Source organism: Deinococcus sp. YIM 134068 (genome assembly GCF_036543075.1).
GTDB lineage: Bacteria > Deinococcota > Deinococci > Deinococcales > Deinococcaceae > Deinococcus > Deinococcus lichenicola.
On sequence record NZ_JAZHPF010000019.1, the window covers coordinates 1 to 56,599 of the forward strand.

General features: G+C 67.8%; 52 protein-coding genes (1 of these 52 cut by a window edge). 27 read left to right on the forward strand and 25 right to left on the reverse strand.

Features of this window, described 5'->3' with window-relative positions; genetic code table 11:
- The 9 genes from V3W47_RS15285 to V3W47_RS15325 all read left to right on the forward strand — a co-directional run.
- Positions 1-170, forward strand: a 170-nt coding sequence (locus V3W47_RS15285; protein ID WP_503623870.1) for an EF-Tu C-terminal domain-related protein, incomplete at its 5' end; no start/stop codon positions are given.
- Positions 171-375: 205 nt separating this feature from the next.
- Positions 376-543: a 50S ribosomal protein L33 gene (gene rpmG, locus V3W47_RS15290; protein ID WP_012692576.1), complete on the forward strand. Its 168-nt coding sequence runs from the start codon at positions 376-378 to the stop codon at positions 541-543.
- A 69-nt stretch (positions 544-612) separates the two neighbouring features.
- Positions 613-792 (forward strand): preprotein translocase subunit SecE, encoded by a 180-nt coding sequence (gene secE / locus V3W47_RS15295; RefSeq protein ID WP_331826086.1) that lies wholly within the window; start codon positions 613-615, stop codon positions 790-792.
- Positions 789-1,361: a transcription termination/antitermination protein NusG gene (nusG, locus tag V3W47_RS15300; RefSeq protein WP_331826087.1), complete on the forward strand. Its 573-nt coding sequence runs from the start codon at positions 789-791 to the stop codon at positions 1,359-1,361. The genes secE and nusG overlap by 4 nt, the downstream gene beginning before the upstream one ends.
- Positions 1,362-1,516: 155 nt before the next feature.
- Positions 1,517-1,954, forward strand: a complete 438-nt coding sequence (rplK, locus tag V3W47_RS15305; protein ID WP_264774906.1) for a 50S ribosomal protein L11 — start codon at positions 1,517-1,519, stop codon at positions 1,952-1,954.
- The gene (rplA, locus tag V3W47_RS15310) at positions 1,947-2,642 is read left to right on the forward strand and encodes a 50S ribosomal protein L1 (RefSeq protein ID WP_331826088.1); all 696 of its coding nucleotides are present in this window, start codon (positions 1,947-1,949) and stop codon (positions 2,640-2,642) included. Before rplK ends, rplA begins: the two co-directional genes overlap by 8 nt.
- A 182-nt stretch (positions 2,643-2,824) precedes the next feature.
- Entirely contained in the window at positions 2,825-3,334 is a 510-nt protein-coding gene (gene rplJ, locus V3W47_RS15315; RefSeq protein WP_331826089.1) for a 50S ribosomal protein L10, read from the forward strand.
- Between the two features lie 48 nt (positions 3,335-3,382).
- Positions 3,383-3,754, forward strand: coding sequence for a 50S ribosomal protein L7/L12 (rplL, locus tag V3W47_RS15320; protein ID WP_331826090.1), 372 nt, complete (start codon positions 3,383-3,385; stop codon positions 3,752-3,754).
- A gap of 215 nt (positions 3,755-3,969) precedes the next feature.
- Entirely contained in the window at positions 3,970-4,254 is a 285-nt protein-coding gene (locus V3W47_RS15325; RefSeq protein WP_331826091.1) for a cold-shock protein, read from the forward strand.
- Positions 4,255-4,304: 50 nt separating this feature from the next.
- Here the strand turns inward: V3W47_RS15325 and V3W47_RS15330 are convergent, their stop codons facing one another.
- Both V3W47_RS15330 and V3W47_RS15335 read right to left on the reverse strand, forming a co-directional pair.
- Positions 4,305-4,721: an immunity 22 family protein gene (locus V3W47_RS15330; RefSeq protein ID WP_331826092.1), complete on the reverse strand. Its 417-nt coding sequence runs from the start codon at positions 4,719-4,721 to the stop codon at positions 4,305-4,307.
- Positions 4,718-5,512, reverse strand: a complete 795-nt coding sequence (locus tag V3W47_RS15335; RefSeq protein WP_331826093.1) for a hypothetical protein — start codon at positions 5,510-5,512, stop codon at positions 4,718-4,720. Before V3W47_RS15335 ends, V3W47_RS15330 begins: the two co-directional genes overlap by 4 nt.
- A gap of 250 nt (positions 5,513-5,762) precedes the next feature.
- Here V3W47_RS15335 and rpoB point away from each other — a divergent pair, with 250 nt between their 5' ends.
- The 3 genes from rpoB to V3W47_RS15350 all read left to right on the forward strand — a co-directional run bounded on the left by rpoB (position 5,763) and on the right by V3W47_RS15350 (position 14,835).
- Complete coding sequence (gene rpoB / locus V3W47_RS15340; protein WP_331826094.1) at positions 5,763-9,221, forward strand: DNA-directed RNA polymerase subunit beta; 3,459 nt, start codon at positions 5,763-5,765, stop codon at positions 9,219-9,221.
- Between the two features lie 127 nt (positions 9,222-9,348).
- A complete protein-coding gene (locus V3W47_RS15345; protein ID WP_331826095.1) occupies positions 9,349-14,004 on the forward strand; it encodes a DNA-directed RNA polymerase subunit beta' in 4,656 nt (1,551 codons plus the stop codon).
- A gap of 78 nt (positions 14,005-14,082) precedes the next feature.
- Entirely contained in the window at positions 14,083-14,835 is a 753-nt protein-coding gene (locus tag V3W47_RS15350; protein ID WP_331826096.1) for a hypothetical protein, read from the forward strand.
- Here V3W47_RS15350 and V3W47_RS15355 read toward each other — a convergent pair.
- Positions 14,825-15,346 carry a DUF2721 domain-containing protein gene (locus V3W47_RS15355; RefSeq protein WP_331826097.1) on the reverse strand — a complete coding sequence of 174 codons (522 nt, stop codon included), beginning with the start codon at positions 15,344-15,346 and terminating at the stop codon, positions 14,825-14,827. The genes V3W47_RS15350 and V3W47_RS15355 overlap by 11 nt on opposite strands.
- A 43-nt stretch (positions 15,347-15,389) precedes the next feature.
- The gene (locus V3W47_RS15360) at positions 15,390-15,881 is read right to left on the reverse strand and encodes a hypothetical protein (RefSeq protein ID WP_331826098.1); all 492 of its coding nucleotides are present in this window, start codon (positions 15,879-15,881) and stop codon (positions 15,390-15,392) included.
- An 89-nt stretch (positions 15,882-15,970) separates the two neighbouring features.
- Here V3W47_RS15360 and rlmN point away from each other — a divergent pair, with 89 nt between their 5' ends.
- From rlmN to V3W47_RS15385, 5 genes are all read left to right on the forward strand, one after another.
- Positions 15,971-17,008, forward strand: coding sequence for a dual-specificity RNA methyltransferase RlmN (gene rlmN, locus V3W47_RS15365; protein ID WP_331826099.1), 1,038 nt, complete (start codon positions 15,971-15,973; stop codon positions 17,006-17,008).
- A 219-nt stretch (positions 17,009-17,227) separates the two neighbouring features.
- Positions 17,228-18,835 carry a tetratricopeptide repeat protein gene (locus V3W47_RS15370; protein WP_331826100.1) on the forward strand — a complete coding sequence of 536 codons (1,608 nt, stop codon included), beginning with the start codon at positions 17,228-17,230 and terminating at the stop codon, positions 18,833-18,835.
- A complete protein-coding gene (locus tag V3W47_RS15375) occupies positions 18,832-20,205 on the forward strand; it encodes an SPOR domain-containing protein (RefSeq protein ID WP_331826101.1) in 1,374 nt (457 codons plus the stop codon). The genes V3W47_RS15370 and V3W47_RS15375 overlap by 4 nt, the downstream gene beginning before the upstream one ends.
- 3 nt (positions 20,206-20,208) lie before the next feature.
- A complete protein-coding gene (locus tag V3W47_RS15380) occupies positions 20,209-20,907 on the forward strand; it encodes a redox-sensing transcriptional repressor Rex (RefSeq protein WP_331826102.1) in 699 nt (232 codons plus the stop codon).
- A complete protein-coding gene (locus V3W47_RS15385) occupies positions 20,904-22,841 on the forward strand; it encodes a hypothetical protein (protein WP_331826103.1) in 1,938 nt (645 codons plus the stop codon). Before V3W47_RS15380 ends, V3W47_RS15385 begins: the two co-directional genes overlap by 4 nt.
- 122 nt (positions 22,842-22,963) lie before the next feature.
- On the opposite strand, the gene cpdB is transcribed toward V3W47_RS15385, so the two are convergent.
- Complete coding sequence (gene cpdB / locus V3W47_RS15390) at positions 22,964-24,865, reverse strand: 2',3'-cyclic-nucleotide 2'-phosphodiesterase (RefSeq protein WP_331826148.1); 1,902 nt, start codon at positions 24,863-24,865, stop codon at positions 22,964-22,966.
- A gap of 61 nt (positions 24,866-24,926) precedes the next feature.
- Complete coding sequence (locus V3W47_RS15395; protein ID WP_331826104.1) at positions 24,927-26,189, reverse strand: alpha-hydroxy-acid oxidizing protein; 1,263 nt, start codon at positions 26,187-26,189, stop codon at positions 24,927-24,929.
- A 168-nt stretch (positions 26,190-26,357) separates the two neighbouring features.
- Here V3W47_RS15395 and V3W47_RS15400 point away from each other — a divergent pair, with 168 nt between their 5' ends.
- Positions 26,358-26,507 carry a hypothetical protein gene (locus V3W47_RS15400; protein ID WP_331826105.1) on the forward strand — a complete coding sequence of 50 codons (150 nt, stop codon included), beginning with the start codon at positions 26,358-26,360 and terminating at the stop codon, positions 26,505-26,507.
- Positions 26,508-26,512: 5 nt separating this feature from the next.
- On the opposite strand, the gene V3W47_RS15405 is transcribed toward V3W47_RS15400, so the two are convergent.
- The 10 genes from V3W47_RS15405 to V3W47_RS15450 form a co-directional block, all read right to left on the reverse strand.
- Positions 26,513-27,172 (reverse strand): DUF5639 domain-containing protein, encoded by a 660-nt coding sequence (locus V3W47_RS15405; RefSeq protein ID WP_331826106.1) that lies wholly within the window; start codon positions 27,170-27,172, stop codon positions 26,513-26,515.
- Complete coding sequence (locus V3W47_RS15410; RefSeq protein ID WP_331826107.1) at positions 27,159-28,601, reverse strand: FAD-binding oxidoreductase; 1,443 nt, start codon at positions 28,599-28,601, stop codon at positions 27,159-27,161. The genes V3W47_RS15405 and V3W47_RS15410 overlap by 14 nt, the downstream gene beginning before the upstream one ends.
- A gap of 112 nt (positions 28,602-28,713) precedes the next feature.
- Positions 28,714-29,991, reverse strand: coding sequence for a glycolate oxidase subunit GlcF (gene glcF, locus V3W47_RS15415; protein ID WP_331826108.1), 1,278 nt, complete (start codon positions 29,989-29,991; stop codon positions 28,714-28,716).
- An 88-nt stretch (positions 29,992-30,079) separates the two neighbouring features.
- Entirely contained in the window at positions 30,080-31,288 is a 1,209-nt protein-coding gene (locus V3W47_RS15420; protein ID WP_331826109.1) for a 23S rRNA (cytosine(2499)-C(5))-methyltransferase, read from the reverse strand.
- Positions 31,289-31,372: 84 nt separating this feature from the next.
- Positions 31,373-32,575: a thiolase family protein gene (locus V3W47_RS15425; RefSeq protein ID WP_331826110.1), complete on the reverse strand. Its 1,203-nt coding sequence runs from the start codon at positions 32,573-32,575 to the stop codon at positions 31,373-31,375.
- Positions 32,568-33,128, reverse strand: a complete 561-nt coding sequence (locus V3W47_RS15430; protein ID WP_331826111.1) for a hypothetical protein — start codon at positions 33,126-33,128, stop codon at positions 32,568-32,570. Before V3W47_RS15430 ends, V3W47_RS15425 begins: the two co-directional genes overlap by 8 nt.
- Positions 33,125-34,309 (reverse strand): alpha/beta hydrolase family protein, encoded by a 1,185-nt coding sequence (locus V3W47_RS15435; protein ID WP_331826112.1) that lies wholly within the window; start codon positions 34,307-34,309, stop codon positions 33,125-33,127. Before V3W47_RS15435 ends, V3W47_RS15430 begins: the two co-directional genes overlap by 4 nt.
- 2 nt (positions 34,310-34,311) lie before the next feature.
- Positions 34,312-36,660: a 3-hydroxyacyl-CoA dehydrogenase/enoyl-CoA hydratase family protein gene (locus tag V3W47_RS15440; RefSeq protein ID WP_331826113.1), complete on the reverse strand. Its 2,349-nt coding sequence runs from the start codon at positions 36,658-36,660 to the stop codon at positions 34,312-34,314.
- Positions 36,661-36,822: 162 nt separating this feature from the next.
- A complete protein-coding gene (locus V3W47_RS15445; RefSeq protein ID WP_331826114.1) occupies positions 36,823-37,914 on the reverse strand; it encodes a hypothetical protein in 1,092 nt (363 codons plus the stop codon).
- 107 nt (positions 37,915-38,021) lie between these two features.
- Positions 38,022-38,309 carry a hypothetical protein gene (locus V3W47_RS15450; protein ID WP_331826115.1) on the reverse strand — a complete coding sequence of 96 codons (288 nt, stop codon included), beginning with the start codon at positions 38,307-38,309 and terminating at the stop codon, positions 38,022-38,024.
- 261 nt (positions 38,310-38,570) lie between these two features.
- On the opposite strand from V3W47_RS15450, the gene V3W47_RS15455 reads away from it, so the two are divergent.
- Both V3W47_RS15455 and V3W47_RS15460 read left to right on the forward strand, forming a co-directional pair.
- Positions 38,571-38,894, forward strand: a complete 324-nt coding sequence (locus V3W47_RS15455; protein ID WP_331826116.1) for a hypothetical protein — start codon at positions 38,571-38,573, stop codon at positions 38,892-38,894.
- A 116-nt stretch (positions 38,895-39,010) separates the two neighbouring features.
- Positions 39,011-39,616: an HAD family hydrolase gene (locus tag V3W47_RS15460; RefSeq protein ID WP_331826117.1), complete on the forward strand. Its 606-nt coding sequence runs from the start codon at positions 39,011-39,013 to the stop codon at positions 39,614-39,616.
- A 20-nt stretch (positions 39,617-39,636) separates the two neighbouring features.
- On the opposite strand, the gene V3W47_RS15465 is transcribed toward V3W47_RS15460, so the two are convergent.
- The gene (locus V3W47_RS15465; RefSeq protein WP_331826118.1) at positions 39,637-39,966 is read right to left on the reverse strand and encodes a cyclic-di-AMP receptor; all 330 of its coding nucleotides are present in this window, start codon (positions 39,964-39,966) and stop codon (positions 39,637-39,639) included.
- Positions 39,967-40,086: 120 nt separating this feature from the next.
- Positions 40,087-40,584 carry a transcriptional regulator gene (locus tag V3W47_RS15470; protein WP_331826119.1) on the reverse strand — a complete coding sequence of 166 codons (498 nt, stop codon included), beginning with the start codon at positions 40,582-40,584 and terminating at the stop codon, positions 40,087-40,089.
- Positions 40,585-41,037: 453 nt separating this feature from the next.
- On the opposite strand from V3W47_RS15470, the gene V3W47_RS15475 reads away from it, so the two are divergent.
- Together V3W47_RS15475 and V3W47_RS15480 are read left to right on the forward strand one after the other, a co-directional pair.
- Positions 41,038-41,781: an ABC transporter ATP-binding protein gene (locus V3W47_RS15475; RefSeq protein WP_331826120.1), complete on the forward strand. Its 744-nt coding sequence runs from the start codon at positions 41,038-41,040 to the stop codon at positions 41,779-41,781.
- Positions 41,771-43,018 carry an ABC transporter permease subunit gene (locus tag V3W47_RS15480; RefSeq protein ID WP_331826121.1) on the forward strand — a complete coding sequence of 416 codons (1,248 nt, stop codon included), beginning with the start codon at positions 41,771-41,773 and terminating at the stop codon, positions 43,016-43,018. Before V3W47_RS15475 ends, V3W47_RS15480 begins: the two co-directional genes overlap by 11 nt.
- A 373-nt stretch (positions 43,019-43,391) precedes the next feature.
- On the opposite strand, the gene V3W47_RS15485 is transcribed toward V3W47_RS15480, so the two are convergent.
- Positions 43,392-45,062 carry a PRC-barrel domain-containing protein gene (locus tag V3W47_RS15485; RefSeq protein WP_331826122.1) on the reverse strand — a complete coding sequence of 557 codons (1,671 nt, stop codon included), beginning with the start codon at positions 45,060-45,062 and terminating at the stop codon, positions 43,392-43,394.
- A 52-nt stretch (positions 45,063-45,114) separates the two neighbouring features.
- Entirely contained in the window at positions 45,115-45,249 is a 135-nt protein-coding gene (locus tag V3W47_RS15490) for a hypothetical protein (RefSeq protein WP_331826123.1), read from the reverse strand.
- Positions 45,250-45,382: 133 nt separating this feature from the next.
- On the opposite strand from V3W47_RS15490, the gene V3W47_RS15495 reads away from it, so the two are divergent.
- From V3W47_RS15495 to V3W47_RS15505, 3 genes are all read left to right on the forward strand, one after another.
- Positions 45,383-46,159: a lyase family protein gene (locus V3W47_RS15495; protein WP_331826124.1), complete on the forward strand. Its 777-nt coding sequence runs from the start codon at positions 45,383-45,385 to the stop codon at positions 46,157-46,159.
- Entirely contained in the window at positions 46,156-47,253 is a 1,098-nt protein-coding gene (locus tag V3W47_RS15500; RefSeq protein WP_331826125.1) for an enolase C-terminal domain-like protein, read from the forward strand. Before V3W47_RS15495 ends, V3W47_RS15500 begins: the two co-directional genes overlap by 4 nt.
- Positions 47,254-47,421: 168 nt before the next feature.
- Entirely contained in the window at positions 47,422-47,700 is a 279-nt protein-coding gene (locus tag V3W47_RS15505; RefSeq protein WP_331826126.1) for a hypothetical protein, read from the forward strand.
- Between the two features lie 200 nt (positions 47,701-47,900).
- On the opposite strand, the gene V3W47_RS15510 is transcribed toward V3W47_RS15505, so the two are convergent.
- Positions 47,901-49,280 (reverse strand): S8 family peptidase, encoded by a 1,380-nt coding sequence (locus V3W47_RS15510; protein WP_331826127.1) that lies wholly within the window; start codon positions 49,278-49,280, stop codon positions 47,901-47,903.
- A 97-nt stretch (positions 49,281-49,377) separates the two neighbouring features.
- On the opposite strand from V3W47_RS15510, the gene V3W47_RS15515 reads away from it, so the two are divergent.
- Entirely contained in the window at positions 49,378-49,938 is a 561-nt protein-coding gene (locus V3W47_RS15515) for a Uma2 family endonuclease (protein ID WP_331826128.1), read from the forward strand.
- Positions 49,939-50,225: 287 nt separating this feature from the next.
- Here the strand turns inward: V3W47_RS15515 and acnA are convergent, their stop codons facing one another.
- Positions 50,226-52,940, reverse strand: coding sequence for an aconitate hydratase AcnA (gene acnA, locus V3W47_RS15520; RefSeq protein ID WP_331826129.1), 2,715 nt, complete (start codon positions 52,938-52,940; stop codon positions 50,226-50,228).
- A 247-nt stretch (positions 52,941-53,187) separates the two neighbouring features.
- Between acnA and V3W47_RS15525 the strand changes: the two genes are divergently transcribed.
- Positions 53,188-53,532: a hypothetical protein gene (locus V3W47_RS15525; protein WP_331826130.1), complete on the forward strand. Its 345-nt coding sequence runs from the start codon at positions 53,188-53,190 to the stop codon at positions 53,530-53,532.
- Positions 53,533-53,848: 316 nt separating this feature from the next.
- Here the strand turns inward: V3W47_RS15525 and V3W47_RS15530 are convergent, their stop codons facing one another.
- The 3 genes from V3W47_RS15530 to V3W47_RS15540 form a co-directional block, all read right to left on the reverse strand.
- Entirely contained in the window at positions 53,849-54,916 is a 1,068-nt protein-coding gene (locus V3W47_RS15530; protein ID WP_331826131.1) for a type III polyketide synthase, read from the reverse strand.
- 240 nt (positions 54,917-55,156) lie between these two features.
- Positions 55,157-56,047, reverse strand: coding sequence for an aldo/keto reductase (locus tag V3W47_RS15535; protein ID WP_331826132.1), 891 nt, complete (start codon positions 56,045-56,047; stop codon positions 55,157-55,159).
- Between the two features lie 273 nt (positions 56,048-56,320).
- Positions 56,321-56,599, reverse strand: the 3' end of a protein-coding gene (locus tag V3W47_RS15540) for a nitroreductase family protein (protein ID WP_331826133.1). 564 nt of this gene lie beyond the right edge of the window; 279 of the gene's 843 nt are visible here — the last part of the coding sequence; its start codon lies beyond the right edge, outside the window; it ends in the stop codon at positions 56,321-56,323.

Below are 56,599 nucleotides of genomic sequence, written 5' to 3' on the forward strand. Positions count from 1 at the left end.
CGGGGGTGGTGGAACTGGCCGAGGGGGTGGAGATGGTGATGCCGGGCGATAACGTGACCTTCACGGTGGAACTGATCAAGCCCATCGCGATGGAAGAGGGCCTGCGCTTCGCCATCCGCGAGGGTGGCCGCACCGTCGGTGCCGGCGTCGTCACAAAAGTTTTGCAGTGAAGCGATTCAACCGGGAGGGGGAGGCCAAAAGGTCCTCCCCTTTCTTCTTGGCGTCGCAAGGGTGGACACTAGCCGCCCGACTGCCTATACTCGGAATATTGCCCGCCCCCGAAGGCGGGTTTTTACCAGCGACTGCGGCGCAAGGGTCGGCGGGCTGGGAGCACGGCCCCGCGCAACATGCGGGAACGCGCGAAAGGAGCAGCACATGGCGAAGGACGGACCGCGCATCATCGTGAAGATGGAGAGCACCGCAGGCACGGGCTTCTACTACACGACCACCAAGAACCGCCGTAACACGCAGGCCAAGATGGAACTGCGGAAGTATGACCCCGTGGCGAAGAAGCACGTCGTCTTCAAGGAGAAGAAGGTCTGAGACCTCCGCCGGGCCGCCCCCACGTGCCCGGCTCAGGTTTCGCCTTTCGTCTCCTCTGAAGGTGAACGTATGAAGATCATTCAGTATTTGCGGGACTCCCGCACCGAGCTGGCCCGTGTGACGTGGCCGACGCGCCAGGGCGTCATCGAGGGCACGCAGGCCGTGCTGGTCTTCGTCGTGGCGCTGACGCTGATCGTGTTCGCGATGGATTCCCTCTTCGGAGCGGTCGTGCAGGCGGTGTTGCGATGAGCATCGAGTGGTACGCCGTCCACACCTACGTCGGCCAGGAAGACCGCGTGCAGCAGCATCTGATGGAACGCGCCCGGCGGCTGGGAATGCACCACACCAAAATCTTCCAGGTGCTGCAACCCGAGGAAAAGGCCGTCGAGATTCAGGAGGGCGGCAAGAAGGTCGAGGTGCGGCGCAAGCTCTTCCCCGGCTACGTCTTCGTGCAGATGGACGTGGAGGACGACGACTCGCCCGGCGAACTCGGCGAGTCGTGGGAGGTCGTGCGCGGCACGAACGGCGTGACAGGTTTCGTCGGCACGGCGACTCGCCCGGTGCCCCTCTCCCCCGACGAGGTGCAGCGTCTGCTCACCTCCGTGGGCGTGGTGGCACAGCCCCAGCAGGAAGAAGCGCCGCGCGTCAAGGTCAATCTCAAGCCGGGCGACATGGTGCGCGTGACGGGTGGCCCCTTCGCCGACTTCAGCGGCGTCATCAGCGAGGTCAATGCCCCGCAGGCGAAGGTCAAGGTGCTCGTCAGCATCTTTGGCCGCGAGACGCCCGTCGAACTCGACTTCGCGCAGGTCGCCAAGTAGATCGGCGCAGGGTGGGGTTGGCAGCCGCCCTCCCACCCCTGTACAATACTAAAGTTGCTGTCGCGACGGTCCTCACGCTCCATCCTCGCGGCGGAACTTAGCGCCAGCACCCCACTCCTTTTGCAAGGACTTGGGGGAGCTAAGGAGAGAACAGCATGGCAAAGAAAGTTACCGGAATCGTGAAGTTGCAACTCCCAGCGGGCAAGGCGACGCCCGCCCCGCCCGTAGGTCCCGCGCTCGGCCAGTACGGCGCGAACATCATGGGCTTCACGAAGGAGTTCAATGCGGCCACCGCCGACAAGGGTGACGCGATCATCCCGGTCGAGATCACCATCTACGCGGACCGCTCCTTCACCTTCATCACGAAGACGCCGCCCATGAGCTACCTGATCCGCAAGGCGGCGGGGCTGCAAAAGGGCAGCGCCACCCCCAACAAGGCGAAGGTCGGCAAGCTGAACTGGGATCAGGTGCTGGAGATCGCCCGGACCAAGATGCCCGACCTGAACGCCGGGAGCGTCGAGGCCGCCGCGAACACCGTGGCGGGCACCGCCCGGAGCATGGGCGTGACCATCGAGGGGGCACCCCATGCCTAAGCACGGCAAGCGTTACCGCGCGCTCACCGGGAAGGTGGACCGCGCCCGGCAGTACACCATCGACGAGGCCGCCGCGCTCGTGAAGGACCTCGCCACCGCGAAGTTCGACGAGACGGTGGAGGTTCACTTCCGCCTCGGCATCGACCCGCGCAAGAGTGACCAGAACGTGCGCGGCACCGTCTCCCTGCCGCACGGCACGGGCCGTGCCGTGCGCGTCGCCGTGATCACGAAGGGCGACAACGTGGCGGCGGCTGAGTCGGCGGGTGCCGATGTGGTCGGCGGCGACGAGCTGATCGAGCGCATCGCGGGCGGCTTCATGGAGTTCGACGCCGTGGTGGCGACGCCTGACATGATGGCGCAGGTCGGCCAGAAGCTCGCGCGCCTGCTCGGGCCGCGCGGCCTGCTGCCCAACCCCAAGAGCGGCACCGTCGGCCCTGACGTGACCGGCATGGTGCGCGGTCTCAAGGCGGGCCGCATCGAGTTCCGCAACGACAAGACGGGCGTCGTCCACGCGCCTATCGGCAAGGCGAGCTTCGACCCGGCCAACCTCAGCGCGAACTACCAGGCCCTCCTGGGTGCGCTGGAGGCCGCCAAGCCCGGTGCCGCCAAAGGTGTCTACCTTCGCAGCGCCCACCTGACGAGCACGATGGGACCGAGCATTCCCTTGACGCTCGGCTCGCAGGCCTGACCTCTCGGGGAGAGGCCCGGTGCTTCTCCCCCTCCCAACCTCAGCACCCCGGTGCGCTCCGCACCTTCCTCAATTTGGCACCGTAGACAGCGGGGACCCCAGCCAGGTTTAAATATCCCGCCGAGTTGTCAGGGCGTGACGAGCGCACCTGAACTTGTTCACCACACAGGAGGGACTCAAGCGTGGCGAACGAAAAGAACGTGCAGAATCTGGGCAGCCTGCGCGAGAGCCTGACGGGCATCGAGACGTTTTACGTCGTCGATTACCAGGGCCTCTCCGCCGGGCAGCTCACGCGGCTGCGCCAGGACATCCGGGCCAAAGGCGGCCAGATGATCGTGGCGAAGAATACCCTCATCAACATCGCCCTCCAGGCGGGCGGGCGCGACCTGAGCGAGGCCCTCAAGGGTCCCAGCGCGCTCGTGCTGGCGCAGGACGATCCGGCGGGCGTCGCCAAGACGCTCAGTGACGCCTCTAAGGCGAACGACCGGGGCATCCCGACCATGAAGGGCGGCTTCGTCGAGGGCCGTGCCGTGGACGTGCGAGTGATCGAGCGTCTGGCGAGCCTCGGCAGCAAGCAGAGCCTGCAAGGTGAGTTCGTGGGCGTGCTCAGCGCGCACCTCAGCAACTTCGTCGGGATTCTGGAAGCCTATCAGGCCAAGCTCGGCGGCGGTGCTGCCGAGGCTCAGGCCTAAGCCCTTCCCTCACCGCTCACCAAACTTCAGTTCAGGAGGACACTCAACATGGCTTACGACAAGCAGGCTCTGATCGACCAGCTCAGCACCCTCACCATCATGGAACTCGCCGACCTCATCGACGGTCTCAAGGAGACCTGGGGCGTGACCGCCGCCGTGGCGATGGGCGGGGGCGCGGGTGGCGCGGCCACCACTGCTCCCGAAGAGGAGAAGACCGAGTTCGACGTGGTGCTCGTGGACGCGGGCGCGAGCAAGATCAACGTCATCAAGGAACTGCGCGCCATCACGGGCCTAGGACTCAAGGAAGCGAAGGACCTCAGCGAGAAGGGCGGCGCGATCAAGGAAGGCGTCAGCAAGGAAGACGCCGAGAAGTTCCGCGCGCAGCTCGAGGGCGCGGGCGCGAAGGTCGAAGTCCGCTAATCCCTTTCCCCACCGGGAGTGCAGCCCCCAGCCGCGAGGTTGGGGGTTTTCCTGTGGGTTCTTTCGACATAGCCCACGCTTTGTGAGCTGTGTCATGATCATGGTGAGTGGAACGCGCCATACTCACCTCGTTATTTTCCCAGCAAGTCCCATGTGAGGCGCGATTCGGTGAAAACCAACGCGCCTCTTTTGGCTGGGAATGACGAGGAGTGAGTATGGCAGTAGGTAGAGTGAAGTGGTTCAACGCGGAAAAAGGCTACGGATTCATCGAGACTGAGGGCAGCGACGACGTGTTCGCGCACTTCAGCGCCATTCAGGCACAGGGCTTCAAGAAGCTCAACGAGGGCGATGAGGTCGAGTTCGAGATCGAACCCGGCCAGCGCGGCAAGGGTCCCCAGGCCAAGAACATCGTCGTGACCAAAGCGGCCCCGGCGAGCGCGACCAGCGGCACCGGTGGCGGCTACAACAGCCGTCCCCCCCGCCGCGACGACCGCTGGTAATTCAGCGAGCGTTGCAGGTGCAGCCCCCAGCCGCGAGGTTGGGGGTTTTGCTATGTGGGCCGGTAGAGGACGTGGAATGTGTCCAGCAGCTTAAAGACGGCATCCCCCATGCTGACCTCATCGTGAGGCATAGGCGGGCGGTTGCTGGGAGCAGTCCACGCTTCGCCCGCTTGACTTGCCAGAAGGTAAAGGCCATTCCACTCCCCTTCGGGCAATCTGCGGAGAGCTTGTTCATCCAGCGTGCGGTATGACTGCGCCGCCTCACGTATTAGCTCACTTGTAGGGCGGCCAAAGTGCAGCTCCGCAAAATCGTCGTTGTACCAGCCGATGCGGAAAGCCTGAGCGAAGGGCGAGAGGACGACCTCACCTACCTCGTCGTACTTGAACTCAAGGGCCTCAAGGAGCGCCTGTTCGTCTGATGACCTGACGACCCAGAGCGTGATCACCTCCGGCTCGTACAAATTCACTTCAGCTCCCGCCGCAGCCCCGCCGCCATCTGGAACCACTCGCGCTCCTGACGGCGGTAGAGGTTGGTCGCGCGCTGCTCTGTCCGGGCCAGTTGGTCGAGAAGTTGCCGGGCCTCGTCGCGTCTCCCCTGCCCCAACAGGAAGGCGGCGTAGCGGGCGCGGGGTTCCTCGGTGGTGGCGGCGGTCATGGCGTCGCGGTAGGTGGCGTCGGCCTCGGCGGTCTTACGCTGGGCCTCCTGCGCCTGGGCGAGCAGGGTCAGGCTACGGGTGCGGGTGGCCGCGCTCGTCTTCAGGTCCACCCGGCCCAGCAGCTCCTCGGCGGCGGCGGCATTCCCCCGCGCCAGCTCAAGCTCGGCGCTCGTGAGCAGTACCACCGGGTCGTCGGCGTAGATGCCGTTCAGGAGAGGTTGCAGCGTCGCCTGCGCCTCGTCGGGACGGCCCGCGCGGGCTTGCAGGGCGGCGAGGTCGGTACGGTTGGCGAGGGTGTCGCTCTCCGAGAGCCGTTCCTGCGCCTCGCGGATGCGGAGATCGAGGGGCTTGATGGCCTCCACCCCGCGCGCGACCGCCTGTCCGGCGACCCGTCCCCGGCCCCGCAGCCAGGGCACGAAGACCAGAATGGTGTAGAGCGCAGCACCGATCATGCCGAAGAGGCTGCCGAACAGCGCCCCGAAGGCCAGGAGAAACATCCAGAACACCTGCTGCCGGGTCATGATGGCATGCACCAAGCCGATGACCGCCAGACCGCGAAGCACGTTGAAGATCAGGGGGAGGTACGGTTGCAGGGCGTCCACCCCTCCATCCTAGACCAGGCCCTCAACTGCTTTTGCCCCGCCCCCCGCCGGGCTTGACGGGTGCGGGCACAAGCTCCTATACTCACCTGTGGCCGGCCATGATGGGTCAGGCAGGAGATTTTGAAGACGACGCAGCTCCACAACTAAACCCTGATTTCCGGGACGCAGCCGCTCAGAGCTGCCGTCTCGCCTGCGCCTTTTTCCCTGCCCCGAGGGGCGCAGCCGCACGTCCAGGGTGCGCGAGGTGTGAATGAGCCTAAGTAGCCAGAGGCCGCGCATAGAGCGTTTCGGCGAGATCGCCGAAGTGATTCCGCTGCCGAACCTGACCGAGGTGCAGGTGAACTCCTTCCGGGCGTTCCTGCAAGCCGACCGGGCACCCGACGCCCGTGACAACGCCGGACTCCAGAGCGCCTTCCGCGAGGTCTTCCCCATCGACGAGACCGAGAAGGGCCGCTCGACGGGTCTCGTACTCGACTTTCTGGAGTACCGCCTCGGCGAGCCGCCCTACACGCCCGAGGAGTGCCGCGAGAAGGACCTGACGTACCAGGCCCCGATGTACGCCAAGCTGCAACTGATCCACAAGGACAGCGGCCTGATCAAGGAAGATCAGGTGTTCCTGGGCGACCTGCCGCTGATGACCGAGGACGGTTCCTTCGTCATCAACGGGGCCGACCGTGTGGTGATCTCGCAGATTCATCGCTCGCCGGGAGTGTACTTCACCTCCTCTTACAAGGGCATCAAAAAGCTCTACACCGCCGCGATCATCCCCATGCCCAAGCGCGGGCCGTGGATCGAGCTGGAGATGAACGCGGGCGTGCTGGAGATGAAGGTCAACAAGCGCAAGTTCCCGGTGGCGATGCTGCTGCGGGTGCTGGGCTACGACGATGCTCAGCTCAAGGCGCTGTTCACCGAGTTCGAGCCGGACGCCGAGCTGCCCGAGGACAAGAGCGCGGGCATGAGCGCCGACGAGGCGTTGCTGCGTCTGTTCACCGTGCTGCGCCCCGGCGACCCGCCCAAGCGCGACAAGGCGATCCAGTACCTCTACGGGCTGCTCGCCGACCCCAAGCGGTACGACCTCGGCGAGCCGGGCCGCTTCAAGATGAACACCAAACTGGGCGTCAGCCGCGAGGAACGCACCCTGCTCACCTTCACCGACGGCAAGTTCAGCGACGCGGGGCTGGTGGACACCATTCGCTATCTGATGGCGCTGCAACGCGGGTTGGAGACGGTGGGCCTCGGCGCGGACGCGGACGGCGTGGTGAACGAGGTCCCCGTCACCGAGGACGACATCGACCATCTCGGCAACCGCCGCGTTCGCACGGTGGGCGAGTTGCTGGCCGACCAGCTCCGGGTGGGCATGGGCCGCATGGCGCGCGGTGTGCGCGAGCGGATGCTGCTCGGCAACCCCGACGCGGCCACGCCGACGAAGCTCGTGAACAACCGCCCCATCGTGGCGGCGATGCGCGAGTTCTTCGGTCGCTCCCAGCTCTCGCAGTTCAAGGACCAGACGAACCCGCTGTCCGACCTGCGCCACAAGCGGCGTATCTCGGCGCTGGGGCCGGGCGGGCTGACCCGCGAGCGGGCGGGCTTCGACGTGCGCGACGTTCACCGCACGCACTACGGGCGCATCTGCCCCATCGAGACGCCCGAGGGCGCGAACATCGGCCTGATCTCCTCGCTGTCGAGCTATGCGAAGGTGAACGCGCTGGGCTTCATTGAGGCCCCGTACCGCCGGGTCGAGGGCAGCAAGGTCACGGACGACGTGATCTACATGACCGCCGACATCGAGGACCGCTACACCATCGCGCAGGCGAACTCGCCGCTGAACGCCGACGGCACCTTCGCCGACGAGCGCGTGCTGGCCCGCCGCAAGGGTGATCCGTTGCTGTACACGCCCATTGAGGTGGACTTCATGGACGTGTCGCCCAAGCAGATCGTCTCGATCAACACGTCGCTGATCCCCTTCCTGGAGCACGACGACGCCAACCGCGCGCTCATGGGTTCCAACATGCAGTCGCAGGCCGTGCCGCTCGTGCGCGCCGACAGCCCCGCCGTGGGCACGGGCGTCGAGGAGCGCGTGGTCACGGACTCCGGCACCAGCGTCATCAGCGACGTGACGGGCCGCGTGAGCTACGTGGACGCCCGCGTGATCCAGGTCACGCTGACCGAGGACGCGCCGCAGGCGGGCATGGTGACGGGCAACATCCGCACCTTCGAACTCGTGCGCTTCACCCGCTCGAACCAGGGCACCAACCTCGATCAACACCCCATCGTGGGCGTTGGCGACGAGGTGCGGCCCGGTCAGGTCATCGCCGACGGCCCCGCCTCCGACCTCGGGCGTCTCGCGCTGGGGCAGAACATCACCATCGCCATCATGCCCTTCGACGGCTTCAACTTCGAGGACGCGATCTGCATCTCGGAGGGGCTGGTTCGCAAGGACTTCTACACCTCGGTCCACATCGAGAAGGACGAGATCGAGGCGCGCGACACCAAGCTCGGGCCGGAAAAGATCACGCGGGATATCCCCGGTCTCAGCGAGGCCGCGCTGCGTGACCTCGACGAGGACGGCATCGTACGCGTGGGGGCGGAAGTCAAGCCCGGCGACATCCTCGTCGGCAAGACCAGCTTCAAGGGCGAGAGCGAGCCGACCCCGGAAGAGCGGTTGCTCCGCAGCATCTTCGGCGAGAAGGCCCGCGAGGTGAAGGACACCTCCCTGCGCGTGCAGTCCGGCCAGGGCGGCATCGTGGTGAAGACGGTGCGCTTCCGCCGGGGCGACGAGGGCGTGGACCTCAAGCCCGGCGTGCGCGAGATGGTGCGCGTGTACGTGGCCCAGAAGCGCCAGCTTCAGGTGGGCGACAAGGTGGCGAACCGCCACGGAAACAAGGGCGTCGTGTCCAAGATTCTCCCGCCGGAGGACATGCCCTACCTGGAAGACGGCACCCCCGTCGACCTCGTGTTCAACCCGCTCGGCGTGCCCAGCCGCATGAACCTCGGCCAGATTCTGGAGACGCACCTCGGCGAGGTCGCGCGCCTGACCGGGCAGAAGTTCGTGACGCCCGTGTTCGACTCGGCCACTGAGATCGCCATCAAGGAGATGCTGGAGGTCGCCGCCGCCGAACGCCTGCAACGCCGCAAGGACGAGGGCTTCGAGGTGGACAAGCGCGAGCAGGAGGTGCTGGAGCGCGCCGCCAAGGTGGGCGTCATCAGCCCCCCCAACGGCGAGTACGAGCCTGCCCAGATGCAGCTCGCCCGCACCGGCAAGAGCATCCTGTTCGACGGACGCACGGGCGAGCCGATCTCCGGCCCGGTCGTGGTGGGCACCATGTACGTCATGAAGCTCTACCACATGGTCGAGGACAAGCTGCACGCCCGCTCGACCGGCCCGTACTCCCTCATCACCCAGCAGCCGCTCGGCGGCAAGGCGCAGTTCGGCGGTCAGCGCTTCGGCGAGATGGAAGTGTGGGCGCTCGAGGCCTACGGCGCGGCGCACACCCTCCAGGAGATGCTCACCATCAAGTCCGACGACATCGACGGACGCGACGCCGCCTACCAGAGCATCGTCAAGGGTGAGGAAGTGTCGGGCAGCACCATCCCCGAGTCCTTCAAGGTGCTCGTGAAGGAGCTGCACTCGCTGGGCCTCGATGTCGAAGTGCTCGACAACGGGGACCGTGCGGTGGACATCTTTGAAGGGATGATGCCTAAGCGCTGACGCGCTGTCTAAAGGTCAAACGGTCTGACTGTCAAACAACAGAGCGCCCCATGCCGTGAAGCGGTTTGACGGTTAGACCTTCAGACGGTTAGACCACCTCCCCAAGCCTCCATTCCCAGGAGCCTGAATGAAAGACTTCAACAAGGTCCGCATCGCCATCGCCAGCCCCGCGAAGATTCGCGAGTGGTCGTTCGGCGAGGTCGAGAAGCCGGAAACCATCAACTACCGCACCCTGAAGCCCGAGCGCGAGGGCCTCTTCGACGAGCGCATCTTCGGGCCGATGAAGGACTACGAGTGCGCCTGCGGCAAATACAAGCGCCAGCGCTACGAGGGCAAGGTCTGCGAGCGCTGCGGCGTCGAGGTGACGAGCAGCAAGGTCCGGCGCTACCGCATGGGCCACATCGACCTCGCCACGCCCGCCGCGCACATCTGGTACGTGAAGGACACGCCGAGCAAGATCGGCACCCTGCTCGACCTCAGCGCCGGGCAACTGGAGAAGGTGCTGTACTTCTCCTCCTTCCTCGTGACCCAGCCCCTGAACGCGCAGAAGGACGGGCGTCCCTTGAAGCGCGGCGAACTCCTGACCGACGACGAGTACCGCGAGCTGCGCTTCGGGCGGCAGGAGACCTACGCCATCCCGAACGGGCAGGAGGCGAACATCCGCGACGGCGAGTACGTGACGCGCGGGCAGTCGCTCGGCGGCAACGTCGTCTCGAAGATGGACGGCCTCGCGCAGTACCGCTTCCCGCGCCGCGCCGAGATCGCCTACGCCGAGCAGGTGGAGGCCAGCCTGCCCCTGCCCGCCGACGTGCTGGTGGAGCAGGAAGCCTTCCGCGCGGGCGACATCCTCAGCGAACTCGAAGGTGACGTGCAGATCACCTCGCCGGTGGACGGCACCGCCTTCCTGGTGGACCTGGGTGAGGACAGCGTGCTGATCGAGCTGCGCGATACCGTGGCCGCCCCCGAACCCGTGGAGGGTGAGGAGGAGCAGGAGCAGGCCGCGCCGCAGGGCGAGCTGCTGGCCCGCGTGTACGTGCCGCACGGCATGAGCGTGGGGGTCGTTCAGGGCGAGATCGTGGAGGCCGGGGCCGTGCTGGCGACCGCCGGGGCGGGCAGCCGCCTGCGCGTGAGCCGCGACAGCCGCCTCAGCGAAGTCACCTTTCCCAAGAAGAAGGGCGACGTGAAGGTGAGCGTCCACTGGACCCGCCGCGCCGAGTACCCCATCAACCCGACGATGCATGTGCTGGTCGGCGACGGCTCCGAGGTCCGCAAGGGCCAGAAGGTCGTCGGGGCCATCGACAAGGACGAGGAGATCGTGGCGGGGGCCGACGGCGTGATCACGCTGCACGCGCCCGCGAGCATCATCGTCTCGAAGGCGAAGGTGTACGCCTATCAGGACGAACCCCTCGTCGTGAACGGCGACCGCGTGGAGCCGGGCGACGAGCTGGCCGACTCCGGCAACCTCAGAAGCGAGATCAGCGGGCGCATCGAGATCGACCTCGTGCGCAAGCAGGTGCGCGTCATCGAGTCCTACGACTTCGAGGCCAAGATGGGCGCGGAGGCGGTCAAGGAACTCCTCGACGACCTCGACCTCGACGTGCTGGAGGCCGAACTCGGCGAGCAGATGAAGGACTCCTCGCGCCACAAGCGCGCGAAGGCCCGCAAGCGGCTGGAGGTGACGCGCGCCTTCAAGCGCAGCGGCAACAGCCCCTCGTGGATGATCATGGAGACGGTGCCGGTGATGCCGCCCGACCTGCGCCCGATGGTGCAGGTGGACGGTGGGCGCTTCGCCACCTCCGACCTCAACGACCTGTACCGCCGCCTGATCAACCGCAACAACCGCCTCAAGAAGCTGATCGGCCAGGGCGCGCCCGATATGATCATCCGCAACGAGAAGCGGATGCTTCAGGAGGCCGTGGACGCGCTGATCGACAACGGGCGGCGCGGCAGCCCCGTCACCAACCCCGGCTCCGACCGCAGCCTGCGCTCGCTGACCGACCTGCTCGGCGGCAAGCAGGGCCGCTTCCGGCAGAACCTGCTCGGCAAGCGCGTGGACTACTCGGGCCGCTCGGTGATCGTGGTCGGCCCCCAGCTCAAGCTGCACCAGTGCGGGGTCCCCAAGCGCATGGCCCTCGAACTCTTCAAGCCGTTCCTGTTCAAGGTGCTGGAGGAGAAGGGCGAGGTCACCAACATCAAGCAGGCCCGCAAGATGCTGGAGCGCTACCGCGACACGCGGGACAGCGTGTGGGACGCGCTGGAAGAGGTCATCGAGGACAAGGTGGTGCTGCTCAACCGCGCGCCCACCCTGCACCGCCTCGGCATCCAGGCGTTCGAGCCGGTGCTCGTGGAGGGCCAGAGCATCCAGCTTCACCCGCTCGTCTGTGAGGCGTTCAACGCCGACTTCGACGGCGACCAGATGGCGATCCACGTCCCGCTGAGCGCGCAGGCGCAGGCGGAGGCGCGCATCCAGATGCTCTCGGCCCACAACCTGCTCTCGCCCGCGAACGGCGAGCCGAACGTCAAGCCCAGCCGCGACATCATCCTCGGCATCTTCACGCTGACGCAACTTCGCCGCGACAACCTCGGCGCGGGCAGTGAGTTCGGCAGCGAGCAGGACGCCCTGGCCGCGCTGGACGAGGGCCGGGTCGCGCTGAACACGCCGATCACCGTGAACGGGCAGGAGACCAGTCCGGGCCGCGTCAAGTACGTCTTTTCCAGCCCCGACGAGGCGATCATGGCCGTCGAGCGCGGCGGGATCGACTACCAGGATCACGTCCGCATCCGCCTGAACGGCACGGTGTACGAGACGAGCGCCGGGCGCGTGATGTTCCGCCGCCTCGTGCAGGAGGCGCTGGGGAACCAGGCGCACCTCGTCGACACGCTCGTGAACCTCGACACCGCCTACGAGAAGGACAACCTCAAGGACATGATCATGGGGTGCTTCAAGCACCTCGGGATCGAGGCCACCGCCGGGCTGCTCGACGCCCTGAAGGACAGCGGCTTCAAGCTCTCCACGACCTCCGGCATCACCATCGGCATCGACGACATCGTGCTGCCGCCCAACAAGGGCGAGCTGCTGGCCGAGGCCGACGAGAAGCTCAAGGAGATCGAGCAGAACTACGAGTTCGGCTTCATGACCGAAGACGAGCGCTACAAGCAGGTCGTGCAGCTCTGGAACGACACCACCGACGCCGTGAAGAACGCGGTGTTCGACAACTTCAGCCAGAACTACCCCTTCAACCCGCTGTGGATCATGAGCCAGTCGGGGGCGCGCGGCAACCCGCAGCAGATTCGCCAGCTCGCCGGCATGCGCGGCCTGATGGCCCGCCCGGACGGCTCGACCATCGAGGTGCCGATCAAGGCGTCCTTCCGCGAGGGCCTGACGGTGCTCGAGTACTTCATCTCCACCCACGGGGCGCGTAAGGGTGGCGCGGACACGGCGCTTCGCACGGCGGACTCGGGCTACCTGACCCGCAAGCTGGTGGACGTGGCCCACGAGGTCGTCGTCCGCGACGTGGACTGCGGCACCACCGACTACACGGTGATTCCCCTCGGCGCGACCGACGAGCGGACGGGCGAGTGGCGCAGCCGCAAGGGCAGCGAGATCGAGACCTCGATCTATGGCCGCACCCTCACCGCCGACGTGGAGCTGTCGGACGGGCGCACCCTCGCCGCCGACACGATGCTCAGCCTGGAGGACGTGAAGGCGATCACGCGGGACGCGAAGGCGCTCGGTGAGGTGTTCGTCCGCACGCCGCTGAACTGCCGCGTCAAGGCGGGCGTGTGCCAGAAGTGCTACGGCTACGACCTCTCGCAGGCCAAGCCCGTCTCGATGGGTGAGGCGGTCGGCGTGGTCGCGGCGGAGTCCATCGGCGAGCCGGGCACGCAGCTCACGATGCGGACCTTCCACACGGGCGGCGTGGCGGGCGGCGGCGATATCACGATGGGTCTGCCGCGCGTGATCGAGCTGTTCGAGGCCAGGAAGCCCAAGAACCAGGCGGTCGTCGCCGACCGCGACGGCGTGGTCCGCATCGAGGAGGAGGAGGAGCGTTACCTCGTCCGCATCGAGGCCGACGACGAGCAGTACTCCTCCAAGACCGCCACGAAGATCGGCAAGGCCCTGCGCCTCGTCGTCCGCGACGGCGACCGGGTGGAGGCGGGCCAGCCGCTCACGCGCGGCGCGGTGAACCCCCACGACCTCCTGCTCTACCGCGACACGGACGCCGCCCAGCGGTATCTCGTGGAGGAAGTGCAGCGCGTGTACCGCTCGCAGGGCGTGAAGGTCCACGACAAGCACATCGAGGTCATCGTCCGGCAGATGCTGCGTTACGTGGAGATCACCGACGGCGGCGACACCGACCTGCTCGAGGGTCAGACGGTCGAGCGCTGGGAAGTGGACCAGGCGAACGAGGCGCTGGCGTTGCAGGACGGCAAGACGCCCTCCTCGTGGAAGCCGGTGCTGCTCGGCATCACCAAGAGCAGCCTGACGACGAAGAGCTGGCTGTCTGCCGCCTCCTTCCAGCACACGACGCACGTGCTGACGGAAGCCTCCATGCGCGGGCAGGTGGACGACCTGATCGGCCTGAAGGAGAACGTGATTCTCGGCAAGCTGATCCCGGCGGGCACGGGCCTCACCACCGTCCGCGAGATGCAGGTGGCCGACGACCGCACGCTGGAGAAGTACGGCGACGAGAGCCGCAGCCCCGACTCGGTGACGGGCACGCAGCGCTACGACGACACGCGCCCCGGCAGCACGACCATCTCCCCCAGCTACGGCGACTGAAGCCCGGCTGAACTCGAAGACCCCCACTCGGCGACGGGTGGGGGCTTTTGCTTGGTACATTCACCGTGAGGAGGCGTCGTGGAAGAGCATCACCGGGAAGCGCTGACAAAACCTATTCTGCCAGTGGAACTGACGCAGCCCGGATTTTGGGCTGTCTTCTTACCCGAACTTGTGGCCTGGGAAGACAAGTACCTGGAGTGGGTCAAGAACCTTGAACACTATTCCTTCAACGGCTTCAGCGAGTCGGTCTTCTGCCCCGAACTCATCTTGACGCTGCCATACGGCTATCGCCTGGTTCTTTCACTCAATGCCTCGGTCAGCCATCACTATTCAGAATTCTACTACTACCTTAAGAACGCCGATCTCCCTGATGGCGGGTTGCTAGGACACAGCGATTGTCACTGCCAGCTTCCCATCTTCCGATGGGCAGAAGCATTGAAACTCGCTCAAGTTATCCAGAAAGCCAACCCGATGTTACCCGCCGGGACAGCACTCCTTCTACTGTGGCATACGCTTTGGTTGAATGACTCCGAATTTCAGGAAGCAAAGCTTATACTTCTCTCAGTCCTTGATGGTCTTAAACTCAAGCCCGGTCCAGAACTCACAAACCCGCTCCGAACCTCATATGAGGGTCAAGCGGCGACGGGCGAGCTGCCGGATGTGGAGTTTGAGTGGTGGGAAATTCAACCTGGGGATTGGGCAAACAATAGCTTGTACAGTTTACGAAGCATTACGGCTTTTCCAGGTACAAAGTGGAACGACCCTACCCGCAAAAAATTCAACCGGGTGCTAGAGAAATTGGGCGTGAGCAGTTCAAACCCTACCCTTTGACCTCCTGATCGTCGTAAAGCCCCGCGTAATGCCGTCCCAGATTGACCAGAAATTGCATCTCCTCCTGCGTCGTCCGCGCGCTCAACCGCGTTTCGAAACTTAGTAATAGCGCCCCATAAGCGAGGGACGCCGCCCCCAGGATGGCGAGGACCACCGGGGCGAAGCCGAACGACGTGCCGAAGAGGGACGCCGAGCCGATCAGGATGCTCGTCAGCACGAGGAGGGCGACGGCGAGGTACAGGGCCGTCATCGCCCGCTGGATGATGCGGCTGCGGTGGGCGAGGCGCGGAAGCTGGCGGATGATCATCTGCTTTTCCTCGCGTGCCAGGGCTTCCTGCTGCCCGCTCTCGCTCACGAGGACCTTGAAGCGCGCGGTGAGGTGCCGCACCCGGTCGGTCGTGCGGCCCAGGCGGGTGCTCGTGCTCATGAGGAGGGTGCCCGCGCCGCTGATCAGGACGGCGGGGGTGATCATCGCCGTGAGGACGCCGAGGTTGGGGTCGGGTGCGGCCATGCGGTCAGGGTAGAGCGGGCGGCGCGGGAGCGGAGGCCGTCGTTTACTCGGAACGTAACTCGAAGCTGCTGCAAATCCCACTCGTGCGCGGCGGGCAACGCCCATCGCTGACGCCGAAGTTGCCCTTCTCGTCGCCGATGATGACGAGGCGGACGGGCTGGGCGTTACGGCGAATCTCGGTGCTGGTCGTCGTCCTGTCAGCGTCCAGTACGTGGACGATCAGGTTGCCCCGCGCAGGCAATCGGCCTTGCCAGGTCAGCTTTTCACCGGCCTGAACGGGACGGCTCCCGATGTTGACGGCCTCTCCTTCTGGCGTGATGGCCGTTACCAGGATGCGAAGAGGACCGGCGGGCTGAGTGCGTGTGCGGGCCAGATCGATCTCGATGATGAAGGGCACGGACTCCCCGCTGAAACGCAAGGATTCCGCGAACGGCATCAGGGGTGGCGACGCACGTCCTCCACCTGCCAGAGCGGGCGCGGCGAGGACAGGCAGCAGGGCCAGGGCAAGAACACGGGCGCACATCTTGAAGCTCATTCTTTCAGCGTACTCCCACCTTCACACCGAATCCGCCGAAGGTGCATCTGCCCCTGCCCCTCCTCCGCCCCAGGCCGTAAACTCTCCTGATGCAGCTTCTCCTCGACCTTCACCCCGACGCGTACCCGCTGGAGGGCTTCCGGCGGCGGCAACTGCTGGAGTGGGTCTTCGTGCAGGGGGTAGGGACCTTCGAGGCGATGACGAACCTGCCCGCCGAGGCCCGCACCGACCTGAGCGCCCAGTTCCACCTCAACCCGTTTAAGGACATCGAGACGGTTCGCAGCGCGGACGGCTCGGTGAAGTACCTCTTCACGCTGCACGACGGGCGGCAGATGGAGGCCGTCTACATGCCCTACCTCGACCGCAAGACGATCTGCGTCTCGACGATGGTGGGCTGCCCCGCCAGGTGCGCCTTCTGCGCGACGGGGGCGATGGGCTTCGGGCGCAACCTCACGCCGGGCGAGATCGTCGGGCAGGTGCTGGCGGTGGCGGGCGGCGAGGGCATTGCGCCGCGCGAGTTGCGGAACCTCGTCTTCATGGGCATGGGCGAGCCGCTGCTGAACTACGCGAACACGATGACGGCGGCGCGCATCCTGCTGCACCCCCAGGCGCTCGGCATGAGCAAGCGGCGGGTGACGCTCTCGACCGTGGGGCTGGCGAACGGCATCCGCAGGCTCGCGCGGGAGGACGACCTCGGCCTCAAGCTGGCGATCAGCCTGCACGCGCCCGACGAGGAGACGCGCCAGCGCATTATTCCGACGGGGGCGGCCAACTCCATCCCCGAGATCATGGCCGCCGCCCGCGAGTACCAGGCGGTGACGGGCCGCCGCGTGACGCTGGAGTACGCGATGCTGCGCGGGGTGAACGACGGGCTGTGGCAGGCGGAATTGCTCGCCGACCTGCTGGAAGGATTGGTGAGCCATGTCAACCTCATCCCGATGAATCCGTGGGACGGCTCGGGCTTCGAGTCGAGCGATGAAACGCAGATTCAGGCGTTCTACGACACGCTGGAGGCGCGCGGCGTGGACGTGAGCGTGCGGCGCTCTCGGGGCAAGGATGCCGGGGCGGCGTGCGGGCAGCTCGCGCTCAAGCGGCCCGGCGCGGTGGCGGGGGCGGTTCCGGCGTAACCCCACACGTCTCCCCTTTCGACGTGCCTGCCGTACTCGGTGGGCATGTTTTCTTGACGAGGTATGCGGTTACGCCTGCCCCCTCCGGCCCGCCCCTCAGCACGAGTTCGACTGGACCGTGGGACAATGGCGGCACCCACACGACCCCGCTTGGGAAGTAAGGGTTCAGAAAGAGCCGGACCGCTACGATTCCCCCGTTCCCCGTTCAGGAGGCCCCCGGTGACTCAACCCAACCCCAAGGTGCTGCTCAGCCTGCTGCTGGCCGCCGCCCCCGTCGCCTCGGCGCAGACGCTGCTCGACACCTCGGCGGCCCTCTTCGTGCAGAACACGCTGAACCAAATGCCCCCCCCCGCCGTTCCCCGCGTGCCGGGCGTGCCCGCCGTCCCGACCCCGGCGGACCCGACGGCCCCCGCCAAGCCCGCCGTGCCCGTCACCCCCTTCACCCCGGCGCAGCTCGCCACGCTGGGGCAGGCGCAATCGGCGTTGCGTGCCGGGAAGTTCGGGCAGGCCCGCCCCCTTTTCGAGCGGCTGATCTCACAGAATTACGCGCAGCCGGAGCCTCACTTCGGGCTGGGGCTGACCCTGTTCGCGCAGGGCGACCTGAAGGGCGCGGCCTTCGAGTTCACGCAACTGACGGCGCTGGCCCCCGAGCGATACGAGGGGCCGTACAACCTCGGCGTGATCGCCACCCGCGAGGGCCGCCACGCCGACGCCCTGAAGTTCTACGCCGAGGCCGCGACGCTGGCACGCGGCAAGGCGGATGCTGCCCCCCAGCGGCAGGTGCTGGAGGCCCTCGCCGCCGAGCAGACCCGCGCCGGGGACTTCGCGGGCCTGAGCGCGACCCTCGCCGAGGCCGTGGCGCTCGATCCGAACGACGTGGAGGCGGGGTTCCGGCTGGCACAGGCCCGCACGCTCGCGGGGCAGGGGGCGCTGGCGCTGCCGGGGGCCTACGCGGTGCTCCAGCGCCAGCCCGGCCACGTGGACGCCGCACTCCTCGTCGCCGACATCTACGTGGCGCAGGGCCTCGGCAGCCGGGCGGTGCGCGAACTCGACGCGGTGGTCGGTCGAATCAAAGACGGGGCCGACCGTGCCCGATTGCTGCTCCGCAAGGCGGACATTCTCGCCTCGACTGGGGACCTGCGGGGGGCCGTGCTCGCCGCGCAGGAGGCCACCCGCGCCGACCCCCGGAACGCTCCAGCCTTCGCCCGCCTCGCCGAACTGCGGGTGATGCGGGGCGACCGGACCGGGGCGCTCGCTGCCTACCAGGGAGCCGTTCTCCTCGCCCCGCGTAGCGCCTCGTACCGTGCCGGGCTGGCCGCCGTGCGGCTCTCGCTGGGGCAGACCGCCGGGGCCGCCCGCGACGCCGCCTCCGCCCTGCGCCTGACGCCCGACGCCGCCACCCTCGCCCGCGCGCAGTTCGTTCAGGGAGTTGCCGCGTACCGCCAGGGGCAGTACGGCCCCGCCCGCGCCGCCCTGCGCTCCAGCGCCGCCCGCGTGCCGAACGCCGAGACCTATCTGTGGCTGGGCCTGAGCGCCTACGCGCTGAAGGACTACGCGGGGGCCGCCACCGCGCTCGGCGAGAGCGTGAAGCTCGATCCCACTCCCACCGCGCGGCAGAACCTCGCCTCGTCGCTGCTCGCCGCCGCCCGCTACCCGGAGGCCGAGGCGGTGCTGCGCGGCCTCGTGAGCGAGCGTCCGAAGGACCCCGAGGCGTGGTATCTCCTCGGCCTCGCCCAGCGCGCCCAGACCCGTGAGGCGGACGCCCGGCTCTCGCTGAAGACCGCCGCCAACCTCGGGAGCAGCAAGGCGCAGGGGGCACTGAAATGACCCGCCCCGGCAAGGCCCGCCGCTGGCCCGACCTGTTGATCGGCCTCCTTGTGCTGCTGCTGCTCGGGGGATTCGCCGCCCTCCTGATCGGCCAACGCGCCCAGCCCGTCGCGCAGACGCCGCCCGTCACCCCGACCGCCGACACTCCAACCACCGGGGCCACCGACACCGATTCCGTCGCCGAGCCACCGACAGAAACAATCACCATCCCCAGCGCCCCCGGCACGGACGACCCACCGGACGAAACCAGCGCCGGGACCACCACGCCCCCCCTCGCCTCCGGTGAGGAGGGGGAAACTTCGTCTGAGACGGCTGATACCGCCTCCTCGGAAACGGACGAGACCGCGACCGGAACGAGCGAGTCTCCCACGGCGGACGCTTCCGACGCCCCGGCAACCGAGGAACCGACCACCGAGCCGAGCACGGACATCCCTCCCAGCACCCCGCAGGACACGCCCACAGCCGAGATTCCCGTGGTGCCCGCCGATCCCGTCGCGTCCACGCCGACGACCCCCTCCGAGGCGGGCGAGACGACGATCACCGTACCGCCCACGGCGGAGGAACCTACCCCGGCCCAGCCCTCCACGGCGGCGACGGCTGCCCCGCCCCGCGCGGGGGGTGCGGTCGCCACGAGCGAGCGGCGCACGCCCCTGCGGAGCGACTACCGCGTGAGCCTGGGGTCCTTCGCCACGACGCGCACCGCCGAGCGCCTGACCGAGGGCGTGCGTGAGTTGGGCTACACCGTCTACCCCATCGACCTCGGGAGTCAGGTCGTGGCGCAGGTCGGCCCCTTCGCGGACGAGGCGAGCGCCCGGCGTGCTCTGGCCGACATCCAGCGGGCCTACCCCGGCGCGGTGATCTACCCGCCCCGTGGCCGCAACCTGAGAGGTGGGACCGTGACCGAGAACGCGCCCACCCCGGCACCGGAACCCGCGCCCACTCCCGTTCCCGACTCGAACCGGGTCACGCCCTCCGCACCTGCCCCCTCGACACCCGCCGCCGTGACGCCCGAACCCCCTGAACCTGTTCCTGCCCCGGCCACTGGACCCGCCACCACTCCCCCCGCTGCCACTCCCAGCGCCGCGCCGCAGCCGCAGCCACGTCCCCAGGCCGCCACCCCCACTCCCACGCCCGCAACGACTCCCGCCGCACCGAGCAGCCCGGTCTACCTTCAGGTGGGGGCCTTCGATCAGGCGGAGAGCGCGCAGACCCTCGTCGCGCGGCTGAGGGGAGAGGGCTACGCCCCGACGGTGAGCGCCCCCGATGGCCGCAAAGTGACCGTCCTGATCGGCCCCTTCAGCGGCAACGCCCTCACGCGGGCCGAGACGGACCTCGCGGCGGGCGGTCTCGAGTTCTTCCGGGTGCGGTGAGGCGTGACGGGCATCCCCACGGCCACGATCAGCCGCCTCGTCACCTACCTCCGCATTCTGGAGGGGCTGGAGGCGCAGGACGTGGGCCGCACGAGCAGCTCCGACCTCGCGGAACGCGCCGGGGTGACGGCCTTTCAGGTCCGCAAGGACCTAGCGTACTTCGGACGCTTCGGCACGCGCGGCATGGGCTACACCGTGCCCATCCTGCGGCGGGAGCTGCTGCGCGTGCTGGGCCTGAACCAGACCTGGAACGTGGTGATCGTGGGGGTGGGCCGTCTCGGACAGGCCATCGCCAACTATCCCGGCGCGAGCGACTATCAGTTTCAGTACGTCGGTCTCTTCGACGTGAACCCGGCCCTCGTCGGCCAGAGCGTGCGCGGCCTGACGGTGCGGCACACCGACGAGTTGCCGGGCTTCGTGCGGGGCACGCGGGTGGACATGGGCTTCCTGGCCGTGCCGCAGGGGCGCGCGCAGGACGCCGCACAGAGTCTCGCGGAGGCGGGGGTGCGCGGCATTCTGAACTTCGCCCCGGTGGTCCTTCAGCCGCGCACGGTGGAACGCTCCGGTTTGCAAGAAATCAGTGATGAGTGGCGTGGTGTGATTGTGGAGAACGTGGACTTCCTGGCGGGCATGAAACGCCTCGCCTTTTACGTCCTCAACCCCGACCTCAGCCGCGCCGAACCGGAGGACCCCGCCGAATGAAGAGACTGACCCCGCTGACCCTCGCCCTGGCCCTCGCAGCCTGTGGCACCATCCAGAGTGACACCGGCAACAACGTCGTGGTCAGCGCCAGCGCCAGCGCCGTCACGCTCGGAGCCGACGGCACGTCCGACGCGAGCACGGCCTACACCTTCACCAACCCGGCGGGGGCCAAGCCCACCTCGGTCACGAGCGCCACCGTCGCCTGGGGCACGGGCGCGGACCAGAAGGCCACCGTCGCCATCCCCGCCGTCAGTCTGCCCGCCGGATTGACCTGCACCGCCGCCGCCACCGACCCCTCCGCCGCCTGCGATTACAACGTCAGCGGCACGACCTTCGGCGCGCGGAGCCTCACGGCCAGCCTCAAGGACAGCACCCTCTTCGCCAGCGTGTACGCCGCCAACCCCAGCGCCAAGAACCTTCCGGTGACGGTGACGTTCAACGGGGCGGCAAATGCGGTGAACTTTGCGTTGAGCGTGAGCAGCAGCACGACCGGGGAGGGGGGCGAGACCACGCCAGTCGAGGCGGCACCCGCGCCCGTCCTTCAAGTCGTGGGCAATGGCCCGTTCTCCGGCAACATGAGCGTGAACGTTTCGGGGAACTTCGATGCGAACAGCGAAGCCGACCGCATCGTCCTCCAGATCACCGATTCCAACGGCGTCATCGACAACACGACTTACACCACGACGCAAGCCCGCGCGACTTTCAGCGTGGACACCACCAAATTCGCCAACGGGAGTCTCAAACTTCAGGTCATCGCCTACACGAAGTCGAACCTGCGCGGCGTCAGCATCGAGAAGGCCGTGCAGGTTCAGAACCTGACCAGCCCGAACCTCTCCGTCGCTTCCCCGTCGGACGGTGCCACCGTCACCACGCCTCTTGTGCCGGTGCGAGTCACCTTGACCAAGCGCAGCGCCGACTACACAGTCAATCCGCGAACCATTCAAGTGGATATCCTCGACTACCGGGGTGTGGTGGTGCTGCAACAGACCATCGACATCACCGAGGCCAGCGTCTGCACGGGCGACACAGACTCTCTCACCTGCAACACCCAGTTCGACATGGCGGGACTGCCCGCCGATACGTACACCATCCGCACCCGAACCACGGTGGCAGTGGACCCAGCGGGCGCGAATATTACCCGCGCGCTGGAGACAAGTAGCCGCTTCACTTCCAACACAACCAGCGTGTTGCCTCCGGCGGCGACGATCCGCTTCCCGGCCATTACGGAGAACCGGACGCCCGCCCAAATGGACAGCGAATCCGGAATATTGATCGGCGTCAGTGACAATACCGGGGTGTCCGTCGTGGAAGCGCGTGTTGTGGGGCCATTCGATGCCACCAAGCCGCTGTCCTTAAACGGCACGCTTCAATGTCTGGAAAGCCAACCCGCTGCAGGAAGCACCGCCGTGGACGTCCTGATGCTCAATCTGGGATACGAGAAGCCCATCTTGTTCGGGAATCCCTCGCTCCCCAACCTTGACATCGACGGCTCGGCCTACGTGCCGGACAATAAGATCAACCAGCGGTATGACTTGCGTGTCACTACAGTGGACACTGAAGGTAACCGCAACATCCAGTGTATTCCTATTACTATCAACCGTAGCCAAACTCGGGCGGCTCGCGTGTTGTACAGCACAACCGCCTCGCCCTTCCCCTCCACACCGATCACCACGGTCGGCAAGCTGAACTACACCAGTGGAGAGTGGACTCTGAGCGGCATCACCAACCGCAGTCGGGTAGCTGCCCTCGTCTACAAAGATGGTGAGCAGATCGGAATGGCATTCAATGCCAACGCAACTTCAAGCGTTGCCGTTAGCCAGACCTTCGCCAATCCGGGGGCGTACCACGTCAACTGGTTAGTCGAGGACATGACCACAGGCATCGTCACCACGGTGGCAGGTCCGTACATCAACGTCATTCGCAACGAGGAATAAGGATTGCTCTTAAGGCAGACAAGCTTCAAATCGATGAAGAGCCTGTCTGCCTCTTTGTGAGTGTACAAAACAGCAGGAGGGAAGCGACGTGACGTCGCTTCCCTCCTTGCTCGCCGCCAGGATCAGAACTTGATCGTGTACTCCGCGAAGCCGTCCTCGCGCGTCCGCAGGAGCGTCGCCCCGGCGGGCAGCGACTTCTGCGCGTTGGGGCTGCTGACGTAAAGCAGGGTCGCGCCGGGGATGGGCGTGAGCTTCCAGTTGCCGTCGGCGGTGGGGTTCACCGTCTTCTGCTCGTTGAAGAAGCGCACCAGCGCCTCACGGGTCTCGTCGGGAGCCTGGAGGACGATGTTCTGCCCCTTCAGGCCGGGGAAGGAGCCGCCGCCCGAGGCGCGGTAGTTGTTGGTGGCGATCACGAACTGCTGGGCCGGGTCGATGGGCTTGCCCCCATACTGGAGGTTCTTGATGCGGCGGGCACCCTCGTTCACGACCTCGCCCTGGCTGTTGTAGCGCGAGGGCTGGGTCACGTCGATCTCGTAGGTCACGCCGTCCAGCACGTCGAAGTTGTAGGTGGGGAAGCTGTCGTCCACGAGGGCCTGGGCTTCGGTCTTGCTCGGGTCGATCTGCTTGAACTGTCCGGCGCTGCGCTCCAGCCACTCCTGCACGCCCGCGCCGTTCACGAGGACGGCCTGCACCGTGTTGGGGTACACGTACAGGTCGGCGACGTTCTTGATGGCGAGCGTTCCGGCGGGGATGTCGGTGTAGTAGCTCACCCCGCCCCGGCCCCCGGCCTTGAAGGGCGCGGCGGCGGAGAGGATCGGCAGGTCCTTGTACTGGGTGCTGGCGAGCGCGGCCTTCACGTAAGCGGTTTGGGCGTTGCTCACGAGCTGGACGCTGGGGTCGTCCTGCACGAGCGCCCAGTAGGAGGTGATGGGGGCCGTGAGGTCGGCCACCTTGCCGCGCACGTAGGCGAGGGTGCCCTCGTGCGCCTGCCGAACGGCGGCAGCGATGCGCGGCTCGGGCGTGACGAGGCTCTTCTTCGCCGTCTTGTCCCAGATGGGGCGCAGGCTCGCCTGGCTGTCGGCGATGGCCCACTTCTGGGCGGCGCGGTCGTAATTCAGTTTCAGGTCCACGATGCCGAGGTCGCTGCCCCAGAAGCCCGCCATCACGACCGGCTTGCCGTTGATGGTGCCCTTCGTGAGATCGGCACCGGGGATGCTCTGGTACACTGGGCCGGGGAACGCCTGGTGGCTGTGGCCGCTGAGCACCACGTCCAGCCCCTCCACCTTCGTCAGCTCGGCGGCGACGTTCTCCTGGCCGGGCTGGTAATCGGCGGTGATGCCGCTGTGGGCGATGGCGACGACGATATCCGCGCCCTGCGCCTTCATCTGCGGCACGAACTTGCGGGCGGCCTCCACGATGTCGGTGGTGACGATCTTGCCCTCAAGGTGCGACTTGTCCCAGTTCACGATCTGCGGCGGCAGGAAGCCGATCACGCCGACGTTCAGGACGTAGGGGCGGCCCTCGGCGTCGTACACGACCTTGCGCTGGATCAGGTAGGGGGTGAAGGCGTTCTCGCCGGGCTTGCCCGTGCCGTCGTCCTTGTAGGCGTTCGCGCTCACGTAGGGCATGGGCGCGGCGGCCACGACCTGCTGGATGAAGGGCAGTCCGTAGTTGAACTCGTGGTTGCCGAGGTTGCCCGCGTCGTAGCGCAGGACGCGCATCGCCGCGTGCATGGGGTGGAGCTGACCGGCCTTCAGGGGCTGCACCCGCGCCACGAAGTCGCCGAGGGGGTTGCCCTGGATCAGGTCGCCGTTGTCGTAGAGCAGCGTGTTGCGCTTCTCGTCGCGGGCCGCCTTGATCAGCGAGGCGGTGTACTCCAGCCCGGCCTCCCCGGTGGGTTTGTCCTGGTAGTAGTCGTAGCCCAGCGCGTTGGTGTGGAGGTCGGTGGTCTCCAGGATTCGCAGTTCGACGGTCTGCGCTCCCGCCCAACCGGAAAGAGTGCTGCCCAATAGCAGGGCGGCCATCAGGGGAAGATGTTTAGGCACGCCCCCCAGAATACGCCGCCGGGTCAGAGTTTTGTATGGGTCAGTGCGGGACGAGGTGCCCCGGTCCAAGATCGCGGGCCGCCCGCACGCCGAGCAAACCGAGGGTGAGGTCGAACTCGGCCAGCACGTTTTGAATGACCTCGCGGACACCTGCCTCCCCCGCCAGCGCGAGACCGTAGGCGTAGGGCCGCCCCAGCAGCACGGCCCGCGCCCCCAGCGCGAGCGCCTTCGCCACGTCCGAGCCGGTGCGGATGCCGCTGTCGAAGAGAACCGGGAGGTCCCCCGCCGCCGCGACCACGCCGGGCAGGGCGTCGAGGGCCGCCACCTCCCCGTCGATCTGTCGTCCACCGTGGTTGCTCACAATCAGGCCGTCCACGCCGCGCCGAACGGCCTCCCGTGCGTCGTCGGGGTGGAGGATGCCCTTGAGGAGAATGGGCAGGCCCGTCCACTCGCGCAGGCGGCTCACGTCGTCCCAGCCGAGGTCGGGGCGGGTGTAGGTGGCGGTGAAGCGGGCGGCGGCGGCGCGCATCTGCCCCACGCTCAGGCCGAACGCGCGGCCCTTCGCGGCCAGTTCAACTCCGGCGCGAATGAGGGCGGGCGTGCGCGGCGGCTGGACGGCGGGCGTGGGAAGCGTCTCCGATAAGCGCGAGCGGAACACCGGATCGCTGAGGTACTGGGCGAGGCCGCGCCCATGCAGGAAGGGCAGGTGGCCGAGGTCGAGGTCACGCGGTCGCCATCCCAGCAGCGTCGTGTCCAGCGTGAGGACGATGGCCCGCGCCCCACACGCCTCCGCCCGGCGCACGAAGGAGCGCGTCACCTCGTCGTCGGTGCCCCAGTAGAGCTGGAAGAGGCGGGGGGAGTCGCCCATCGCCCGCACGCAAGCTTCCATCGGCACGGACGCCTGCGAGGAGAAGACGAAGGGCACCCCCTGGGCAGCGGCAGCGCGGGCCACGGCGAGGTCTGCCTGCGGGTGGGCGCACTCCAGCACCCCGATGGGCGCGAGGAGGAGAGGCGTGGGCAGGCGCAGGCCGAGCAGGTCCACGCTCAGATCACGTTCGCGGGTGCCGCTCAGCACACGGGGCACGAGTCGCACCCGCTCGAAGGCGGCGAGGTTCGCGCCCATCGTCCGCTCGCTGCCCGCCCCGCCTGCGAGATAGGCGAAGTCGGGAGCACTGAGCTTGGTACGAGCTCCCCGCTCCAACGCTTGCGGCGCGACAGGCACACGTGGGCGCTCACCGCCTAGACCTCGCACGTACACCCGCGTCTGCCTCGCCCGGCCCGGCCCCGGTCCGATGTTGGTCATGGTCCACAGCGTAGAGGAGCGGTCGGGGGAGAGTCGCCAGTCGCCAGCAGCCAGTCGCCAGGAGGGGCGGGGGGACTTGGCCTCTCGGCTCTTGCCCTCAAACTCGTCAGGTCTCAGCATCGGCGGACCTATGCTGTGGTCAAGTCCTCTCAGGACTCAGGAGCCGCCATGCCATCCCCGGACCGGACCCGTGTTCGACCTCCCGCCCCCTCTGACGACGCCACTTCCGCCCGCACGATGGGCCTCGCCGCCGTACTGATCGCTCTGTGGGCAGTCGTCGTGGCCCGCGTCCGCAGGCGGGACGAACGCCGCCGGTAAGTGGTTTACAGCGCCGTCGCCAATTTCCCGAACAGGGCGGGCATGGGTGGAGCGGCCCCGCTATTCACCCAGCCGAAGCGGCGGTCGCGCAGGTCGGCACCCTCACCCACCCCTAGCCCGTCGGGAAAGCGGGGGCGGAGATCCAGCGCCTCCGTCACCTCGCGGGCGGCGGGCAGGACGCTCAGGGCACAGTCCACCTCGCGGGCGTGGCCGAAGTGCATCAGGTGGACCTCCCCACCGTCCTGCCAGGCGAAGCGGGCGCTCACGTCCCCAAGTGTGGCGAGACTGCCGGGAGCCGCGACGTGTCGCACATTCAGGCCGGGTCTCAGCCGCAGCGTGACCTCCAACGCCTCGCCCAGCGCGCCGAAGGAGCCGACGAAGGGGCGGGTCAGGTCGTAGCCCTGCACGTTCTTCACGGTGCGCCCACCCGCCCGCACCACGCGGCCCGAGGGGGAGCGGAAGGTCACGCCCAGCACCTCCGCCCCGAAGAAGAAAGTTTGCCCGAAGCCCCCGCGCGAGACGAGTCCGCCCACGCCGCCGGGCAACTCCACGCGCGGGAAGGGCGGGAAGAGGCCGGGTGGCAACGCTGCGTAGACTTCCACTAGTCCGACGTCTCCGCTCACCGTCACCGTCTGGTCGCCGGGGGAAAGGTCAAGGATGGGCATGGGCCTCGTCCTCGTCGGGCAGAATCTTGCCGGGGTTGAGAGCTTCGGACGGGTCGAGGGCGCGTTTGACGCTCCACAGGGCACCGAGCGTCACCGGGTCCACCGCCTCGCGCATGAAGGGACGCTTCATGGTACCGATGCCGTGTTCGCCGCTGAGGACGCCACCGTGACGGATGGCGACGAGGGCGATCTGGTGGGCGAGGTCGTGAACGGCGTGGACATCCTCGCGGCGTGGGTCGAAGAGGATGTTGGGGTGGAGGTTGCCGTCCCCGATGTGGCCGAACTGGACGAGGGGCAGCCCCGAGGCATCCCCGAGCGCGCGAATCTCGCGCACCACGTCGGGGAGGACGGAACGCGGCACCACGATGTCCTCGTTCATGCGCTGGGGGCGAATGCGGCCCAGAGCGGGTGACACGCTGCGGCGGGCCTGCCAGAGCGCGGCGCTCTCGGCGTCGCTTCCCGCGCGGCGCACCGTTCCCCCGGCGTTCAGGCAGGCGGCCTCCACGAGCGCGCGCTCCTCCTCTACCGTCTCCAGATCGTCGCCGTCGGTGTCCACGAGCAGGACCGCGCCCGCCTCACGCGGCAGACCGACGGCGAGGTAATCCTCCACCGCGTTCGTGCAGGCGGTGTCCATGAACTCCAGCTTGCTCGGCACGGCCCCGGCGGCGATGGCGGCGCTGACGGCCTCGGCGGCCTCGCCCACCTCCGGGAAGCTCGCCATCAGGGTGCGAGTGTGCTTCGGCGGCAGGGTGAGGCGCAGGGTCGCCTCGGTAATCAGGCCCAGCGTTCCCTCCGAGCCAATGAGCAGCCCGGCGAGGTCGTAGGCATCGCGGGTCAGCCGATGGACCTCGCCCTCCGCGTCCACGAACTCCAACCCCTTCACGTAGTCGCCCGTCACGCCGTACTTGAAGCACATCGGCCCGCCCGCATTCTCGCCGAGGTTGCCGCCGATGGTGCTCGTGCGGAAGCTCGCCGGGTCGGGGGGGTAGATCAGGCCGTGGGGCCTCGCCTTTTCCGTCACCGCCAGCGTGACCACGCCCGCCTGCGCCCGCGCCTCGCGCCGCTCGGGGAAGACCTCCAGCCGGGTCATGCGGGTAAAGGAGATGACCAGCGACTCGCGCAACGGGGCCGCCCCGCCGCTCAGCCCGCTCGCCGCGCCACGCCCCACGATAGGTACGCCTGCCGCCCGCGCCGCCCGCACCGCCGTCACCACGTCCGCCGTCGTCTCCGGCAGCACGACGGCCAGCGGCGTCTCCCCGAACTGGATGGCGTCGTAACGGTAGTTCAACCGCTCAGAGCGAGCAGACAGCACCTTCTTCGGGCCGAGCGCGCGAGTCAGCTCGGCGGCCAGCCTATTGTCCGGCGTCCCGTTCGAGCGGGGCTTAGGGGCAGGGGAACCGGGGCTGAGGGCAACTTTTTCGGGGGTCATGCGTGCCTTTCAGGCGGTCCAACCGTCCAACCGTCTAAAGGTCTAACGGGCCGAGCCGCAGTCTCTTTTAGACAGTTAGACCGTTCGACCGTTAGACCCCGAGCGCAGCGAGTCACAGCTCCCCCCGGTACGCCAAATCCAGTACCTCGACGGTGTGCATCACCGGCACCCGGCTTCCCTGCCGCCGCACGTGGCTCTGAATCTGGGTGTGGCAGCCGATATTTCCGCTAGCGATGAGGTCGGGCGTGGTGGAGAGGATGTGCCCTGCCTTGCGGATTCCAAGCTGGTTCGCCAGTTCGGGCTGTTCGAGGTTGTAGGTGCCTGCCGAGCCGCAGCACAGGTCGCCCTCCGGGATTTCAGCGACCGTGACGCCGGGGATGGCCTTCAACAACTGGCGGGGCGCGGCGCGGACGCCCTGCGCGTGGGCGAGGTGGCAGGCGTCGTGGTAGGCGACGGTGAGGTGGCGGGAGGTGGGCATGGGCCGTTCGAGGTCCCCACTCTGGAGCAGCCCGTTCAGGTACTCGGAGATGTCCTGCACCTTCGCGGAAAAGGCCCGCGCCCGCTCCTCGTCCGGCAGGCCGTGCAACACGACCGGGTACTCCTTGAGACCCGCCCCGCAGCCCGCCGCATTGGAGAGGATGGCGTCGTACTCGTCAGGATCGAAGGCGTCTAGGTTCCGGCGCACCAGCCGCAGCGCCTCGTCCCGTGCGCCCGTGTGGAGGGCGGCGGCCCCACAGCAGCCCTGCCCCTCCGGGATGACGACCTCGATGCCGTTGCGAGCGAGGACGCGCAGGGTCGCAGCGTTGAAGTTCGGCGTGAGGGCCTGTTGCGCGCAGCCGACGAGGAAGGCGACGCGGCCCCGTTTCTTGCCCTTCGCGGGCGTCACCCTCGCGCTGGGCTGCATGGCTGGAACCCTTTCCGGCAGCAGGTCCATCGGGGCGCGGAGGGCGGCGGGCAGGAGGGGGGCGAGCGGCTTGGCGTACTGGCCGACCCTCGCGGCGACGCTGAAGACCTTCGGGGCGGGGAGGATTTTGAGGATGGCGGCCCGCTTGGCACGGTCGAACGCAGACCGCTCCCGCTGTGGCTCGCTCCAACCGCGAAAGCTCGTGATGAGTTCGCCGTAGGGCACACCGCTGGGGCAGGCGGTGACGCACGCCTGACAGCCGAGGCAGCGGTCGAGGTGAGGGGCGGCGTCGGCCAGCGGCAATTCGCCCTCCAACACCTCCTTCATCAGGACGATGCGCCCGCGCGGGCTGTCCATCTCGTCGCCAAGGATCGTGTAGGTCGGGCAGGCGGGCAGGCAGAAGCCGCAGTGGACGCAGGCATCGACCGCGTGCGCCATCACCTCGCCCTGTGGTCCGAGCGCGGACACGGGAATCTCGTTGTTCACGGGCGGACCCTCATGCCCGACAGGATAGGTGGAGGCTCACAGGACAAAAGGGAGTTGGGTAGAGGAATGGCCGGGCTTGGCGGATGGGTCAAGCGTCCAATTGCAGGAAAATCGCCTTGAGGTACTCCGCCTCCGGGAAGGTCGCCCGGTGATCGGGCGCGTGGCGGCTCGTGCCCAGTTCGCGCCACCCCCGGCCCGAGCGGTCCGCCGCCCCTCGCACCACGTCCCAGAACTCATCCGCGCTGACGTGGGCGGAACACGACGCGTTGACGAGGATGCCCCCCGGTGCGAGGCGGCGCAGACCATCCGACGCGAGCTTGCCGTAGGCGCGGATGGCCCCCGCCCGCTCCGACTCCCGCCGCGCCAGGGACGGGGGATCGAGAACGATGAGATCGAAGTCGCGCCGTGTCTGAGAAAGCCACTCGAACACGTCGGCCTGGACGGTCTCGTGTCGGGCAGTCAGCTCAGGATTGAGGGCAAAATTGCGCTCCGCACTCCGCAGGGCGTGGGCGCTGATGTCGAGGCTCACGACCTCGCTCGCCCCACCGCGCGCCGCGTACAGCGAGAAGCCCCCGGAAAACGAGAAGGCGTTCAGCACCCGCCGCCCCCGGCTCATCTCCCCCACCCGGCGGCGGTTCTCGCGCTGATCGAGGAAGAAACCCGTCTTCTGCCCGCGCACCACGTCCGCCTCGAAGCGCAGGCCGGACTCGTGGAAGATCACCGGGTCGTCCGGCTGCGTACCTACGAGCGTCAGACCGTCGGACAAGCCCACTTCTTCCGCCGCCCCCTGAATGTTGCGGCTGAGGCGCAGGACCACCCGGAAGCCGTGAAAGCGTTCCCCCAGCAACTCCAGCAAGAGCGGCAGGTGCGGGAACCACGCCGCCGTATACAGTTTCAGCACCAACGTCTCCGCGTAACGGTCCACCACCGCGCCGGGAAAGCCGTCCGACTCGCCGTTCAGCACCCGGTAGCCGTCGGTGTCCGGGCCGAAGAGGGGCGCTCGCCTCAGCAACGCCGCGTCCAGCCGGGCCGCCCACCACGCCCGGTCCACGGTGACGGGCGACCCCGCGTGCAGCACCCGCAGCCGCAACGGCGAGGACGGGTCGTACAGGCCGACGGCGAGGAAGCGGTCGCGGCGGTCGTACACCACGGCGAGTTCCCCGGCCTCGCCCTCGCGGTTCTGCTCGCGCACGCTGGATTCGTAGAGCCACGGGTGCCCGGCCCGCAGGTGCGACTCCGCCGCCGCCGTCACGCGCAGGCGCAGGCGTGGGCGTTGAGGGAGAGCGGCGGCAGGCATGGGGGGCAGGGTAGCGCAGGCGGCAACAAAGAAAAGGGACGGGTGGAGTCTCCCCCACCACGTCCCTACGTCGTGCTTCTGGCTTCAGTCCGCCGCCTGCGCCCCCTGCTCCTCCGGGTAGACCTCGATCACGCCCGCCGCGCCCATGCCGCCGCCGATGCACATGGTAATGAGGGCCTTGCCGCCGCCCCGCCGCCGCAGCTCGTAGATCGCGGTCGTCGTGAGCTTCGCGCCCGAGCAGCCCAGCGGGTGCCCGAGGGCGATGGCCCCGCCGTTCACGTTCATCTTCTCCTCGTCGAAGCCCAGTTCGCGGGCCACGGCGAGGCTCTGGGCCGCGAACGCCTCGTTCAGCTCGATCAGGTCGATGTCGTCCAGGGTCAGGCCCGTCTGCGCCAGCACCTTCGGCACGGCACGCACGGGGCCGATGCCCATGAGTTCCGGCTCCACGCCCGCCACCGCGAAGCCGAGGAACTTCGCCAGCGGCTTCACGCCGAGTTCCTGCGCCTTCTCGCCGCTCATCACGAGGACGGCGGCGGCCCCGTCGCTGAAGGGGCTGGAGTTAGCGGCGCTCACCGAGCCGGTCGCCTTGAAGGCCGGGCGCACCTTCGCCATGTCCGCGAGGTTCGCGTCGCGGCGGATCAGCTCGTCCTTGTCGAAGGGGACGGTCGTGCTCGTGACCTTCGTGCCCTTCACCTTATCCACCTGCACGGGCACGGCAATGATCTCGGCGTCGAACCGGCCCGAGTCCTGCGCCGCCGCCGCGCGCTGGTGGCTGCGAAGGGCGAAGGCGTCCTGGTCCTCGCGGCTCACCCCGTACTTGGCGGCCACGTTCTCGGCGGTCAGGCCCATGCCGATGTACGCACCGGGGCGCTCGTCCACGAGGTCGGGGTTGGGGCTGGGGTTGTGGCCGGTCATGGGCACCATGCTCATGCTCTCCACGCCCCCGGCGAGCATCACGTCCGCCTGTCCGGTCTGAATCGCCGCCGCCGCCATGGCGATGGTCTGGAGGCCGCTGGAGCAGAAGCGGTTGACCGTCACGCCGCCCACGGAGTCGGGCATCCCGGCCCGCAGCGCGGCCATGCGCGCCACGTTCAGGCCCTGCTCGGCCTCGGGGATGGCACAGCCCATGTACACGTCCTCCACGATGGAGGGGTCCACGCCCGCGCGCTTGACCGCCTCGGACAGCACCAGGGCGGCGAGGTCGTCGGGGCGGGTGTTAGCGAGGGTGCCTTTGACGCCGCGTCCCACGGGGGTACGAACGGCGGAAACGATGACAGCATCACGCATTGGAGTTCTCCTTTTGAGACTTCGGTTGGATGTATCGCGGTTGGTCTAGAATTTCACGGTGAATTTCTTGTAGCCTTTCCTTGGAACAGCTTTCCTTCATGTCTTTTAACAGAGAGTCGAGCAGTATATCCACTGAATATGAAAAGGTTTCTATGTCTTCTACGTCCTGAAAATAGAATTTTGGGAAACGCAGAATATGACGGAACTGAGGAAAATTAGATAAACCTACGTCCATAGAGGATAGTATGTTCTCGGCAGACACGCTTAGTCGAGATTGTATTTGGGGTTGCTTCAGGTTGAATCGCTTTACATCTTTGTATATGTTGATAGATAGGCCCCAAACCAAAACTTTGTACCAAGATTCCCCCTCACGACCGATGTGTAATTCGACTCTGGCTCCTGCATACGCTGTTTGATCGTCACGATGAAAAGAATTTTTAATGCCGTATGATTCAACTTCAACCTCACTCAAAAGCTGCGGCACATCACTGCTGTAGAATTTGCGGTGGAATAATGCCATTCTGTCAAAGATAAGCTCTTCACCTTTACTCAACTGTTATCCTCCTCCCCCAACACCCGCGCCACGAACGCCTCCAACGCCGCGTCATACCCCGCCGTGTCAATGTTCCAGCAGCGGATGTGCTTGGCTCCCTCGACCCGGTGGTACTCCACCAGATCGGGGCGGGCGGCGGCGAGGGCGTCCGCCTGCCCCACCGGAATGGTGCGGTCGCGGGTGCCGTGCCACAGGAGGATGGGAAGCTTGAAGTTGGGGGCAGCCCTGATCTGGTCCACCGCGTCGAAGTCCTGCCCGGAGCGGCGGGTGACGAGGCGCTGCACGAGGGTCGCCACATGCCCCGCCACGAAGGGCGGCAGGCCGTACCGCTGCCCCTGCCAGCGGATGGTCGCGCGCCAGTCGAGGACCGGGCAGTCGAGCATGACGCCGAGGACGGGAATGGGGAACGGCTCGTGCCTGGGCCGCAGCACGCTCAGGACGATGTTGCCGCCCATGCTGAAACCGTACAGCACCGCCCGCCGGTAGCCCGCCTCCTGCGCCCAGTCCAGGGCCGCCAGCACGTCCTCGGCCTCCTCGTCGCCCAGGGTGTGGAAGCCCTTCTCGGAGCGCGGGGCACCGTGGGCATTGCGGAAGGTGACGAACAGCGAGCCGGTGCCCGTGCGCCGCAGCGCCGGAAGCATCCGCAACGCCTGCGACCGCTGCCCGCCGTGCCCGTGGACGACGATCACGATGGCGTCCCGCTCGCCGGAGACAGGTGGGATATGCCACGCTGGCATATCACCCAACGGCGTGGAAACGATGGTGTTCTCGTACTCCACGCCGAGTTGCGCCGGGGTGCCGTTGTAGACGAAGGTGGAGACCCAGGCGAGCGCCCCGTTGGGCAACACGCCGCGTTCGTCCTGAACCTCGCGCCGCACGAGCGTTCCCGCGATCTTCGCAGGTCCCAGGATGGCGTGCCCCTGGTTGGGCCGCAGCGGCACGATGCCGACGACCCCACGTGAGAGCGTCTCCGGCGAGGCAGGCAGGTAGACCGAATTGCTCCGCCGCCCCACCGGAACGAACGCTCCCTTCACCCACCGCGTCTTGGACCGCAGGGTGATGTCGGCACCGACCAGCGTCGCCACCCCCAGCAAGGCGACGTAACCCAGGGCAGCCCAGGTGGCGACGCGGCGCTTGCGGACGTGCCGCAGACGGTCGAGGAGGGGGGGGCGCTCGCTCACGCTCAGTTCCTCAGCGGCTTGCCCGTCTTGAGCATGTGGGCAATCCGGTCCTGCGTGCCCTTCTTGCCCAGCAGGGTGAGGAACGCCTCTCGTTCGAGGTCGAGGAGGTGCTGTTCGCTGACCTTCGCGTTCCGGTTGTTGCCGACCCCGCCGGAGAGGACGCGGGCGAGTTGCTTGCCCACCTCGGCGTCGTACTTGGTCGCGTAGCCACCCTCGGTCATCCCGTAGAGGGCGAGCTTGACGGCGGCGATGGCGGCGTCACCCATCACGGGGATGTCCTGCCGGGGCGTGGGCTGCACGTAGCCGGGCGCGAGGGCGAGGACCTGCCGCTTGGCCTCCTCCAGAATGCGGTTCTTGTTCATCGCCACGGTGTCGTGGTCGCGCAGGAAGCCGAGCTTGCGGGCTTCGAGGGCCGAGGTGCTGACCTTCGCCGTGCCGATGAGTTCGAACGCACGTTGAACGGCGGGCAGGAGAGGTTGGCCCGGTTGCAGTTGGTCCGTGAAGCGCAGCAGCATCTCCTTCGTGCCGCCGCCGCCGGGGATCAGGCCGACGCCCACTTCCACCAGCCCCATGTACGTCTCCGCGCTGGCGACGATGTGATCGGCGTGGATGGAGAACTCGCACCCGCCGCCGAGCGCCAGGCCGAAGGGGGCCGCCACGGTCGGGTGGGGGCTGAAGCGCATGGAGGTCGTGACCTGCTGGAACTGCTTGATCTGGTCGTCCAGCTCGTCCCACTCCTCGGCCTGAGCCTGCGCGAGCACCAGCGGCAGGTTCGCCCCCGCGCTGAAGTTCTCACCCTGGTTGCCGAGGACGAGGCCAGCGTAGCCCATCTCCCCCACGAGCTTGTGCGCGTCCTGCACGGCACGGAGCTGGTCTTCGCCGAGCGCATTCATCTTCGCGTGCCACTCGACGAGCAGAACGCCATCGCCCATATCCACGACGCTCGCGCCCGCCCGCTTCTTGATGACCTTCGTCGCGTCCTTTTTCAGGTCGGTCAGGATGAAGTAGGGGGCCTCGTACTTCGTCGGCTCACCGCTCGGCGTGACCGTCTCCTCGCCCATGTAGAACCGCTCGCGGCCCGAGTCCTTCACGGCTTGCAGGAGGGGTGGGAGGGTACGGCCCTCCGCTTCCAGATTGGCGATGACGGTTTGAACGCCCAGCGTGTCCATCGTCTCGAAGGGGCCTTCCTCCCAGCCGAAGCCCCACTTCAGGGCGTTGTCGATGTCCTGAAGACGGTCGCTGACATGCCCGGCCATCTTCGCCGCGTACCAGAAGCCGTCGTTCATCACGCCGCGCAGGAAGTCGCCCTCCTTGCCCTCGGCGGTGTAGAGGGCTTTTACCCGCTGGGCGAGAGGCTGACTCTTCACCGCCTCCACGGCGGGCACGCTGACCTTGCCCCGGTCCTCGTACTCCAGGGTGTCGAGGTTGAGGCTCAGAATCTTCGTCTTGCCGCGCTCGTCCTTCGTCTTCTTGTAAAAGCCGCTGCCCGTCTTGTCCCCGAGCCACTTCTTCTCCTCCACCAGCTTTCGGAAGGTGTCGGTGAGGCTGAAATCCTCGTCCTCCGGCGTGGCTTTCCCGAGGTCGCCCGCGACGTGGGAGATGATGTCCAGCCCGCTCAGGTCGGCGGTGCGGAAGGTCGCACTCTTGGCGCGGCCCAGGGCGGGGCCGGTGAGCCCATCCACCTCGTCCGGCGTCAGGCCCGCGCGCTCCATATGCTTCATCGCGCGGATGATCCCGTAGACGCCGATGCGGTTGGCGACGAAGCCGGGCACGTCGTTGGCGACGACCACGCCCTTGCCGAGGGTGTGGTCCGCGAACTCGGAGAAGGTCCTCAGCACCTCGGGATCGGTCTTCGGCGTGGGGATCACTTCGAGGAGGTGCAGGTAGCGCGGCGGGTTGAAGAAGTGCGCGCCCACGAACCGCCGCTGGAAGTCCTCGCCCCGGCCCTCGATCTGGAGGTGCATGGGAATGCCCGAGGAGTTGGAGGAGATGATGGCCGTCTTCTTGGCGACCCCCTCCACCCGCGCCCACAGGTCCCGCTTGGCGTCCAGCTTCTCGATGATCGCCTCAAGAATCCAGTCGGCGTCCCTGAGTTTCTTCAGGTCGTCTTCGAGGTTGCCCGGCGTGATGAGGGCGGCCCGCGACGGGTCCATGAAGGCGGCGGGGCTGGCCTTCAGCGCCCGCTGAATCCCCTGCTTGGCGAGGAAATTGCGGTCCGGGTTGTCCGGCAACACGATGTCGAGCAGCGTGACGGGAATGCCCGCGTTGGCGAGCTGGGCGGCGATGGCGGCACCCATCACGCCCGCGCCGATGACGGCGGCCCTCTGAATTCGGTACGGCTGTATTCTCATGCGACCTCCGGTGGCTCCGTTGTAATTCTTGAACTCGGTCCAAAGTTTAGGGCGCGCGGGGGGCGTTTGTCCACCGGAGGGTCTGACCGTTCGACCGTCCAACGGTCTAACCGCTTGAAGGGTCGGACGGTTTCGCCTTTGGACGGTTCGACCGTTCGACCTTTAGACGCCCCTTGCGGCCAGCCACGCCCGCGCCGCCGTCTCCAACGCACCGAGGGAGGCGAATCCGACGGCCTTCGCGGCGGCATCCCCCTGCCCGGTCTCCGCGAAGGTCTTAGCCAACAGCCACGGCTCTTCCCTCCCGCGTGTCTCGGCCAGGAACTCCACCACGCCGAGGCCCTGGCGGTAGGCGTGGTCCCAGCGGTTTTCGGGGACGGCGGGGAAGTCGGCGAGGTCGGCCAGCGGCACCCAGCCCGACCGGGCGTAGCCGTTGACCCGGCTCTGCCACGCCTGCCACCCGCGCTCGGAGACGAAGGTGCGGGCGGCGAAGTTCGCCAGCCCCTCGTGCAGCCACCAGGGGATGCGCTTGTCCCGGCCTGCGCCTGCCGCCAGCCCGACCGCGAGATGGGTGAACTCGTGGGTCAGCACCCGCAGGGTCGCCCCCTCCACCTCTGCCGGGGTTCCACCCGCCAGCACGAGCTTGATCGCCTCCCCCGGCTCGTTCCAGCCCGCGACGGGGGGCAGCGAGAGGTAGACGCTGGCGCTGAGGCTGGAGGAGTCCGGGTAGACCTTGACCACGGCGTCACCCGGCACGGGGAGGCCCAGCACGTTCCTCACCTCCCCGGCGGCGCGGGTCAGCAGCGGGGCGATGATGGCGGTGCGCTCCGCCAGACCCGGCGCGTTCAGGGCAAGCAGGGTGCCCGTCTCCGTCCGCACGGGCTGGAAGGCCTCGCCCGCGTAGCGCCACACCTCTCCCACCCGCATGAGCCGGACGGGCAGCGTGACGCGGCTGACCTGTCCGGGCACCCGCGTCCAGACGAGGGTGAGGGTCGCGTCGGCCTGCGTCCCCTGCTCCCGAATATCGCCCAGGGTATAGGTCACGTCGGCGGGCACCCTGCGCGTCAGGTCCGCCGCGAAATTCGCGCCCTCCACGGTGAACGTGCCGCCGGGGGCGAGCAGATTGCGGTAAGCGACGGCGTCCCCGGCACGTGCGGCGGTCTGGAGCGCCTGCGCCAGCTCCTGCGGCGTGCGTTGCGCGTGGGCGGCGGGGGCGAGCAGCGTCGTCAGCACGAGCAGAGCGGCGCGAAGGGTCATGCCCCAGCTTAGAGAGCGGAGGGGTTGGGGGATGCCCGCGAGAGTTGCATTTCGGGAGCAAGGGAGGCGAGTGGGAACGGGCCGAACTCTCCAAACGTTTCGTCCATCTAATTCCCCGGCAGGAACCCCTTTACCACATAGACGACGACCAACCCACCCAACGCCGCGAGGGCCGCGAGGCTGAGGCGGCGGTCCCCCCGCCACGCGCCCACCGCCACCCACACGGCGGCAAGGACGGGCACGAGCGCGACGCAGGCGACGCCGACGTAGGCGTAGCGCGGCAGCACCACACCCAGCGCGAGCAGGACGACGCCCACCCAGAAGCCCGCCGGGTACAGCCAGTGTGGCAGGCCCGCGAGTTCGGTATCGGGCGGAGAGGACGGCGGGTGGGTCACACGGGGGCCTCACTCCAGACACGATGAGAGGAGCGGCACCCGTCCGTTCCCCTCCCCATCCCAATCACCCTCAAGACGCGCATCCTTCGTCCTCTATTCCCCGTCATCGATTCCTCCCCAGCGCGTCATCCAGAGTAGTCGATGAGTGGACAGAAGCCGCAGGAGCACCGGGGGAGAGCCTTCAGCCTCGCTTCACACGGGGGGCGGTCCTACCGTCCGGCACGGCGGGGTCGGGTCTTCTGAGCGGCGGAGGTTTCCCCCATGACCATGACCAATCAACTGGATGAAACGCTCGCCCTCCTCACGGGCGGCGCGGAAAACATCGACCCGAACCTCGCCGTCACGCACCTGCGCTCGTGGCAGGCCGCCGTCGCGGGCGAACCCGCCGGGGGCCTGCTCGCCGCGCAACTGGGCAAGGTCGCCGAACTCCTGCAATCCGGGCAGTACACCGAGGCGCTGGCCTCCCTCCCCCCGATGGGTGCCGAGGTGGAGGGACTGGCCCGCACCGCCCCGGAGGAGGTGCAGGACACGCTGATGCGTCTGGCCGAGGTGCTGCATCTGTCGGACGGAGGGCTGGACGGCTAGAGGGAAAGTAATGAGGGTTGAGTGATGAGTGATGAGGGGCAGCGATTCCTGTTTTCCCCATCACGCGTTCCTCATCACCCATCACCCCCGCCACCCTCGCCGGGGTACGCTCAGGCATGCCAGTCAAAGTGCTGTTCTGGGACATCGGCGGGGTGCTGCTCACGAACGGGTGGGACCGCGAGCAGCGGGCGGACGTGGTGGCCCGCTTCGGGCTGGACGCGGAGGACTTCGGCGAGCGGCACAAGCTGGCGGCCCCGGAGCTGGAGCTGGGCCGCATGAGCCTCGCGGAATACATGGAGCAGACGGTGTTCCACGCGCCGCGCTCCTTCACGCCGGACGACTTCCGGGCCGCGATGGAGGCCGAGAGCCTGCCGCACGGCGAGTCGCTGGCGCTGGAGGTCGCGCGGGGCCTGGAGGGGCGCTACCGCATGTACTCGCTGAACAACGAGGGCCGCGACCTCAACGAGTACCGCATCCGCACCTACGACCTGGGCAGCTTCCTGCTGGGCTTTTTCACCTCCTGCTACCTGGGCGTGATGAAGCCCAACCCGGCGATCTACCGCCTGGGCCTGAGCCTCGCCCACATCCGCCCCGACGAGGCCGTGATGATCGACGACCGGGAGCAGAACGCGCAGGCGGCCCGCTCGGTCGGGATGCACGCCGTCCGCTACGAGAACGCCGCGCAACTCCGGGAGGAACTGGCGGCGCTGGGGGTGAGCTAGAGGTCAGGTTGGCGGCGTGGTCACACCTTCACGAACTCCTGCACGCCCAGGACGAACATCACCGCGCCGCCCACGGAAACCTCCACCGGGTCGCCCACCATCCCCTCGCCCTGCTCGCCCATCGGCACGCCGGGCGAGACGAGGCGGGTGCGGGTGCGGCAGGTGCGCTGCACGTGGCGCTTGAGTTCGGCGAAGCGCTCGTCGGGCACGCCGATCATCAGGGTGGTGTTGCCCTCGCGCAGGAAGCCGCCCGTGCTGGCGAGCTTCGTCACCTCGAAGGCATTCTCGGACAGCACCCGCACGAGGGCGGCGGCGTCGGCATCCTGAATTACGGCGAGCACCAGCTTCATGAGGCCTAGAGTAACAGAGGGGCGGGGGCAGGCGCAGCCAGCGTCCAGCCGCCAGCGGCCAGCGGGACAAAAAGAAAAGACCTCCCGCGTGGGGAGGCCGGGACGTGCTTGGGTGAAGGCTCAGGCGACCTGCTTCTTCTTGCCCACCGCGTTCTGCTCCTGGCCGAGGGCCTGGGTCTCGCGCAGGCGGAAGATCACGAGGCTGCCCACGAAGGTGCAGGTGATCATGCCGTGCGCGTTCAGGAGCGACAGAGCTTTCATCACGTCCTCGCGGGTCATGCGAAGCTGCTCGCTCATGTACAGGGCGCTGTCGGCGCGGCCCTCCAGGTAGTCGCGCACGCGCTTGGCGTCGTTCGTCAGCGGCGTGGCGGGCACGTCGGCAAGGCCGGGATCGGCGAGGCCGTACACCGCGCGGGTGCCCGTGCCGGGCAGGCGGCGCACGCGGCCCTGATCGAGCAGGCTGGCGAGGGCCGCGCGCAGGTGAGACAGCGCGAGGCTGGTCGTCTTGGCGAGTTCGGTCTCGACCCACTCGGGCTTGCTCTCCAGCGCCTTGAGAACGAGCTTCTCGTTGGCGCGGCGGGTCTCCTGAAGGTCTTCGAGGGTGGGGGGGTTGAACATGCGCTCTCCTCCGCGAAAACCAGAGCAAAACCACGTTGTAGCTTCACTCTGGCGTCGTGTTGTATCGTGAACCGAGTCCAAATGCGCCCAGAAGCGCAACTTTCCTATTGTGACAGGAATCCACGCCCTTTGCATGAGACTTGTGCGAGTCAGGGCTAAAAGAGAGGCTCGGGTTGGAAGGCCCGGCGTCGAGCGGTGGCGCATCGTAAGCGGTCGGAGCAAGGCCAACCGTGAGCCTGCGCCCCCTGTGAAGCCCAGCTTACCGGAGATCAAGGAAACGTGATTCTCCGGCGTCGGGGGGCCGGGCAGGAAGGGGGTGGGGTCGGCGGTGCTGCTAGGGTGAGCGTCGTCGTGGCCCGCGTCATGCCGGGACCGCTGGCGGGACGCCCCGTGAGAAACAGTGTCCGGGGCGGCCCATCGAGCGCATCTTTCTGGACGGGGAGGCACCGGAGCGTGCTGGACATTCGGAACCTGGGAAAACTTTATGGTGCCCACGCGGCGCTGCGGGACGTGACCCTGCGGGCGCAGGAGGGCGAGGTCTTCGGGCTGCTGGGGCCGAACGGGGCCGGGAAGACGACCCTGCTGCGAGTCGTCGCCACGCTGCTCACGCCCACGGCGGGCACGGTCATGGTGGCGGGCGTGGACGTGCGGCGCGACCCGGAGGCCGTGCGCCGCCTCATCGGCGTGGTGAACGGCGGCATGGGCCTGCCCGCCCGTCTGACGGGCCGGGAGGTGCTGCGCTCGTTCGCCGGGCTGTACGGCCTGAGCCGCAAGCAGGCCGACGCCCGCATCGAGGAGCTGGACGCCGCCCTCGATCTCGGGCGCACGCTGGACACACGGGCGGGCGAATACTCCACGGGCATGGCGCAGAAAGTTGTCATCGCCCGCGCCGTCATCCACGACCCACCCGTGTTGATGCTGGACGAGGCGACGAGCGGCCTGGACATCTTCGCTCGGCGCAACCTGCTCGATTTCGTGGCGGCGGCGCGCGGGCCGGGGCGGCTCACCGTCTACTCCACCCACGTCATGAGCGAGGCCGAGGAGGTCTGCGACCGGGTGGCGATCATTCACCGGGGCGAGGTGGTGACGGTCGGGGCCGTGAGCGAGATTCTGGCGGGAACGGGGGAGCGGAATCTGGAACGCGCCTTTTTCGCGCTCGTGCTGGGGCGGGAGGGGGGCGAGGTCTATGCGTCCTAGCCTCGTGTGGCAGGTGGCGGCGCGCGACCTGCTCTCCACCCTGCGCGACCGCCGCACGCTGGCGGGCACCGTCCTGATCCCGCTGCTGCTCATTCCCCTCTTCACACTGGGGCTGCCGCTGCTCGTCGGGCGGCTCGTCGGCGGGCAGGCGCAGGAGCGGCAGCGGGTGGGGGTGGTCGGCACGCTGCCCGCCGCGCTGAGATCGGCCCTCACACGAGACGAGCGGACACCGGACGGCACGGTGACGCGCTCCGGGGTGGAACTCGTTCCCGTCGGGGACGCGGAAGCCGCCGTCCAGTCGGGAGAGGTGGACGCCGCCCTCCGCGCCCCCTCTTCCCTGCCGAGCCGCGCGGGCGAGGGAAGCGGCACCCTGGAGGTCTACGCCAAGCTCGGCAACCTGCGCGCGCAGACGGGGGCCTTCGCCAAAGTGCAGGACGTGGTGGAGGCGTACAACCGCGACCTCACCGTGAGTCGTCTGCGGGCGCTGGGCCTCGGTGCGGAGACGTTGACGCCCGTGACCCTGCGGCCCATCGACGCCAGCCCGGAGGGGGAACGGCGCGGCGGGCAGCTCGCCTTCCTCATTCCGCTGCTGATGCTCAACTTCATCCTGACGGGGGCGATGGCGACCGCGCTGGACGCCACGGCGGGCGAGAAGGAGCGCGGCACGCTGGAGAGCCTGCTCGTCTCGCCCGTCCGGCGCTCGGAGGTGGTGGCCGGGAAGCTGCTTGCCACGACCGTGACCGCCCTCGTGACGGCCTGTTTCAGCGTGCTGGGCTTTCTGGCGAGCGGGCTGGTCGCGCGGGCCGCCCTTGCCGGGGCAGGTGCGCCGGACGAACTCGCGCGCAGCTTCGGCGGGCAACTCGCCCTCACCGCCGGAAGTGCGCTGGCCCTCCTCGCCGTCGTGGTCAGCGCCGCGCTGTTCATCAGCGCCGTCCTCATCGCCATCAGCATCTACGCGCGCAGCTACAAGGAGGCGCAGACCTACGTCACGCCCCTCTCGCTCGCCATCGTCTTTCCCGCCGTGCTGCTCCAGTTCAGCGACTTCCTGACGCTGGGAAGTGCTCCCTACGCCCTGCCCCTCTTTGGCTCCATGCTCGCCATCCTGGACACCGTGCGCGGCAGCCTGACCGCCGGGCACGCGCTGGCGGCCATCGGCGCGAACCTGCTTGGGGCGCTCGTGCTGGGGCTGCTGGCATGGCGTTCGTTTGGGCGGGAGGAGGTGATTTTCAGGAATTGAGGTGGGGCTGTTTTCTCTCTCTTCCGTCGGGGTGAGGGGGCGTGTGACCCGCTTGTGCCTTGAACGGAGGCATCGCCCCTCGCGCTGTCCTCGGAGGCCATGCCAGTTCACCCCCTCCCAGCCTTCCCCTTCAAGGGGGAGGAGTAGAAAGCCCAGGCTCTGGCTGCTTTTCTCCGTCTCCTCCTGTGGGAGAGAGGTGACAGGCAACGCTCGTCCTCCTGCCAGACGCCCAATACGCCCCTATCATCTGGTCCTTCGTTCACATCAAGCGTTCAGGGGGGAGGGGCGAAATCAGTTCTCTCTCCCCTTCAAACGACAACTCCGGCGGGTCCCCTCCCATCTGGAAGAGGACCCGCCGGAATGTGCCTGACCCTTAGCGGCCTGAGTTCTGCGGATCGGTGGGGTTCGTGGCGACGGGCGAGTCGGCCTGCCCCTCCAGCGCCGCCGCGCCGGTCTCGTGGGGACGCGAGGCGAGAGGGTCGATGTTGACGGACTCCTTGCTCACGCTGTCCACGAGGATATCGAGCACGCCCCCCTCGCGGGCGAGCTGCACGGCCTTGTTGGTGATGATCTCGCCGATGTTGAGGATGATCGTGTCGTCGGGGGCGAGGATCACGCGCGTGACCGGGCGGCCCAGGGCGTCGCGGACCTTCTGCTCCTGCTGCTGCTCCTGGCGCTCCTCCAGCGCGTGCCCGGCCTCCTCCCGCTTCTCGCCGAACCACGACTTCGCGCGGTCGAGCAGGTTGCTCGCGCCCTCGCTGACGCTGGCGACGCCGCCCGCCAGGGCCGCGCCCGTGGCCGGACCGCTCGACTTCGCCCCCAGGGTGGCGGCGATCAGTTCCTGCTCGGCGTTCAGGTGCCGCGCCCGCTCCACGATGGCCGGGGTGACGATCTGCCCCTGCGCGGCGACGAGGCTGCCACCCGGCGCACGCACGTCGCTGCGGACCCGGCGGCCCACCGTCGCCTCCACGCCCTCGGGCTGGGAAGCGTCCGAACCCGAGCTGACGCGCTCACGCAGGCCCTGCACGCCCTCCTGCACGGCCCCGCCCGTCGCGGCGGCGGTCAGGGCGGCGAGTGCTCCCGCCTGCTCGGCCCGCTGGGCCTGGAACTCGGTGATGAGCGCCCCCTTGTGCACGATCACCTCCTGCACCCCGTCGGCCATCTGCACGGTCACGTCGTTCGCGGCGGTCTTGCCCACCACGAACTCCTTCTGGCGCTCGGCGGTGGCACCCTGCAAGTTCTCGACGGTGCCCTGCACCCGCTCCTTGGCGCTGCCGTAGGCCTCGGACAGCACGCCCCCCGTCGCGGCGGTGGCGAGCGAGGTGAGCTTGCCCGCCTCCTCCGCCCGCGTGGCCTGCTCCTCGGTGATGGTGTCGCCCTTGTGGATCAGGACGGTGCCGTCGTCGAGGGTCAGGTCGCCGCCCGCCGTCTTGCCCACCACATACTCGCGCTGGCGCTCCTTGGTGGCCTCGGCGATGTTGCCGTAGCCCTGCTTGACGCTCTCGGCGGCGCTCTGGTAGGCCCCCTTCAGGCCGCCCGCCTCCTGCTCCTGCATCGCCGCCGCCACGCTGATGGGCACGATGGCCGCGTCCTGGCCGATCTGCACGTTCTCGGGGGCCGGAACGAAGGTGCGCCCGCTGGAGAGGTCGCTGAAGATACCGCCCGTCGCCTCGTAGCCCTCGACCTGCCCGGTGCGCTCGTCGAAGAACACGTCGGCGATCTTGCCGAGGTTCTGCCCGTCGGTCGTGAGCAGGGTCATGCCCACGAGGCTGGTCTTGGAATCCAGCACGTCGGCCAGCCGCCCGTCCTCGCGGGTGGAGGTGATCTCCTCGGGGCTGCCGATCATGATGGCGTCCTCGCCGATGGAGCGGATGGCCTCGAAGGGCACCACCTTCGCCGCGCGGAACCAGCCGCCCTCGTCCACGAGCAGCCCCAGCACCTCGTTCGCCTGGTGATCGAACACGAGGTCACGCACCGTCTCGATCTTCTCTCCGCTCTCGATGGCGATGATCGGGCGGCCCAGCAGTTCTTTGCCTTTCAGCATGTGTTGTCTCCGTTCAGGGTGAAAGCCGGACAAGCTCCCGGCGCGCCAGGACTCAGAAGCCGAGATTCAGGATGCCCTGCGGCTTGAGGTACAGGAAGTAGGCGAGCAGGAAAAGAACGATCAGGATAATGATGATGAGTAGGGCGGTCCTGCCGCCACCGCCGCCGGTTCCTTGCAGTCGGGCCATGTGTCAATCCTCCAAATAGAAGTCTAGAAACACCGCCGCGAGAGTGTGACGGGACACGCTCACTGCGGGTTGACGCAACCTTACGCCAGTCTTAAGGCGGCGATGAGTGCGGGCGTCATCCTACACTCCTCGCATGAGCGTGCCGTCCCAGCCGTTGCCCCATCTCTCCGCCGATTCCCCGCGAGGTCCCCATGAGCGGCGGCTGGCCGAGCTGCCCCTTACCGTCCTCGTGGGGGTGACGGGGGTGGGCAAGAGTACCGCGCTCGCGGCCCTGACCGCCGCCGACCCCGCCGCACGGGTGCTGCCCGACCGCCGCGAGATCACCGACCACGCCATGATCCTTCCCCTCGCGGGCGGCCCGGTTGCGGACCGTGCCGAACGCTTCCGCCTCACCGCCCTGTACCGGGAGCGGCACCCCGGCGGCATGGCGCACGCGCTCGGTGGATTGACGGCAGACACATCGTACTGGGGCGAGCGGCCAATCTTTGACGGCCTGCGCGGGCTGGAGGAGGTGCGGCACGCGGCGGAGAGGTTCCCCCTCTGGCGCTTCGTGGCGCTGAACGCTCCAGACGCGGTGAGGGTGAGGAGGTTGCTGGGGCGCGGGGACGCCTTTGACCGGGTAGCGGTGCAGGAGGGAGGCGACCTCCGCGAGCAGTTGGCCGCCCTGTCCGGCGTGGAGGCCGTGTTCACCCCAGCCGAGCTGGACGACCTCGCCGCACTGACGGGGGAGGGACACACTCCGGCGGACCTCCTCGCCAAGACGCGCATCGTGGTGACGGAGCGGGCGCACTACGACCCGGACGCGGCCTCGGCCTTCCTGCTGACCCTGCCGCCCACGCGTGCCCTGATTCTCGACACGGTGAAACTCTCGCCGGAGCAGGTGGCGGACGCCATTCGGGAGTGGGCATGAGTCTGCCCTCCACCCCACGCGTCGCCCGAGTGGAGGGCATTCCCTACCGCCTGCCACTGCGGGGGACGCTCGCATGGGGCGCGCACAGCCAGCTCAGCGCCGCCGAACACGTCCTCGTCCGGGTCACGCTGGACGACGGCACGGTGGGCGTGGCGGAGGCGACCCCGCGCCCCACGATCTACGGGGAGACGCCGGGAAGCGTGCTCGCCATCCTTCGCCATCTCGAACCCGCGATCAAAGGCCTGGGCATCGACGACGAGGCCAGGTTGAACCGGGCGCGGGGCAGCGTGGCGAACAACCACACCGCTCGGGGTGCCCTCGACATGGCCCTCTGGGACGCGCGGGCGCGGGCGCGGGGGCAAACGCTTTTCGACACGCTGCTCGGCCCGAACACGCGGGTGCGGGTGAGCTTCATCCTCGGCATCGCCCCCCCCGCCGAGATGCTCGCGGAGGCGGAACGGGTGGTAGGGGCGGGCGTGCGCTGCCTGAAGGTGAAGGTAGGCCGCGACCATGCCCGCGACCTCGCGCTGATCGGGGAATTGCGCCGCACCTTCGGGGACGCGGTGGAACTCTACGCCGACAGCAACGAGACACTTACAAAGGAGACGGCCCCCGACGCCCTCACCGCCATGCGAGACGCGGGCCTGACCTGTGTGGAGGAACCGCTCCCCGTCCGCGAGTTAAAGGCCCGCGCCGAGTTGCATGCGCGGGACCTCCTCCCCATCGTCGCCGACGACAGTTGCTTCACGCCCGCCGACCTCGCCCGCGAGCTGGAGTTCGACACCTTCGACATCCTGAACGTGAAGACGGCCCGCAACGGCTTCACCGACGGCCTGCAAATGCTCGCTGAGGCGGCCCGGCACGGCAAGCGCGGCATGGTCGGCTCGCAGGCGAGCACCGGCCTGGGCACCCTTCACGCCGCCCTCCTGAGCACGCGGCCCGAAGTCACCGAACCCTGCGAGCTGAGCTTCGTCCTCAAGCTGGAGGACGACCTGCTGGGCACGCCCATTACCTTTCGGGACGGCTGGCTGGACGTGCCCGCCCTGCGTGACCACGCGCTCGATCCGGCCCAGGTGGACCGATACCGGATGTAGAACCCTCGGCGCGGGAAGGATTCCGACCTTGTGTAGGCAAAGGCGCACACCTCTGCACAAGTTGGAATCCCGACAAACGCCCGCCCAGCGGTCATATTTTTGTGACTCCAACCCGTGACTCGACTGGGAACACCTCGCCTTTTTCCCTGTCCTCGGTGAAAATGCGCTATGTCTCAAGAGATGTTCAATGCCTTGATTCTGCCCCTGCTCTTCAGCATGGCGGGCGGCACCTATGCCTACTTGCGGTTCCCGGAGCGCCGCCCCAGCGTGCTGCTGACGCTGATTCTGTTTCAGCTCGTGGGGTCCGCCGGGCACACAATGGAGCCGGGCGAGGCGTTGTTCGGACTGCTCGGCCTGCACGGCCTCGTCGTGTTCGGACTGCTGGTCCACGGGCTGCTGACGCCGCAGGGCGAACCCGCGACGGAGCGGGTGAGGCAGGACAAGTAACGAATCGGCAATAGACCTCCGGCGAACATGGGCGTTCCGGGGTGCAGAGGGTCGAAAGCAGAAGGTCAAGGGCAGAAGGCAGGAGACATACGCCCTCGGCCTTCTGCTCTTTGCTTTCTGCGCCTTCTACAGAGGGTCCAAAAAGAAGCGGTGGGCTGGGAGCGACCCGTCCACCGCTTCTGCCCTGAGTCGGGCGTCGGTTACTGCGTGGCGGCGCGCACGGCGGCCTCGGCGTCGAGGAGGGGCAGACCACCCGAGGAGTTCGCGGAGGAGACGAGCAGGGCGCGCGTCTGGGCAGCGGTGAGGCTGGGGTTTGCGGCGCGCATCAGGGCGGCCACCCCGCTCACGAGGGGCGCGGCCTCGCTCGTGCCCGCGCTAAGGGCGTAGTTGTCACCGGGGGCCAGCACCAGCATGTCCTGGCTGGCGGTGGCCCCGCTGCATACCCCGGCTCCCGCCCCCCCAGGCGCGACGAGATCGAGGGCACGTGTCTGGGTGGCATTGGGGCGGGCGCTGTAGCAGGCGAGGGCAGTGTTGCTCGCTCCGAGGGCACCCACCGCGATGACGTTCGGATTGTTGGCCGGGTAATACACCCCTTGATTGGGAGTATTCCCCGCCGCCGCTACCAACACCGCACTCTGCGCGGCGCTATTCAGCGCGGCCTCCAGCGCCTGGTCGCCGGGGTCGCTCCCCGCTTCACCCGCGAAGCCCAGGCTCATGTTGATGACCTTGGCCCCCTGCCGCACGGCGTAGTTCAGCCCCGCCGCGAGGGTGGAGGTCGAACCGTTCGCCTGGTTCGTTGACGAGGCCTCCAGCACCTTGACCGGCAACACGTTGCGCCCGCTCCACGTCACGCCCGCCAGCCCCACGTCGTTGTTGGTGGTCGCGCCGAGCAGGCCCGTGACCGCCGTGCCGTGCCCGTCCGAGTCCTGCGTGGCCGCCGTGCCGCCGTTGAAGGTCGCGCCGCTCAGCAGCCGCCCGTTCAGGTCCTCGTGGCTGCCGTCGGCTCCAGAGTCCAGCACCGCCGTCAGCGCCGCCATGGGCGTCTTGCCGCAGGCCGTCAGGAAGTCCCATGCCCCCTCCGCGTTGATGCGGGGCAGGTAGTCCTGGAAGAGGGTCACGGTCCGGCTCTCGTTGATGAACCCCTCGTTGCCAGGGTAGCCGGGGTCGTTGACCGCCGCCAGCGCCCTGTAGATAAAGTCTGGCTGTGCCCGCAGTCCCGCCGCCGTCAGCCGACCCGCAAAGGCCCGGTCCGTCTCGCCCGCCGGGGTCACGGCCAGCGTGAGGTCGTCCGTCACCCGCTGCGTCCGCACGGTGGAGAGCAGGCTCAGGCCCTGCGCGCTCAGGGTGCCGCCCGCGCCTACGACGAGGACCCGGCCCGGCACGTGCGGCGCGGTCCAGTCGGGGGTGGGCACCTGCGTCTGTACCACGCTCGCCGCCCGCACGCTCGCGGGAAGGGGCACGCCACCGGGGATGGCCTGTGGGCAGACGGCGGTGCCGTCGTCCTCGTCGCCCACCGATGGACCGGGGCACGCCGTGAGCAGGAGACTGAGGGTCAGCAGGGGCAGCGCGAGTCTCATCATTCAGTCATACCGCACGGACCTGACGCGACACTGAGCGTTAGGCCGCACACTTCTCACCCGACGGGCTGGACATCCACCCGCCACGTACCATGACCGTATGAGTGACCTGGCCCTACGCAAGCTCAGCGAGGAGGAGTACCTGCGAACGGAGGAGTTGAGTCCCGTCCGGCGTGAGTACGTAGACGGCTTCGTGTACGCCCACGCGGGCGCGAGCCTGCCGCACAACCGCATCTCCTCGAACATCCAGGGCATTCTCATTCCGGCGAGCCGACGCGGCTCCTGCTGGACCTACACCAACGATATGAAAGTTCGTGTCAAGCGGCTGGGGCAACTTCGCTACTCCTCCCCCGATCTCGTCGTCGTGTGCAAACCGCACGAGGACTTGAGGGAGGCCGAGAATCACCCCTGCCTGATCGTGGAAATTCTCAGCCAATCCACCCGGCAGGTGGACATGACCTACAAAGCTCAGGACTACCTCAGCCTGCACAGCCTGCGGGGCTATCTCCTCGTGGACAGCGAGGACCGGGCCGCCGAGTTCTACCGCCGGATGCCGAACGGGTGGGAACTGGAGACGGTGGAGAACGGCGTGCGCCTGCCATGTGTGGACGTGGAGTTGAGGATGGAGGAGGTCTATGCAGGGGTGGGGGCGGAGACATAGCCTCCTTCTGTTCAAGCCGAGCTGAAGGATGTTTGACGCCACGCCTCTTCAATCGCCCCCTCCACCCCGACGAGATTCCTCAAGACCCCCGCTGGCGACCCCTCCCCCCCTTCGGGGCACCCCCCTTGAGGGGAGGCGATCACCGCAGCAAAAGAAGAAGCCTCCCCAAAAGGCTCCCTCTGAGGGGAGCTGTCAGCGAAGCTGACTGAGGGGTACGTCCACCAACCCAAAGCCCCCACCCATCCACCGGGCGGGGGCCTTTCTTTTGACCGGGTTGCGGCTCCGGCCTACGCCTTCACTTCACCCTTGCTCCGCTCCAGAATTCCGCGCAGCACGGTCTGGAGGATGCCGCCGTTCTTGTAGTAGTCGATCTCCACGGGCGTGTCGATGCGGCACTGGACGGTCACGGCGCGGCTCACGCCGTCCTTGGTGAAGCGGAGCGTCACGTCCTGGCGCGGCTTGAGGTCGCCGGGCAGGATCACGTCGAAGAACTCGTCGCCCACGATGCCCAGCGAATCTGCGGTGTCGCCGTTCTTGAACTGGATGGGCAGCACGCCCATCCCGACGAGGTTGGAGCGGTGGATGCGCTCGAAGCTCTCGGCGATGACGGCCCTCACCCCGAGGAGGAAGGTGCCCTTCGCGGCCCAGTCGCGGCTGCTGCCCATGCCGTAGTCCTTGCCCGCGAAGACGAGGAGGGGGATGTTGCTCGCCTTGTAGTTCTGGGCGGCGTCGTAGATGGTGCTCACCTGGCCGGTCGTGTAGTCGGTGGTGAAGCCGCCCTCGGTGCCGGAGGCGAGCTGGTTCTTGAGGCGGATGTTGGCGAACGTGCCGCGCGTCATGATGCGGTCGTTGCCCCGGCGCGAGCCGTAGGAGTTGAAGTCCTTCGGCTGGATGCCGCGCTCCATCAGGTACTTGCCCGCCGGGGTGTCGGCCTTGAAGGAGCCAGCCGGGCTGATGTGGTCGGTCGTCACCGAGTCCCCGACCTTGACAAGCACCCGCGCCCCCTCGATGGAGGACACGATCTCGCTGGGACCGCCCGCCAGGTTCTCGAAGAAGGGCGGGTTCTGGATGTAGGTGGACTCGGGGTTCCAGTTGTACAGCGCCCCCTCGGAGACGGGGATGGCGTTCCAATCGGTGTTGCTCTGCTCGATGCCGTCGTAGACCCGCTTGAACATCTCGGCGTTGATCGCCTGGTCCATGATGGTCTGAATCTCGGCGTTCGTGGGCCACAGGTCGCGCAGGTACACGGGGCGACCGTCGCTGCCCGTGCCGATGGGGTCGCTCAGGATGTCGTTCACGACCGTCCCGGCGAGCGCGTAGGCCACCACCAGGGGCGGCGAGGCGAGGTAGTTCGCGCGGATGTGCGGGTTGACGCGGCCCTCGAAGTTGCGGTTGCCCGACAGCACGGAGGCCACCACGAGGTCGCCCTCCCCAATCGCCTGCACGACGGGTTCGGGCAGCGGCCCTGAGTTGCCGATGCAGGTCATGCAGCCGTAGCCCACGGTGTTGAAGCCGATCTGGTCGAGGTACGCCTGGAGGCCCGCCGTCTCCAGGTACTCGGTCACGACCCTGGAACCGGGCGCGAGGCTGGTCTTCACCCAGGGCTTGGGCTTGAGGCCCCGCTCGACCGCCTTCTTGGCGACGAGGCCCGCCGCGATCAGGACGCTGGGGTTCGAGGTGTTCGTGCAGGAGGTGATGGACGCCAGCGTCACCGCGCCGTGACCGATCTGGAGGTCGGTGCCGCCGATGGTGCCGGTCGCGCCCAGCTTGTCCTGCGACAGCTCGAAGCCGCGCGCCTTGATCGGGGCGGTCAGCGCCTCGGCAAAGACCGTGTGCATGTCGCTGAGGTTCACCCGGTCCTGCGGGCGCTTCGGCCCGGCGAGGGAGGGCACGATGGTCGAGAGGTCGAGTTCCATGGTGTCGGTGAACACGGGATCGGGCGTCTCGTCGGTGCGGAACATGCCCTGGGCCTTGTAGTACGCCTCGACGAGTTCGATCTCGTCCTCCAGGCGGCCCGTGCGGCGCAGGTAGCGCAGCGCCTCGTCGTCCACCGGGAAGAAGCCCATCGTCGCGCCGTACTCGGGGGCCATGTTGGCGATGGTCGCGCGGTCGGGCAGGGTCATGTTGCTCAGGCCCGCCCCGTAAAACTCCACGAACTTGCCCACCACGCCCTTCTCGCGCAGCATCTGCGTCACGCGCAGGGCGAGGTCGGTCGCGGTGGCCCCCTCCGGCATCGCGCCCGTGACCTTGAAGCCGATCACCTCGGGCATCAGCATGTAGATGGGCTGACCGAGCATGACCGCCTCGGCCTCGATGCCGCCGACGCCCCAGCCCACGATGCCCAGACCGTTGATCATGGTGGTGTGCGAGTCGGTGCCCACGAGGGAGTCGGGGTACACGACCACGCCGTCGTCCTCGGGGCGGCTCTGCACGCCCTTGGCGAGGTATTCGAGGTTGACCTGGTGGATGATGCCCGAGGCGGGCGGCACCACGCCGAAGTTGTCGAACGCCTGCTGGCCCCATCTGAGGAACTCGTAGCGCTCGCGGTTGCGCTCGAACTCCAGCGCCATGTTGTTGGCGAGGGCGAAGTCGGTGCCGAACTCGTCCACCTGCACCGAGTGGTCGATCACGAGGTCCACCGGGATCAGGGGGTTGATCTTGTTGGGATCGCCGCCGAGCGCCAGCATCGCGCTCCGCATCGCCGCGAGGTCCACCACGGCGGGGACGCCCGTGAAGTCTTGCAGGATCACGCGGGCGGGCTTGAAGGGAATCTCGATCTCCTCGTTGACGGGCTTCCATCCCGCGACGGCGGCCACGTCCTCCTGACGCACGTCGTAGTCGTTGGCCTCGCGCAGCACGCTCTCCAACAGCACCTTCACCGAGAAGGGCAGCTTGCTCACGTCATGCCCGAGTTCCTGCAAACGGCCCAGCCGGTAGTAGTAGAGCGGTTGCCCGGCCTTCGTGGTGAGCGTGTCGCGCGCACCGAACAGGTTCATCGCCATGTCTGGTCTCCTCCTTGCCCGCAGAGGGGCAGCCCGCACAAACGGGTTCAGATGCCCCCATGATAGGTCAAGCAGCCCCATACGCTCATCGTCCCCCTCACAGGAACTATGTAACAACTCTGGAGACAACAAGAGAAGGGCTAAGTGCCTCTCAACCCCGACCGCCGAAGGAAGGAGTACGCTGCCCTTGCTTCCACACTTTGGCCCGAGAACCACGAACGTGCCCGGCACGGAAAGGAACACGGCTATGGATGACGGCAGGAACGGCGACGGGGGCGGGACGGGACCGCAGGACAACGTGACGTTGCGCGAGGTGACGGACAACGCGGCGTGGGACACGGGGGGCGAGAAGAGCACGGGCGACGCCATCCACGACGGCATCTACCGGGACGTGAGCGACGAGAACGCGGGGGCCGGTGCCGACACACCCGTGATGGGGACGGCGACGAGCGACGACGGGAGGGAGGCGAGTGCCCCGGCAGGTGGGCAGGAGACGAACACGCTCACCCACGGCGGCTACAGCGGGGGAATGCCCGCGAGCGGCGCGACGACCCTGCCGGAGAAGACGGTGGAGGGTGAGGAGGGGAGCTAGGGCTGGTCAGACGCCCCCTCACCCTGGCCCTTTTCCATCGGGGAGAAGAAAGAAACAGTGCAGGCCGTTGCTTTTTAGCCCCTCCCCCCTGAACGCTTGATATGCAATAAAAACTTAGTGTGTCAGACGTACTCTTTTCCCCCTCCCTCCGTGTGGGGGCGGGGGGTGACGAGCGGCGCTTGTCCTTCTGTACTACGGTAGAAACACTTCCACTGCCCGATTTGCAATTCACATCAAGCGTCTTGAGGTTAGGGGCCGGGTGGGGGTAAACGGGCGTGACAACCCTGCCAACCAACTCGTCAACTCCTCCAAACCTTCACCCACCGAACTCGATCAGTACATGCTCGGCGCTGAAGCCCGGTCCCATCGCACTCAGGAGGCCTTTGCCCTGCGGATGGGCACGCAACGTCTCCTCCAGCACGAAGAGGACGGTCACGCTGCTCATGTTGCCGTGACGGCACAGGACGCGGCGGCTGGCGTCCAGCGTGCCCGGCGGCAGGTCCAGCGCGTCCTCGTAGGCGGCGAGCACCTTCACGCCGCCGGGGTGAACCACGAAGGTGCCCACGTCCCCGCGTGTCCAGCCGTGGGCGGCGAGCGCGTCCGCCACGTTCTCCGCCATCATGGAGTGAACGAGGGTGGGGATGTCGCGGGAGAAGCGGACCTTCAGGCCCTCGTCCACCACGTCCCAGCCCATGATGTCCTCGGAATCCTCGATCAACGTGGAGTAGCCGCCGTGGAGGCTGAGGAGCGGGGCCGGGCCGGGCACGTCGGGCGCGGTGATCACGAGGGCCGCGCCGCCGTCGGCGAACAGGGCGGTGCCCACGAAGTTGCTCTTGGTCTCGTCGCCCTTGACCAGCGTCACGCTGCACAGCTCCACCGCCACGAACAGCACGCGCCGGTATCCCGCCCGCACGAGGTCCGCCGCCCGCGCCAATCCGGAGGCACCACCCGCACAGCCCAGCCCCCACACGGGCAGCCGCGCCGCGTGCCGATTCAGCCCCAGCGTCTCGATGAGGGAGGCGTCGAGGCTCGGCGTGCTCAGGCCGCTGGTATTGACGACAACCACGGCGTCCACGTCGGCGGGGGCGACCTCGGCCCGGTCCAGCGCCTCGCGGGCCAGGCGCAGGGTCAGCGCGCGGGCCTCCTCCACGAAGACGGCGTTCTTCTCGCCGAAGCCGCGCGGCTCCAGATACCACTCCAGGGGCCGGGCGAGCGCGCGGGACTTGATCTGCGCGTTGTCGAACACGTCGAGCATGTGCGGACGCGCGCTCAAACGCGGGAAGAGGGTGCGGGCCGCCTCCCGAATCTCCGTTTGCGCGGCGCGGTGCGGCGGATGCCCGGTGACGAGCGAGCGAAGGACGGGCAGAGCAGGCATAGGGGGCATTCTCCCCCCGCTCCCGTGTGGAAAAAAGCACGGTTTCTTCCGCTTGAGGGCAGGGAAACCCCGACGAAGGACTCATGTTCGGTCAGGGAGAATCGCCAGTGTCTAGTTGCCAGTCGCCAGGGACGGCAGAGGGCAGGTCATCCAATTTCGGCGAAGGTCGCAGTAGGCAGAAGGCCAACGACAAACGCCTTTGCCTTCCGCCTTCGACCTTCTGCCTCCTCCCCCCTCTCCCCCACCCGCTCAGCGGCGCTTGCTCTCCCACTCCTGACGGCCCACCTCGTCGAGGCGGTGGAAGTCGTCGTCAGAGAGTTGCAGCCCGGCGGCGGCCACGTTCTCCTCCAGGTGGCGGACCTTGCCCGTGCCGGGGATGGGGAGCATGACGGGGCTGCGCTTCAGGACCCAGGCGAGCGCGACCTGTGACGGCGTGGCCCCGATCCGCCGTGCCACCTCGTCGAGGACGTTGCCCTCCCGCGCGAGGCCGCCCGCCGCGAGGGGATACCACGGGATGAAGCCGATGCCCTCGCGCCCGCAGTGGTCGAGCACGTCCTCGGACTTGCGGTTCACGAGGTTGTAGAGGTTCTGCACCGTGGCGACCGGGAAGACCTGCCGGGCGGCCTCGATCTCCTCGACGCTGACCTCACTCAGCCCGGCGTGGCGGATCACGCCCTCGTCCATCAGCTCGCGGATGGCCCCGAACTGCTCGTCGTGGGGAACCCCGGCGTCGATGCGGTGGAGCTGCCACAGGTCGATGCGCTCCACGCCGAGGCGGCGGCGGGAGAGGTATGCCTGCTGCTTGAGGTAGTCGGGGCGACCCAGCGCGGTCCATACGTTCGGGCCGGTGCGGACAAAGCCCCCCTTCGTGGCGATCACCACCGTGTCGTAGGGATACAGGGCCTCGCGGAGCAGCTCCTCGCTCACCGCCGGGCCATACGAGTCGGCAGTGTCGATGAAGTTCACCCCGAGGTCGGGCAGGCGGCGCAGGGTGGCGAGTGCCCCCTCCCGGTCGGCGGGGTCGCCCCAGACGCCCTCCCCCGTGATCCGCATCGCGCCGAAGCCGAGGCGGTTGACCTCCAGCTCACCCCCGATGCGGAACGTGCCGCTCTGCGCGGCGTTCGCTTCCAGCTTGGTCATGGTGTTTCCCTCCCACCGGGCATTGTGCGGCGGCGGATGTGAGGGGACGGTGGGCGATCCCCCGGCGGGAGCTTGGGGGAGAGGAGGGCCGGGGCAGTCGGCGGGGCGAGAGACCGGGCCGTAGGTGGAGCTGTGAACGTCGCGGAAGGCAGAAGGCGGAAGGCTGACAGCAGGTGCCTTCCGCCTTCCGCCTTCGACCCTCTGCACCCTCAACCTGCACGTTCCCAGGATGTCACGCTGGCGGCTGGAAGCTGGCCGCTGATCCCCTTCCCCTCATTCCCCCTCCGGCACCTCGCACGTCTCCCGGAAGACGAACTGCCCCAGCCGCTTGCGGTGGCGGCTGCTCCAGTCAATCGTGGGCCGCCGCTCGTCGTCGGGGAGGTAGCCGAGGCGGTAGACGGCCATGAGTTCGAGGCTGTCCGGCACGTGCAGCAGCTCGCGGATGGCCTGCCAGCGGTGGGGCAGTTCCATCGGGGTGGAGACGAATTGCAGGCCCATGCCGATCTCCCCGACCGCGTTCCAGATGTTCTCCATCGCCGCGCCGAGGCCGAA

Excerpts from the sequence above, each read along its gene's own strand:
- rplA (WP_331826088.1), top strand. The coding sequence starts at position 1,947 with ATGCCTAAGCACGGCAAGCGTTACCGCGCGCTCACCGGGAAGGTGGAC.
- V3W47_RS15480 (WP_331826121.1), top strand. The coding sequence starts at position 41,771 with ATGCGTCCTAGCCTCGTGTGGCAGGTGGCGGCGCGCGACCTGCTCTCC.
- nusG (WP_331826087.1), top strand. The coding sequence starts at position 789 with ATGAGCATCGAGTGGTACGCCGTCCACACCTACGTCGGCCAGGAAGAC.
- V3W47_RS15455 (WP_331826116.1), top strand. The coding sequence starts at position 38,571 with ATGACCATGACCAATCAACTGGATGAAACGCTCGCCCTCCTCACGGGC.
- rplL (WP_331826090.1), top strand. The coding sequence starts at position 3,383 with ATGGCTTACGACAAGCAGGCTCTGATCGACCAGCTCAGCACCCTCACC.
- V3W47_RS15460 (WP_331826117.1), top strand. The coding sequence starts at position 39,011 with ATGCCAGTCAAAGTGCTGTTCTGGGACATCGGCGGGGTGCTGCTCACG.
- V3W47_RS15395 (WP_331826104.1), bottom strand. The coding sequence starts at position 26,189 with ATGACCAACATCGGACCGGGGCCGGGCCGGGCGAGGCAGACGCGGGTG.
- V3W47_RS15345 (WP_331826095.1), top strand. The coding sequence starts at position 9,349 with ATGAAAGACTTCAACAAGGTCCGCATCGCCATCGCCAGCCCCGCGAAG.
- V3W47_RS15360 (WP_331826098.1), bottom strand. The coding sequence starts at position 15,881 with ATGAGCTTCAAGATGTGCGCCCGTGTTCTTGCCCTGGCCCTGCTGCCT.
- V3W47_RS15525 (WP_331826130.1), top strand. The coding sequence starts at position 53,188 with ATGGATGACGGCAGGAACGGCGACGGGGGCGGGACGGGACCGCAGGAC.
- V3W47_RS15500 (WP_331826125.1), top strand. The coding sequence starts at position 46,156 with ATGAGTCTGCCCTCCACCCCACGCGTCGCCCGAGTGGAGGGCATTCCC.
- V3W47_RS15420 (WP_331826109.1), bottom strand. The coding sequence starts at position 31,288 with ATGCCTGCCGCCGCTCTCCCTCAACGCCCACGCCTGCGCCTGCGCGTG.
- cpdB (WP_331826148.1), bottom strand. The coding sequence starts at position 24,865 with ATGGCCGCCCTGCTATTGGGCAGCACTCTTTCCGGTTGGGCGGGAGCG.
- V3W47_RS15405 (WP_331826106.1), bottom strand. The coding sequence starts at position 27,172 with ATGCCCATCCTTGACCTTTCCCCCGGCGACCAGACGGTGACGGTGAGC.
- V3W47_RS15400 (WP_331826105.1), top strand. The coding sequence starts at position 26,358 with ATGCCATCCCCGGACCGGACCCGTGTTCGACCTCCCGCCCCCTCTGAC.
- V3W47_RS15515 (WP_331826128.1), top strand. The coding sequence starts at position 49,378 with ATGAGTGACCTGGCCCTACGCAAGCTCAGCGAGGAGGAGTACCTGCGA.
- V3W47_RS15490 (WP_331826123.1), bottom strand. The coding sequence starts at position 45,249 with ATGGCCCGACTGCAAGGAACCGGCGGCGGTGGCGGCAGGACCGCCCTA.
- V3W47_RS15425 (WP_331826110.1), bottom strand. The coding sequence starts at position 32,575 with ATGCGTGATGCTGTCATCGTTTCCGCCGTTCGTACCCCCGTGGGACGC.
- V3W47_RS15495 (WP_331826124.1), top strand. The coding sequence starts at position 45,383 with ATGAGCGTGCCGTCCCAGCCGTTGCCCCATCTCTCCGCCGATTCCCCG.
- rlmN (WP_331826099.1), top strand. The coding sequence starts at position 15,971 with ATGCAGCTTCTCCTCGACCTTCACCCCGACGCGTACCCGCTGGAGGGC.
- V3W47_RS15325 (WP_331826091.1), top strand. The coding sequence starts at position 3,970 with ATGGCAGTAGGTAGAGTGAAGTGGTTCAACGCGGAAAAAGGCTACGGA.
- V3W47_RS15535 (WP_331826132.1), bottom strand. The coding sequence starts at position 56,047 with ATGACCAAGCTGGAAGCGAACGCCGCGCAGAGCGGCACGTTCCGCATC.
- V3W47_RS15485 (WP_331826122.1), bottom strand. The coding sequence starts at position 45,062 with ATGCTGAAAGGCAAAGAACTGCTGGGCCGCCCGATCATCGCCATCGAG.
- V3W47_RS15410 (WP_331826107.1), bottom strand. The coding sequence starts at position 28,601 with ATGACCCCCGAAAAAGTTGCCCTCAGCCCCGGTTCCCCTGCCCCTAAG.
- V3W47_RS15385 (WP_331826103.1), top strand. The coding sequence starts at position 20,904 with ATGAAGAGACTGACCCCGCTGACCCTCGCCCTGGCCCTCGCAGCCTGT.
- V3W47_RS15445 (WP_331826114.1), bottom strand. The coding sequence starts at position 37,914 with ATGACCCTTCGCGCCGCTCTGCTCGTGCTGACGACGCTGCTCGCCCCC.
- V3W47_RS15470 (WP_331826119.1), bottom strand. The coding sequence starts at position 40,584 with ATGTTCAACCCCCCCACCCTCGAAGACCTTCAGGAGACCCGCCGCGCC.
- V3W47_RS15355 (WP_331826097.1), bottom strand. The coding sequence starts at position 15,346 with ATGGCCGCACCCGACCCCAACCTCGGCGTCCTCACGGCGATGATCACC.
- secE (WP_331826086.1), top strand. The coding sequence starts at position 613 with ATGAAGATCATTCAGTATTTGCGGGACTCCCGCACCGAGCTGGCCCGT.
- V3W47_RS15440 (WP_331826113.1), bottom strand. The coding sequence starts at position 36,660 with ATGAGAATACAGCCGTACCGAATTCAGAGGGCCGCCGTCATCGGCGCG.
- rpoB (WP_331826094.1), top strand. The coding sequence starts at position 5,763 with ATGAGCCTAAGTAGCCAGAGGCCGCGCATAGAGCGTTTCGGCGAGATC.
- V3W47_RS15505 (WP_331826126.1), top strand. The coding sequence starts at position 47,422 with ATGTCTCAAGAGATGTTCAATGCCTTGATTCTGCCCCTGCTCTTCAGC.
- V3W47_RS15530 (WP_331826131.1), bottom strand. The coding sequence starts at position 54,916 with ATGCCCCCTATGCCTGCTCTGCCCGTCCTTCGCTCGCTCGTCACCGGG.
- V3W47_RS15510 (WP_331826127.1), bottom strand. The coding sequence starts at position 49,280 with ATGATGAGACTCGCGCTGCCCCTGCTGACCCTCAGTCTCCTGCTCACG.
- acnA (WP_331826129.1), bottom strand. The coding sequence starts at position 52,940 with ATGGCGATGAACCTGTTCGGTGCGCGCGACACGCTCACCACGAAGGCC.
- V3W47_RS15375 (WP_331826101.1), top strand. The coding sequence starts at position 18,832 with ATGACCCGCCCCGGCAAGGCCCGCCGCTGGCCCGACCTGTTGATCGGC.
- rplK (WP_264774906.1), top strand. The coding sequence starts at position 1,517 with ATGGCAAAGAAAGTTACCGGAATCGTGAAGTTGCAACTCCCAGCGGGC.
- V3W47_RS15465 (WP_331826118.1), bottom strand. The coding sequence starts at position 39,966 with ATGAAGCTGGTGCTCGCCGTAATTCAGGATGCCGACGCCGCCGCCCTC.
- rpmG (WP_012692576.1), top strand. The coding sequence starts at position 376 with ATGGCGAAGGACGGACCGCGCATCATCGTGAAGATGGAGAGCACCGCA.